Below are 56311 nucleotides of genomic sequence, written 5' to 3'. Positions count from 1 at the left end.
CCGTGTGGCGAATTGAAGTGCCTTCGCCAGGCTGAGTTCCGATGGATGGAATACTGGGGAAATGACGCTCGCTGAACTGGAACTGCCCACCGGCCCATTCACGTTGCGGAAAGCTGAAGCATCCAATGTTGGGTCGATTGTTGGGCTTCTGGCGGCGGACCAGCTCAGAGCCTCTGTCGACTCGACGGCGATCGAGGACTGGCCTCTCTACCATCGTGCTTTTCAGACGATTGACGCTGATCCTGCCCAGTTACTTGTCGCGGTCGTCACGACCCAAAATGAAGTGGTTGCAACCATGCAGCTGACATTCATTCCCGGACTCGCGCGAGCGGGAGCTACACGAATGCAGATTGAAGCGGTGCGCGTCCGGCCCGACCTTCGGAGCGGCGGCCTTGGAGGGGCGATGATCACGTGGGCGATCGCAGAAGGGCGCCGACGCGGCGCAAAACTGGTCCAGCTCACGTCTGACGGGTCCAGGGTCGCAGCGCACCGGTTCTACGAGCGTCTTGGCTTCGAAGCGTCGCACGTGGGCTTCAAACTCTCCCTCTGAGTGCTCCGCTCGGACCCATCACCGACCCGCCCTCCTGGGAGGTCCTTTGTCATGACGACTCGGGGCCAGTCACCCAAACCGTGGGCACGTTCGTTTTGGACGATCTGCTGCAGACCGCCCGACCACTGGTGTTCGGGCACCGGTCGGAACCCCAGACGGGCGTAGTAGGGGGCGTTCCATGGGATGCTTTCGAAGGTTGTCAGGGTCATTCCCCGGAGTCCGCGAGCCGCCGCCCAGAGTGCCGCATGGTCGATGAGTTTCCGGCCAAGCCCCTGCCGGGCATAGCGCGGGTGGACGCTCACTTGTTCAATATGGGCAAGCTGCTCGACCACTTCAACCAAGATGTAAGCCACTGCCTGGTCGCCGGAATCGGCGGCAACCCATGCCCTGGCGTCCTGCTGATAGATGGCCAGGGCTTCCACGCTGGGCGGCGCATCATCAGCGATCGCTCCCATACCGAGGATCCGGAATGCTTCGCCGGCTGCGACTTCGATGTCGCGCATCTTCGGAAGGTCCCCTGGTTTTGCTTCCCTGATCATCCGGCCGCGGCCGTGATGACGAGGCTGACGCTGTGGCCGCCGAAGCCGAAGGCGTTCGTCATGGCGGCTGTGGCCCCTGTGCACGTGCTTGACTCCGGGCTGATGTTGAGTCCGATAGCGGGATCCGGATTTTCCAGGTTTAGAGTTCCCGGGAGCAGCCCGGTGCGGAGCGACTGGAGGGTGACGATGGCCCCGAGTGCCCCGGCCCCGCCGAGCATGTGTCCGGTCATGGATTTCGTAGAGGTTACGGGCACCTGGTCTCCGACCATCGCGGCAATTGCGCCCGCCTCGAGACGGTCACCGAGCGGAGTCGAGGTGGCGTGGGCATGGACGAACCCGATATCGGTTCCGGTGAGGGAAGCCGCCGCCAAAGCTTTGTGCATGACCCGGCGCTGCATGGTGGGGTCGGCCGCGACGATGTCGTGGGCATCAGAGGTGACCGCCGCCCCGGCTATCCTGCCGAATATTTCCGCATGGCGGGCGCGCGCGAAGTCTTCTCGCTCGAGCACGAGGATTCCGGCACCTTCGGCGATCACGAAGCCGTCGCGGTCCCGGTCGAATGGCCGGGAAATCTCCTCCGGAGGGCGATTGCTGGTGGAGAGGGCGCGGATCTGGGCGAAGCCGCTGATGGTGAGGTCGTTGATGCAGGCGTCCACGCCGCCGGCAATGACGACGTCGGCGGCGCCGGTCCTGATCATCTCGGCACCTTGGGCGATGGCTTCGGCCCCTGAGGCGCAGGCGCTGACCGGGGTCCGGGCCCCTCCCCGTGCACCCACGTCAATGGATATCCACGCGGCGGGTCCATTCGTCATGATCTGTGTGAGGGTGTGCGGTGACACCCGCCGGGGTCCGCCGGTGTCCAGGGCGCGTGTCTGGTCCACGACTGTTCCGAGGCCTCCGTAACCGGAGCCCACGACGACGGCGACGCGTTCGGGATCGGTCTCCGGCCGGCCTGCCTGCGTCCATGCCTCCCGCGCCGCGATCAGCGCGAGGTGCCCGCAGCGGTCCATCCTGCGGAATTCCCTGGTAGTCAGCAGGGTGCGGGGGTCCGCACTGACGCGTCCCGCCACCCGGACTGGCAGTTCTTGTGCCCACGGATCATCGAGCCGGATGATCCCGGACCGTCCCTCGAGCAGGGCGCCCCACGCCTGTGCGACGGTTGACCCTACCGGAGTCACGGCACCCATCCCCGTCACGACTACTGCCACGGTTTTTTCGGACACAGAAACCACTTTCTTCCAGATAGACAAGACGTCCGGACCGGCCTGCGATCACCGGAAGCGGGCCGCACCGTACCCTACAGGGGTTCGGAGCAGCCCGGCGATCGGACTGCTGTGCTGGGGCGCGGGATGTCGGTCCCTGGAAGCGGCCGGGTAAAGCCTTGAACGCGCCCGGTCCGCCGCGCCCGGGGTTGGGTGTCTGCCCGCCGGCCCGGGTAGACTCGCACGCTGGGGAAAGAACGCCAAGGCCGCCGGCTGCCTGATCCGGACCGGCGGCGCAATCTCAACCGGAAAAGTGAATCTGCGAACGTGACTTTGAAGACTATTGCCCGACCCTTGACCGCAGCCGCCCTCTTCGCCGCCCTGGCACTGACCGCCTGCTCGGCGCCGCAAGCCGGCAGCACGCCGTCGTCCGCGGCCGCCAGCAGCCCCGCGCCTTCCTCCGCCACGCCGACCGCCACCACTTCCTCCGGGCCGAACGGCGGCTTCCCCACGGCGGCCGAAGCCTGCGCCAAGATTTCTGAACAGGCTACGGGCGCCACGCTCCTGCCGCTTTCGGCAGCCCAGGGCAAGACGGCTGAACTGGAGCAGGCCAAGGCCGAGCTTGCCCGGACGGCCGAGATGGTCCCGGACAGCGTCAAGGCCGACTTCACCAAGCTCAGCCAGGTGGCTGTCGCCGGGGTGAAGGACCAGACCATCTTCTCCAGCGGAAAACTCCAGGCTGCCATGGCCCCCGTGCAGACCTGGCTTGCGGCCAACTGCAAGTAGTCCGGCAGCCGGTACCGGCCTGCCGCTGAAAATGCAGACCCGGAGCCCGCGCTTCAACGGTTGCGGGCTTCCCGGCGCCACTCGGACACCTTGACGGTGGCAGGGGCTAGGGTGGTGTCAAAGAGAAGGGGGAGTGCCTTATGGAATACCAGAATTCTCAACCCGTTCCCGGTCCCGAGGCAGGGCTGCGCGCCGTCGCGCCGGTCGGCAGCGGGCGGACCGTTATTTCCGAAGCCGCCGTCGCCAAAGTCGCGGGCATCGCCGCCCGCTCAGTCCCGGGCGTCTACTCGCTGGGATCCGGCCCGTCGCGGGCCTTGGGAGCCATCCGCGACGCGGTCGGCAGTTCCGACCACGCCGCCGGCGTCCGCGCGGAAGTCGGCGAAACGCAGGTGGCGGTGGACATTGAACTCATTGCGGTCTACGGCGCGCCCCTGCACGCACTGGCTGACCAGATCCGTGCCGCTGTCTATGCCGCGGTGGAGGAGCTCGTGGGGCTCCAGGTCATTGAGGTCAATATCGAAATCAATGATGTTTATGTGCCGGGCCCGGCCAAGCCCGCCGCGTCCGTTGAGGCCCGGCCTGCGAGGGAGGCAGTCCTGTGAATCTGACCGTTGTGGGGATCGCCGTGGGCGCCTTCGTGGCTTTCATGTCCTTCCAGTTTGGAGCGTGGGGTTTCCTCGGCGCGTTGCTGTTCATGGGCGTCGGCGCCCTGCTTGGCCGAGCCGCGGAAGGGAAACTTGACCTGCGCAGCGTGCTCGATGCCATCACGGGCCGGCGTTCCTCCTCATGACCGGGACGGCGGCCGCGCCGGTCCGTGGCGCCGCGATGGCTGGGCACAACCGGATCAGCACCCAGGCCCTGACGAGTGTGGCCCGGGCTGCCGCAGGGGAGGCCCTCGGCGTCCCGGCGCAGGATGTGCGTGCCGAATGGTCGGACGACGACGGTCTGCTGGCCCTATCCCTTGTCACCCCCATCACCGTTCCGTCGCTGACCGCCGTCCTTCGCGACCCGGGGCGGGTCGCCGGGTTCGGCGGCTCCATCTGGGACCGTGCCGTCGCGGCCAAGGCTGAGATTCTGCGCCGCGTGACCGAGTTGAGCGGCGCGCAGCTTAGCCGCGTGGACATCCGCATCAGCGGCGCGAGCGTGCGGGAAGGAGGGCGGGTGCGGTGACCCACGAGACCGACGTTGATTCCGCAAGCCCCGATTCCGCCGCCTCCGGCTCCGTTGTGCAACAAGCCGCCGCAGACCACGGTTTCGGCGCAGCAGGCATGGAAGGGATCCTCAAACGCGAGACGCGCTCCTCCAGGGCCGTTGCCTCTGTGATTGCGGCCGTACTGGTCATTGTCTTCTGCGGCTACGCCCTCCTGGAAACTGCCGTCCGGGCCATCGGGCAGCCACCGTGGCTCATCGGCCCGGAAACCGCCGCGGAGCGGATTGTCGCGCTCCCGGACGGCATTCCGCCGCTCCTGCTCACCGTCACCGGCGCGGTAATGGCCATGGCCGGGTTGTTCTTTCTTCTCAATGCCGTACTGCCGGGCCGCAGGGCCCGCCACTTGTTACGCGACCGACGCACCGCCGTCGTGGTCGATGACGAAGTCATTGCCTCCGCCCTGGCGCGCAGGGCACGCCTGGCCGCAAACGTGACACAACAGCAGGTCATGGTGATCGTCTCGAGGCGTCAGGTGCTCGTGAACGTCCGGCCGACCTCCGGCGTGCCGCTGCGCGCAGAAACCGTTCTCGCGGCCGTGCGCCGGGAGCTGGAGGAGATGGGGCCCTCGCCCATGCCGGACGTCAGGATCAATGTGGCCACGTCAGGGGTGATCGGCGCTTGAACAACACACCCCGGCTCCTCAACCGCATCCTGATCGGCATCCTTGGCATCAATCTCCTCGCCGTCGGTGTCCTCCTGGCCCTGCTTGCGGACGTGCCCGCCGTCGCCGCGTGGTGGCGGGACTGGGCCGGCGGCGTCTGGAGCATGTGGCGCGGATTCTTCGAGCGCACCCGTTTCCCGGGCAGCCAGGAGAGCTGGTTGTGGCTCGCCATTGCCTTGGTGCTGCTGCTGGTCATCGGCGCGATGGTGGCGTGGGTCGCCCAGCAGGGCAAGGGCCGGGCCAACCTGCTCGTGGCCGAGGAGGACCCAGGCGACGTTCCCGGCAATGTCAGGATCGGCGGCGGCGTGGCGGAACAGGCGCTCCGCGCGGCGCTCGCCGACCGTCCCGACCTCGCCGGAGCCTCGGTGGCCACCTACGAGATCCGGGGGGAGCCGGCCCTGAGGATCCGGGTCCAGCCCCGCCAGGGCGTAGCTCCCCATATCCTGGCGGCAGAACTCTCCGCCCTCGTCGAAGCGCTCGATGCCGTGATCGGCAAGCGTACTCCGGTGCTCATCCATATCGGTTCGGGGGCCCGTTCCCGTTTCGGCAGGGCCGAACGGGTCCGCTGACGCCGCGGCCCCGGCGCCCCCTCCATTCTCCGTTGCATAAACGTTTCATGTAAACGCTTGCATTCCCCACCGCCTGTTGATTAGGGTGATGGTCACCACACCAACTGCACCGCCGATTTTCACCGGTACTCAGCGAGGAGACCCCACAGTATGAAGACCCCTAAGTTCCTACTTCCTGTCGCAGCGGCAGGCGTTCTAGCCCTTACCCTTTCGGCCTGCAGCGGCGGAGGAGGCGGAACGACCGGCGGTAGCGACGGCGGCGACGCCGCGCAGGGCCTCGACGGCCGCGGCCCCATCACGTACGTCCAGGGCAAGGACAACAGCAACGTCGTCCGCCCGCTCATTGAGAAGTGGAACGCCGCCCACCCGAACGAGAAGGTCACGTTCAAGGAGCAGACCGACCAGGCCGACCAGCAGCACGACGACCTCGTCCAGAACTTCCAGGCCAAGAACGCCAACTACGACGTCGTCAGCGTGGACGTTGTCTGGACCGCCGAGTTTGCCGCAAAGGGCTGGCTGCAGCCGCTCAAGGACAAGATGGCCATAGACACCTCGGGGATGCTGAAGCCGACGCTTGACGCGGCTTCCTACAAGGGCACGCTTTACGCGGCCCCCGAGTCCTCCGATGGCGGCATCCTGTACTACCGCAAGGACCTCGTCCCCACGGCGCCCAAGACGTGGGACGAGATGATGAGCATGTGCTCGATCGCCAAGACCAACAACATGGGCTGCTACTCGGGCCAGTTCTCCAAGTACGAAGGTCTCACCGTCAACGCTTCCGAGGCCATCAACTCCTCCGGCGGCTCCGTCCTGGATAAGGACGGCAAGCCCAGCCTGAACACGCCGGAAGCCAAGAGCGGCTTGGAGAACCTCGCCAAGGCCTACGCCGACGGCAACATCCCGAAGGAGGCCATCACCTACAAGGAAGAGGACTCCCGCCAGGCCTTCCAGGACGGGAAGCTCCTGTTCCTGCGCAACTGGCCCTATGTCTACAACCTGGCCACCACCGAAGGCTCCTCCAAGGTCAAGGACGTACTCGGCATGACCGCCCTTCCCGGCAAGTCCGGCCCGGGCGCATCCTCGCTCGGCGGCCACAGCGCCGGCATGAGCGTCTACTCGAAGAACAAGGCCACGGCCGCGGACTTCCTGAAGTTCCTCACCACTGAAGAAACCCAGAAGTTCTTCGCTACGCAGGGGTCCTTGGCTCCGGTGCTGACCAAGCTCTACGACGATCAGGAACTCGTCGCCAAGCTCCCGTACCTGCCGGTCCTGAAGACCTCCATCGAGAACGCCGTCCCGCGCCCGGTGACCCCGTTCTACCCGGCCGTCACCAAGGCCATCCAGGAAAACGCATACTCGGCCATCAAGGGCGAGAAGGCAGTCGACGCAGCGCTGTCTGACATGCAGAAATCCATCGAAACTGCCACTGCAGGAAAGTAACCAAAGCCATGGCAACCGAATTGGGCCCGACGCCGGTCAAGACACCGGCGTCGGGCGGTACCCCGATCCACCACGCGCCTAAGGGTGTTGGCGAGGACAACCGGATAGCAAGCCAGGGCCGCTGGGCATCCTGGCTGCTTGCCCCCACCATCGTCGCCCTCGGTGTTGTGATCGTTTACCCGATCATCAGCGCCATCGTCATGTCCTTCCAGGCGGACGCCGGCCTTGACCCCGTTACAGGGCTCTTCACGGCCGGCGGGCCCGCCGGATTCTCCAACTACGTCAACTGGATCGCACAGCAATGTGCAGCCGGCGGCGGCGGTACGATCGCCTGCCCGCCCGGAACCCTGGGTTCCCAGTTCTGGTCCGCCACTGCCACCACGTTCTTCTTCACAATCGTCACCGTGACCCTGGAGACCGTGCTCGGCTTCTGGATGGCACTCATCATGGCCCGGACCTTCAAAGGCCGCAGCGCCGTACGCGCCGCTGTCCTGGTTCCGTGGGCCATCCCCACGGCTGTCACCGCCAAGCTGTGGTTCTTCATCTTTGCCTTTGAAGGCATCGCCAACAAGCTGTTCAACACCACGATCCTGTGGACGGGCAGCGAGTGGCCGGCCAAGTGGGCCGTCATCATCGCCGATGTCTGGAAGACGACGCCGTTCATGGCACTGCTGATCCTGGCAGGCCTGCAGATGATACCCGCGGAAGTCTACGAAGCCGCTAAGGTCGACGGCGCCAGCGCCTGGCAGCGGTTCCGGATGATAACCCTTCCGCTGGTCAAGCCGGCGCTCATGGTGGCCATCCTCTTCCGTACCCTGGACGCCCTGCGCATGTTCGACCTTCCGTACATCCTCACGGGCGGGGCGAACAACACCACCACGCTGTCCATCCTCGTGATCAACCAGATCCGGCAAGGGTTCAACGCGGCGGCGGCTCTGTCCACCCTCACGTTCATCATCATCTTCCTTGTCGCGTTCATCTTTGTCCGCTTCCTGGGCGCAAACGTCGTCGAGCAGCAGACCGGCACGGGTAAGGGGAAGAAATGACCGCCGCAGCAACCCAACTCCGGGCACAGCAGGACCGTGGCCGCAAGGCTGCCCAGAACCGCGAGAAGTGGGCCCAGGGCCGCACGTACGTCAGTGCAGCCGTGATCCTGATTTGGTGCCTGGCTCCGGCCTACTGGATGGTGGTGACGGCATTCAGGGAAGTCGGTTTCACGTACGACACCTCGCTCCTGCCCACCCACGTCACGATGGAGAACTTCAACACCGCCTTCGACACCTCGTTCGGCAACCACTTCGGGCAGGCCCTGCTCAACAGTGTGTTCATCGGCCTGGTGGTGACCATCGTGTCACTGCTGATCGGCGTGTTTGCCGCCTACGCCCTGGCACGGCTGACCTTCAGCGGTAAGTTCCTGGTGCTCGGGTTCATCCTGGGGGCCTCCATGTTCCCCGGCGTCGCCCTCATCACCCCGCTCTTCCAGCTGTTCACCAACATCGGCTGGATCGGCACCTACCAGGCGCTCATCATTCCGAACATTTCGTTCGTACTACCGCTGACCGTGTACACGATGACGTCGTTCTTCCGCGAGATGCCGTGGGAGCTTGAGGAATCGGCGCGTGTGGACGGCTGCACCCAGGGACAGGCGTTCCGGAAGGTCATCATGCCTCTCGCGGCACCTGCCATCTTCACGACGGCGATCCTTGCGTTCATCTCCTCCTGGAATGAGTTCCTGATCGCCAGCCAGCTGTCGAACGACAAAACCCAGCCGGTCACGGTGGCAATTGCCAACTTCGCGGGAGCGCAGCCTATGCAGATCCCGTACACGGCCATCATGGCGGCCGGGACCATCGTCACCATTCCGCTGGTGATCCTGGTTCTGGTGTTCCAGCGCAAGATCGTGGCCGGCCTCACCGCCGGCGCAGTCAAGTGACGCGGATCCAATGACAGCCAAGCCCGACTTCGGCCATGTTCGCCGCGAGCACCGCCGTGTGCGGTCCGGGGAGGATTTCGACATCATTATCGGATTCCTGGGCTTCTGGGCAGTGGTGCTGTTCGTAGTCACAGTCTGGTCGGAGGTGACCGCCCAGCCCGCCCTCGGCTGGGCGGTGGGTTTGCTGGCCACGCTGCTGGCCCTGTACGGAATGGTCAGGCTGCGCAGGCGCCTGCCGCGGAGGACGGCGACCCGACGCCGCTGACGCGGCACAGTTGAGGGCTGGAACAGCGTTTATCCGGTTGCCCTGGGGAGGCGAGGCAGAGCCGTTCTGCTGACGGCCGACAGATCGGACAGCCGAAAAGGGGATACGGTGGCACGGACAACTGACAGGGCTCAACGGGGTGGCCACTCCGGAGTCAGCATCGACGATGTGGCCGCAGCCGCCGGGGTCTCCACGGCCACCGTGTCCCGGGCAGTGCGCGGACTGCCCAGGGTTTCCCCGGCTACACGGGAGAAGATCCTGGGCATCGCCGAATCCTTGGGCTACGTGGCCTCCTCCTCCGCATCGGGACTGGCCACCGGCCGCACGAAGACCATCGGCGTCCTGGCGCCCTTCGTCAGCCGCTGGTTCTTCTCCAAAGCCATCGAGGGCGCCGACCGGGAACTGCACTCCCGCCAATACAACCTCTCCCTGTTCAATCTGGGCGGCCACGGCAGCCACCGCGAGCGGCTTTTCAGCAAGACCATGGTCTACAAGCAGATCGATGCTCTGCTTGTCCTCTGTATGGCGTTGTCCCACGAGGAAATCGAACACCTGCAGAAAATCGATATCCCGCTCGTGATCGTGGGCGGACATGTCGAGGATTGCCCCTACATCGGCATTGACGACTACGCCGCGGCGGCCACCGCCGTCCGCCACCTGATCGGCCTCGGACACACGGACATCGCCCTATTGCACGGCGATGACGAAACGGACTTGAACTTTGACGTTCCACGGGTCCGCATCCGGGCCTTCCAGGATGTGATGACCGAGGCTGGCCTGCCGGTCCGGCCCGAGTGGGACGTTTGGGGGGACTTCACCGTGCGCAGCGGCCAGGCAGCTTTCAACCGTCTCTGGGGCGTGGCCGGGGGTAAGCCAACCGCGATCTTCTGCGCCTCGGATGAGATGGCCATGGGCGTCATCTTTGAGGCCAACAAGGCCGGCGTCCGGGTCCCGGAGGACCTGTCGGTGATCGGAATCGATGACCACGACTTCTCGGAGGCCGTAGGGCTCACCACGGTCGGGCAGCGCCCTGATGAGCAGGCCGAGCTCGCCACCAAGATGCTCCTGGACGAACTCGACGGCATCGCCGGGGCGGTGCGCTCCGTCGTGGCGCCCCACCGGCTCATCGTCCGGAGAACGACGGCGCCGCCGCGCCTGATGTCCGCAGCCAGGCTGCAGGAGCCGGCCGGCCAGTCCTGAACGCCGGGCCAGCCCACGTCTGCGGGCCAGGAACGCGAGTCCCGGCTGCCGTTCAGGACGCGCGAGCCAGTTGCCGGATCGGGATCCAGCGGGAAGCCAGCCGTCGGTACGCTGCGGCGGCCCCCGTCATATCGCCTTCGGCCAGGCACTCAATGCCCAGCCGCACGTCCAGCGGGGAGTCATCCGGGTAGACCTTGTCGGCGACCGCGCCATAATCGAGTTCCACAACCGACTCCGGGTGGAACAACTCCAGCCACTCGGTGAGCTGGGTCAGGTCCTCGAGCATGTCAAGGTCAGGCGCGGCGATGGCCAGATGCGCCACCGCATACCGCACCCGATCCAGCGCTTCGCTGATGCTGGCCCGGATGCGGACGGTGACGATGTGGCCCTCGGACTCCACGACGTCCGTGGGAGCCGATTCCTGGAACAGGCAGAACCAGCTGAACGGGATGCCCCACGTGGAAGCGCGGGTGTGGACGCGGCTCACGCCCTCGTGGGCGCGCACCTCATCGATGCGTTCCTGGTGCTTGTCCCGTTGCTCCTCCGGGATCAGGAGCTGGGCCAGGGGCCCGTGGATCCCTTCCATGAGGGCATTTGCCGCCAGTCCGGCGCGCAGGACCAGCTGGCTGGGGCAGTACAGCAGCCGCTCGGGCTTCGCGGGGGCGGCGGGGCTGCCGGGATCGGCCGCGGTCCCGTCCGGCGTGCTGTTCTTGGCCGATGCAGGTTTCGCCGGTGCCGCGACAACGCGCACCAGATCCGTCCGTCCGGTGGGAAACGGGTCCCCGCCCGGGCGGGTGATGCGTCCCAGGGAGGCGAGCAGCTCGGCATTCTCCACGGCGGCTCGGGAGGCCGTTCCCGCGGCCACCGCCTTCAGGGCCTGCTGCTGGTCGGGGGCGAACGCGTCCAGGGGCTCATAGATCCGAAGCGCGGACGAGAACGGCAGTCCGGCCTGTCCGCGGTAGAGGCTTCCTGTCATCGGATCACGACGCTTCCCGGGACCTTGCCCATCAGTCGGCCAGCTCCACTACCACCGGGGCGTGGTCCGAGGCGCCTTTGCCCTTGCGCTCCTCGCGGTCGATCATCGCCCCGGTCACGCGCGCTGCCAGGGCGGGGGAGGCCAGGACGAAGTCGATCCGCATGCCTTCCTTCTTCGGGAAGCGCAGCTGCGTGTAGTCCCAGTAGGTGTAGACGCCGGGCCCCGGGGTGTGCGGGCGGACCACATCCTGGAACCCGGCGTCCTGGAAGGCCCGGAAAGCTGCCCGTTCGGGCTCGCTGACGTGGGTGAGGCCTTCGGTCCGGAAGTAGTCGATGTCCCAGACGTCCTCGTCCTGGGGGGCGATGTTCCAGTCGCCCATCAGGGCGATCTGGGCCTCAGGGTCCGCCTGGACCCACGCCTCGGCATGGGACTTGAGCGTGTCCAGCCAGCTGAGCTTGTAGGGCATGTGTTCGTCATCGAGGGCGCGGCCGTTGGGGACGTACAGGCTCCAGACGCGGACGCCGCCGCATGTGGCGCCGATCGCCCTGGCTTCCTGCACGGCATCCTTGCCGTTCTTGCCGAAGACAGGCTGGTCCATGAAGGTGCGCTCGACGTCGTCGAGTCCCACGCGGGAGGCGATCGCCACCCCGTTCCACTGGCTCAGGCCGAAGTGCGCGACTTCATAGCCCATGCGCTCGAACAGTTCCCAGGGAAAGTTGTCGTCCTTGCATTTGGTTTCCTGGATGGCCAGGACGTCACAGTCGGTGCGCTGCAGCCAGGCCTCCACGCGGTCGGCACGGGCGCGGAGCGAGTTCACATTCCAAGTAGCAATCTTCACAGTCCCTAACTTACCGAACTTGTCAGCGGGGCGGAGCGGCCGGGGCTCCCCCGGGCGCTCTGGAAATTAGTAGGAAGTCCGAGTATATTCAGAACCGGGGATGATCTGGGTCACACTTCGGCGCGGTCATCCAGGCCATCGACGCCGGCAGCAAGCCAGGCAACCACAGGTGCAAAGGAGCATTCGATCATGGTTCGTGAGCTATCCCATTACATTGGCGGAGAGCATGTGGAGGGCACCTCGGGGCGTTTCAGCGACGTCTATGATCCCTGCACCGGCGAGGTCCAGGCCCGGGTGCCGCTGGCCAGCGCCGAGGAAGTGCGCAACGCGGTCGCCAACGCGGAAAAGGGCCAGCTCGAATGGGCCGCCATGAATCCGCAGCGCCGCGGCCGGATCCTGCTCAAATTCGTTGACCTCGTCAACGCGAACATGGACGAACTCGCCACCCTGCTCTCCTCCGAGCACGGCAAGACCTTCCTCGACGCGAAGGGCGACATCCAGCGCGGCATCGAGGTCGTGGAGTTCGCCGCGGGCGCCCCGCACCTGCTCAAGGGCGAGTTCTCGGACAGCGCCGGCACCGGCATCGATGTCCACTCAATGCGCCAGCCACTCGGCGTGGTTGCCGGGATCACGCCGTTCAACTTCCCGGCCATGATTCCGCTCTGGAAGTCCGGGCCCGCCCTCGCCGCCGGCAACGCCTTCATCCTCAAGCCCTCCGAGCGGGACCCCTCCGTGCCGCTGCGCCTGGCCGAGCTTTTCACCGAGGCCGGACTGCCGGACGGCGTCTTCAACGTGGTCAACGGGGACAAGGAGGCCGTGGACGCGCTGCTGGAGGACTCCCGGGTCCAGGCCATCGGTTTCGTCGGGTCGACGCCGATCGCGCAGTACATCTACGCGACCGCCGCAGCCCACGGCAAACGCGCCCAGTGCTTCGGCGGCGCCAAGAACCACATGGTCATCATGCCGGACGCGGACCTGGACATGGCCGCGGATGCCCTGATCGGCGCAGGCTTCGGCTCCGCCGGCGAACGCTGCATGGCGATCTCGGTCGCCGTGCCGGTCGGCCGGAAGACCGCCGACGCGCTCGTGGCCAAGCTGCAGGAGCGGATCGCGGACCTCAAGGTCGGCCACAGCCTCGCCAAGGACTCCGACTTCGGCCCCGTCGTGGCGCCATCCGCCAAGGACCGGATCGAAGGCTACATTGCCTCCGGCGTCGAGGAAGGCGCCAGCCTGCTCACCGACGGCCGCGGCCTCAAGGTGGAAGGCTACGAGGGCGGTTTCTGGGTCGGCCCCACGCTCTTCGACAACGTCACCAAGGAAATGAAGATCTACAAAGAGGAGATCTTCGGCCCGGTGCTCAGCGTCCTCCGTGCGGAAAGCTACGACGAAGCGCTGCGCCTCTGCAGCGAAAACGAGTTCGGCAACGGCGTCGCGATCTTCACCCGCGACGGCGACTCGGCCCGCGACTTCGCCAGCCGCGTCCAGGTGGGGATGGTGGGCATCAACGTCCCCATCCCGGTACCGATCGCCTACTACACCTTCGGCGGCTGGAAGGCCTCCGGCTTCGGCGACCTGAACCAGCACGGCGCGGACGCCTTCCGCTTCTACACCAAGACCAAGACGGTCACCACCCGCTGGCCGTCGGGTATCCGGACGGGCGCCAGCTTCGTGATGCCGGAAGGCAGCTGATGGCGGAGCTACCCGAAGTCTCCGGACCTGCAGCCGGCGAGGTGCTGTTTGAGCGCCGCGGCCGGCTCGGCGTCGTCACCCTGAACCGGCCCAAGGCCGTGAACGCCCTTACCGCAGGCATGGCCTCCGCCATGCTGGAGCAGCTCACGCAGTGGGCCGACGACGACGCCATCGCGGCCGTGCTGGTCCGCGGCGCCGGCGACCGGGGCCTCTGCGCCGGGGGCGACATCGTGGCCATCTACCGGGACATGCTCGACGGCGGGACCGGCACGTCGGAATTCTGGCAGGAAGAGTACCGGCTGAACGCCCTGATCGACGCCTTCCCCAAGCCGTACGTGGCGTTCATGGACGGGCTGGTCCTGGGTGGCGGCGTAGGGATCTCCGCGCACGGCTCGGTCCGGATCGTCACTGAACGCACCCGGATGGGGATGCCCGAGACGACGATCGGTTTCGTGCCCGACGTCGGCGGGACCCTGCTGCTCTCCCGCTCGCCGGGGGAGTCCGGCACCCATGCCGCCCTGACCGGTGCGCACCTGAGCGGTCCGGACGCGCTGTTCCTGGGGCTCGCGGACCACTTCGTGCCCTCCGCGCACCTGGCGGAGCTCGCGGCGGCGCTGGAAAGGGAACCGGTGGACGCCGCCGTCGCGCGCTTCACGGAGCAGGCCCCGCCGTCCAGCCTCGAAGGACAGCGCGAGTGGATCGACGTCTGCTACTCCCGTGACGACGCGGAGGAGATCGTTCGCCGGCTGCGCACTTTTGGGGGAGCAGCAGCCGCCGAGGCCGCCGACACGATCACCGCCAAGTCGCCGACGGCCGTGAAAGTGGCACTCGAATCCCTGCGCCGGGTCCGTGGACTGAACCTGGCCCAGGCCCTGGAACAGGAGTACCGGGTGGGCCTGCGGTTCCTGGCCGGCCCCGACTTCCGCGAGGGCATCCGGGCGCAGGTGGTGGACAAGGACCGCACGCCGCACTGGCAGCCCGCCGCGCTCGCGGACGTGACGCGGGACGACGTCGAGTCCTACTTTGCGCCGCTGGGCGAGCGTGAACTGAAGCTCTCTTCAAAGGAGAAGAACAATGCCTGAGACCACAGCAAAGGAAAGCCGCATCGCCTTCCTCGGGCTCGGCCACATGGGCGGCCCGATGGCCGTCAACCTGGTCAAGGCCGGCTACAGCGTGACCGGATTCGACGTCGTGCCCGCGGCCATCGAGGCGGCAACGGCCCACGGCATCGCCACGGCCGGCACCGCCGCCGAAGCCGTAGCCGGCGCCGCCGTCGTGCTGACCATGCTGCCCAGCGGCAAGCACCTCCTGGATGCCTACCGCGGCACCGGCGGCCAGCCCGGCCTGCTGGACGTGGCCGGGCCCGACACCATGTTCCTGGACTGCTCGACGATCAACGTGGACGAGGCCCGCGAGGCCGCCCAGCTGGCGGTCGCCGCGGGCCACCGCGCCGTCGATGCGCCTGTCTCCGGCGGGGTCGTGGGTGCCGAGGCAGGCACCCTGACGTTCATGGTGGGCGCCCTGCCGGAGGACTTCGGGACCGTTCAGCCGATGCTGGAGGTAATGGGCAAACGCGTGGTCCATTGCGGGGAACACGGTGCCGGACAGGCCGCGAAGATCTGCAACAACATGATCCTGGGCGTCTCCATGATCGCGGTCAGCGAGGCCTTCGTGCTCGGCGAAAAACTGGGGCTGACCCATCAGGCGCTGTTTGACGTCGCTTCCGCCGCCTCGGGACAGTGCTGGGCGCTGACCACGAACTGTCCGGTGCCCGGACCGGTCCCCACGAGCCCGGCCAACCGGGATTACCAGCCCGGCTTCGCGGGAGCGCTCATGGCGAAGGACCTCAAACTGGCGCTGAACGCGCTGCAGAGCACCGGAGTCGCGGCCCGGCTCGGCCCGCTCGCGTCGGAAATTTACGATACGTTTGCCGCGGAAGGCGGGGCGGGCCGGGACTTCTCCGGAATCATTACCGACATCCGGGACAAATCAGGCTCCGGCGCGGCCGGGCACTAGGCCCGGACCGAAGCCAAACCGGCACCAGATCCGGAACCAGACTCAAACCAGCTAAGGGGAACACTCATGACGGATCAGTACGGCAACATCCTGGTGGAGCGCCGCGGCCGCGTGGGCCTCGTGACGCTAAATCGGCCGGAAGCCCTGAATGCCTTGAACAAGGCCACGATGGACGAACTCGTCAAGGCCGTCACCGCGATGGACGCGGACCCCGCGGTGGGTGCGGTGGTCGTGACCGGTTCGGCGAAGGCCTTCGCAGCCGGCGCCGACATCAAGGAAATGCAGTCCAAGGGGTACATGGACATGTACGCGGCGGACTGGTTCCGCGGCTGGGAGGACTTCACCCGGCTGCGCATTCCCGTCGTCGCGGCCGTGTCCGGATTCGCCCTCGGCGGCGGCTGCGAGCTGGCCATGATGTGCGATTTCATCATCGCCGGGGACAACGCCAAGTTCGGCCAGCCGGAAATCAACCTCGGCGTGCTCCCGGGCATGGGCGGCTCGCAGCGCCTGACCCGCGCGGTGGGCAAGTCCAAGGCGATGGACATGATCCTGACCGGCCGCTTCATGGACGCCGAGGAGGCTGAACGGGCGGGCCTGGTCTCCCGCGTGGTCCCGGCCGCCGACGTCGTCGAGGAGGCACTGAAGGCGGCCGGGGTGATCGCGTCCAAATCGAAGCCCGTGGCGATGGTGGCCAAGGAAGCGGTTAACGCTGCCTTTGAGACCGGGCTTGCCCAGGGCGTGCTGTTCGAGCGGCGCGTCTTCCACTCGCTGTTCGCCACCGAGGACCAGAAGGAAGGCATGGCCGCCTTCACCGAGAAGCGCGAGCCCGAATTCAACCACCGCTAGGGTGCACCGCAGGCACTTCCCGAAAAGAGGTAGCCATCATGAACACCGGTTTCCTGGGAGTCGGAGCCTCCCCGGAGGAGGTCCATGCGGTGGTGCCCGGTGACGGCCTGGTCCCCGCACCTGACGTCGTCATGGACCGGGCCTTTGACCTGCCCGCAGCACCCGACGCGGTCTGGCCGTGGATGCTGCAGCTGGGCAAGGAGCGCTCCGGCTGGTACCTGCCCGGCTGGGCGGAGCGCCTGGTTCCGCCCGGCCGGCGCGCCCTCCGGCACATCGACCCCGGGCTGCTGGACCTTCGGGCCGGGGATGTGATCGCCGACTGGGGCGGCCCGGGGGCCAGCTTTGAAATCGTGAGTATCGACCCGCCCCGGGCCCTCGTACACCGCTCCCGCCGCGGCACGGTGTCCATCAGCTGGGCCATCGTGCTGCGGCCGGTTCCGGCGCCGGTTCCGGCGGCCGGGCTGTCCACCCGGGTGCACCTTCGGCTCCGGCTCGCGGGCGTCCGGCGGCGCCGCCTCGTGGAGACGGGAGGTGGGTTGTTCGACCTGCTCACGATCGCCGGCCTGGCGGCAGGCCTGCGGGAGCGGCTCAGCCGGTGATGGCCCTGCCCGGAACCCGGAGTGCGCCGGCGCTGGTGCGCTGGATGCCAGCCGCGGCCCGCGTCAGGTGCCCGGGACGTCCCCGGGGAACTCCTCCCGGTACACGAGGTAGTGCCGGTCCGTCAGGGCCAGCGTGCCCCGGACCATCCGGTGCGGCCGGTACAGGTGCCCGTACGGGTCCTGCAGGATCGCCTCTTGCAGGTCTTTTGCGGTGAGCAGCAACGCGTTGACCTCCTCCAGCGACTGAAGATGTTGTGTCCGGCCCGGCTGGCGCACGATCCACGCCTGGGCTCCTGCTGAGCCGGCGGCCGTTTCTTCCAGTACTTCGAAGAGGGAGGCCAGGAACCCGGCCTCGGAGTCCCGCATCAGCCGCTCCAGAGGGTACCTGCGCGGGTTCTCCTGCTGCGCGGCCTCCCAGGCCGCCCGCAGCCGGTCAATATCCGCCTTCCCGGTGGAGTGCCCCAGTGTGAGGTGTCCGCCTGCACCGGCCAGCAGCGGGTGGTCATTGCCTGCCCTGTCGATGATGCTGTCAGCCTGGCCGGTGGATTCGAAGCTGCGGATCGCGGCTTCGGCAGATGCGGCGTAGCCGAATAAGCTGCCGCCCACCGTAATGAAGTCCGTGTCCCCCGATCCGGGCCCGGCCCCAATTCCCTGCCATGTCCCCATGTGAACCTCCCTAGCCGCTGAAGTCCCCGGCATTCCGGCGGAATGTGCCCAGGATCCGGATCAGCTGGTCGACGTCCTGCTCGGCGAAGCCGGACTGGCCGAAGACTTCGGAGTTGAGCACCGCCGTCGCCCGCTTGGCCAGGGTGCGCCCCTCGGGGGTGAGCTCAATCAGCGTGGTGCGCCCGTCGGTGGGATGCGGCGAACGGATGACGAGGCCGGCGTCCTGGAGTCGGTCGACGGCGTTGGTCACGGACGTGGGGTGGACCTGCAGGAGGGCGCTGGCCTTGTTCATCGGCAGGGCGCCGCTGCGGGCGAAACTCAGCAGCGCCAGGAGTTCGTACCGGGCGAACGTCAGCCCGAACGGCTTAAGGGCGGCTTCGATCCGGGCCAGCAGGATTTGCTGGGTGCGCATGATGGCGGTGATGGCGGCCATCGGCGCGGCAACGTCGGCCCAGCCGTGCCGTTCCCAGTTCAGCCGGGCCTCGGCGATCGGATCACGCGGCAGCGGCGTTGCCACGGTCAGCCCTGGCCCTTCAGGCCCGGGAAGTCCGACTCGGAGTACTCGACGCCGAGCCCGGCCGGAACAGCGCCCCCGCCGTGCCGGAGTTCCTCGCTGTGCCGCAGCTCCACGCGCCGGATCTTGCCGGAGATCGTCTTGGGCAGCTCGGCAAACTCGAGCCGGCGGATCCGCTTGAACGGGGCCAGATGGTCGCGGCAGTAGCGCAGGATGTCCTCGGCGAGCTCGGGCCCGGGCTGGTGCCCGGCGGCCAGGACCACAAACGCCTTGGGTACCGAGAGCTTGAGCGGATCGGGGGAGGGGACGACTGCGGCCTCCGCGACCGCCGGGTGCTCGATCAGCACGCTTTCGAGCTCGAAAGGGGACAGCCGGTAGTCGGAGGACTTGAAGACGTCGTCGCCCCGGCCCACGTAGGTGATGATGCCGCGCTCGTCCCGGCTCGCCATGTCCCCCGTGTGGTAATAGCCGCCGCGGAAGGCGTCCGCCGTTTTTTCCGCGTCCCCGTAGTACGCCTTCATGAGCCCGACGGGCCGGGGATCGAGGCGCAGGCAGAGCTCGCCGTCGTCGCCCTCTTCACCGGTGGCAGGGTCGACCAGCACGACGTCGTACCCCGGCAGCGGCCTGCCCATGGCGCCGATCTTGATCGGCTGGCCCGGGGTGTTCGCGATCTGCACGGTGGATTCGGTCTGGCCGAAGCCGTCACGGATGGTCTGCCCCCAGGCCCGGTTGACCTGGTCGATCACCTCGGCGTTGAGCGGTTCACCGGCGGAGACCACCTTCGTGGGCGGGTTCTTCAACAGGGTGAGGTCGGCCTGGATGAGCATGCGCCAGACGGTGGGCGGAGCGCAGAAGCTCGTCACTGCCTCGCGGTCCATCTGCTCCATCAGGGCCTTCGCGTCGAAGCGCTCATAGTTGTAGATGAAGACGCAGGCTTCGGCGATCCACGGCGTGAAGACGTTGGACCAGGCGTGCTTCGCCCAGCCCGGGGAGGCCACGTTGAGGTGCACATCGCCGGGCTCCATCCCGATCCAGAACATCGTGGACAGGTGCCCTACCGGATACGAGGTGTGGGTGTGTTCCACCAGTTTGGCCTTGGACGTGGTGCCGGACGTGAAGTACAGCAGCAGTGTCTCGTCGGCCAGGGTTGGGGCATCGGCGGTGAAGTCCGGCGACGCGGACGCGGACTCCAAATACTGCAGGGCCGCGGCCGGGCCGGTGCCGCCGTCGCCGATTTCGATCAGGGTGTAGTCGCCGGGGACGTCGGCGAACTTCGCGATGTTAGCGCTTCCGACGGCGGCCCAGGTGGCGCCGCCGCGTTCCACCCGGTCCTTGAGGTCCGCCGGTCCCATCAGGGTGGTGGTGGGGATCATGACGATGCCCAGCTTGATGCCGGCCAGCATGAGCTCCCAGAGTTCCACCTGGTTGCCGAGCATGATGATCATCCGGTCCCCGCGCCGGACACCCTGGCGCCGCAGCCAGTTGGCGACCTGGGACGAACGCTGTGAGAGGTCCGCGAAGCTGCGCCGCGTCGCGGAGCCGTCCTGCTCGACGATCACGAGGGCCGGCTGGTGGGCCTTGGCCGGGTCCGCCGCGATCTGGTCGAACCAGTCGAGGGCAAAGTTGAATTCCTCAAAGCGCGGCCACCGGAATTCGCTGCGCGCTGCGTCATAGTCCTGTCGAAGGGCGAGCAGCCTGTCCCGTGCGGCGCGGAATTCCTCAGTGACGGTCATGGTGCACCTTTCGACGTCTTCGCGCGGAGCCGTCCGGGCCCGGCGCCATTCCCTGATGGGCGCACCGGCCGGCGCGATGCCCCGCCTAGTGATCCCCATCACTCTGCAATATACTAGGACATCCAAGGGTTTGGAAGAGCGGCGCTGCCCAGCACGCGGCGCATGAGGAAGGGATACATGCCCGTGCAGCCACAAGAACGTGCCAGCGGACAAACGCTCGTCTCGACGGGGGCCCGGACGGGCGCCGACACGGAGGAGGGGTCCGCGGCGGTGCCGCCGTTTCCTGACGCCGACCTGATGTACATCGTGGACCTGCTGTCGCCGGAGGAACGGATCCGTTACCAGGAGATCCGCGAATTCCTCCAGTCCCGGGTCCGGGCGGCCTCGATCGAATACTGGAACCGTGAGGAATTCCCTTTCGACCTGCTGGCCGAACTGGGCAAGCACGGCCTGGGCGGGCTACAGACCGACGGCACATCCAAGCTCTTCAAGGGCCTGATGTACGTCGAAGTGGCCCGCGCCGATGTATCGCTCTCGGCACTCGTCGGCATCCACAACGAACTGATCGTCGGCATGATCGACCAGCTCGGCTCCGCAGAACAGAAATCCCGGTGGCTGCCGGGACTCACCGCCTTCACCGAACTGGGAGCCTTTGCCCTGACGGAGCCCGACCATGGATCGGACATCGCCGGCGGCCTGGCCACCACGGCGCGGCTGGAGGACGGCGAATGGGTGATCAACGGCGCCAAACGCTGGATCGGTGCCGGCACCATCGCCGACTTCGCGCTCGTCTGGGCACGGGACGTCGCCGACCAGCAGATCAAAGGCTTCATCGTCGAGACGGACACGCCCGGCTACACCGCCACCAAGATCGCCAACAAGATCGGGCTGCGGATCATGCAGAACGCGGACATCGTGCTCGACGACGTCCGTATTCCGGAGTCCAACCTGCTGCCCGGGGCCACCGACTTCGGCAAAGCCAACGAACTCCTGCGCGATTCGCGCGCCTGGGTGGGCTGGCAAGGTGCCGGGATCCAGCTGGCCGCGTTCGACGTCGCGCGGTCCTACTCCCTTGAGCGCAAGCAGTTCGGCAAGGAACTGGCCCGTTTCCAGCTCATCCAGCAGCAGCTCGCCGAGATCCTGGGCAACGCTACTGCCTCACTGGCCCTCATGGCCCAGCTGGCCCGGATCCAGGAGGACGGCAAGCTGGAAATGGTCCAGGCGGCGATGGCCAAATCCACCACGACCCGGCTGGCCCGGGCCTCGGTGGCCATGGGCCGGTCGCTCATGGGCGGCAACGGGATCAGCAGCGACTACGAGATGGGCAAGCTCTTTGGCGACGCCGAAATCCTGTACACCTACGAGGGCAGCTACGAAATCAATTCCCTCATCGTGGCCCGGGCCGTGACCGGGAAGTCGGCGTTCGTCTAAAAGTTGCGGCCCTGTTTGGCGGCGGAGCGCCCGTCGGGTTCCCCCTCGGCGTACCGCAGGCTGCGGTTGCGTCCGCCATGCTTGGCGGCGTACAGCGCACGGTCCGCGCAGGCCAGGAGGCTGTGCAAGCCGGCCTCGCGCAGCTCGCAGACTCCGGCCGAGACCGTAATGGAGCCCGCCTCGCCGAAGGGTGCGGACGCGATCGCGGACCGTGCCCGTTCCGCCGCCTGCAGGGCCGCCGTGCTGTCGGTTCCGGGCAGGAGCCACACGAACTCCTCGCCGCCGAACCTGGCGACGACCTCTCCCTGGCGGGCGACCTGGCGCAGCCTGGCGGCGACCTCTGCGAGCACGGCGTCCCCGGTCAGGTGGCCGAAGGAATCATTGACTTTCTTGAAGTGGTCGATGTCGAGGACCACGGCGCTGAGGCTTGTGCCGCGGGACGTGGCCAGCTCCGTTTCCCGGTGGAGATGCACTTCCAGGGCACGGCGGTTCGGCAGCCCGCTCAGGGCATCCGTGCTGGCCTGAAGCTCCAGGCTGGACCGGGCTTCGGCGTTGCCGATCGCGATCTCCACGAGTTCCGCGAACTGCGCCAGCCGGTCCACCATGGCCCCCGTGACCCCGGCCGGGGACTTGGAGCTCAGGGTGACGACGCCCCAAAGCCGGCCGTGGACCCGGATGGGAGCCGCTGCCGCCGAGCGGAAGCCTCCGGCGAGCATCTGGTCCGAGGCCGGGCCGCCTTCCGGACCGTAAACCACCAGTGCAGGCTTGCCCGTCACGGCAACGCGGACAGTGGCCGACGTGTCCGTGGACGAGAAGATGTGTTCGCGGCTCAGGACCAGCGGACGGGCCGGTGCCATCGCCACGATTTCCGCCGAGGAGGCGCCCGTTAGACGGACGACGGCAGCCGAGTCCACGCCAAAGAGCGAGCGCACGATGAACGCGACCTTCTCGGAGATGTCCGTGGGGGCGGCATTGCGGGCGACTGCGGTTGCGATCTCGTGCAGGGCCGCCCAGGTCTGCTCCTGCTCGAGCCGTTCGGTCATGTCCACCGCCACCACCATCCCGGCTGTGGCCTCGCCGGCAGAGAAGACGGGGCCGGCCGTCAGCCGGTACGTGCGGTGGCCGATCTGCCGGCCCCACGTGACCTCCTGCCCGGCCAGGGCTGCGCGGTACCGCGGCTCGAGCTCTTTGGCCAGATTGCCTTTCAGCACCTCATGGATGACCCGGCCCTCGAGCTCGTCGGTGTGGTAGCCGAACGTCTCCAGCTCCTGCCCTTCGGCAATGAGATAGCGGAGGTCGGCGTCGAAGAGGAGCACGAAGACGCCGGGGACGCTCCGCGCCAGCGCCCGGTACCGGTCCATGTCCCGCTGCCTGTTGCGGTCGGAGAGCACCCGCTCGGTGATATCGGTGACCAGGACGAAGAAACCGTGGACGACGCCGTCGCGCAGGTCCGGCATGTAGGAGGCCTGGGTGTAGCGCGTCTTGCCGGCGGCATCAACGAGGGTGCGGTCGAACAGCTGCGGCTCTCCCGTGAGCACCTTGACCATGTAGGGATGGTTCGCCGCGAAAAGCTCGTCGCCGAGCAACTCCCGGATATGCATGCCGCGCATCCTGTCCGGGGCCACGCCGAACCATTCGCGGTAGGAATCGTTGGCAAGGCAGTTGCGGAGGTCCCTGTCCCAGTACCCCACCATCGCCGGGATGCCGTTCAGCACCGCCCGCACTTGGGCGGGCAGTTCCGGCATGGGCTGCAGGTCTGCATCCACCCGGTTGGGAGACGTGCGAATACTCATCGCCCCAGTATCCATGGGACGCGCCGCCGTGGGGAAACCGTCACGGCATGAACCGGTACCCGATACCTGCCTCGGTGAGCAGATGGCGGGGTCTGGCGGTGTCCGGTTCCAGCTTGCGCCGCAGCTGGGCCATGTAGACCCGGAGGTAGTTGGTTTCCTTGGCATACGCGGGGCCCCAGACCTCGGAGAGCAGCTGTCGCTGGGTGATGAGCTTCTCGGGATTCCGGACGAGCACCTCCAGGATGTTCCATTCGGTGGGGGTCAGCCGCACATCCTGGCCGTCGCGGATGACGCGGTGTTTGCCCAGGTCTACGGTGAAGGCCTCGGTGGTAACCACGGGTGCCTGTTCCGGGTCGACACTGCGGCGCAGGAGGGCTCGGATCCGGGCCAGCAGCTCATCGAGGCCAAAGGGTTTCGTGATGTAGTCGTCCGCGCCGGCGTCGAGTGCTTCCACTTTGTCCTCGGAGCCGTGGCGTGCGGAGAGCACCAGGATGGGGACCTGGCTCCAGGACCGGAGCTCCCGCAGCACCGTGGTGCCGTCAATGTCGGGCAGTCCCAGGTCCAGGATGATCAGCGCCAAGGGGTGCTGGGATGCCGTCAGCAGGGCAGAACGGCCGTCAGCCGCAGTCGTCACCGCGTAGCCGTGGGCCTGCAGCGTGATCCGGAGCGCCCTCAGCAGGTGCGGGTCGTCATCGACCACCAGGACGGCGGTCATCCGGCGTCCGGTCCGGGCGTGAGCGGCAGGGTATGGCGGCGGCGCCCCAGGACCGACTGCGGCTCGACCGGGGCCTGGGCGCGGCGTGCATCGAACGGCGTGCCTGCCGACAGGGGAAGCCGGATGACCATGGTCAATCCGCCACCTGGTGTCTCTTCCGCGGCCAGACCTCCGCTCATGGCCTCGGTGAATCCTTTCGCCACGGCCAGTCCGAGTCCGATTCCGGTGGCCTGCGGCGTGTCATCGAGCCGCTGGAACGGACGGAACATCTCGACCACCCTCTCCGCAGGAACGCCGCGGCCATGATCAATGATCCGCAGCTCGCCCGCGGGGCGTCCTTCGAGAGCCGCCGGGCTGAGGCCGCCGGCCGTCCCCGCCAGGACAATGTCTGAGTCCGGGGCGTATTTCACGGCGTTTTCGACGATGTTCGCAATGACCCGTTCCAGCATTCCCGGGTCGGCGTCGATTTCGGGCATGTTGGCGGGAAGGTCCACGCGGACCCTGCCCTCGGGGACGGCGCTGAGGGCTGCCGGGATCACCTCGAACCAGCGCACCGGCCTGAGCAGGGGATGGACGGCATCCGAGGTGATCCGGGACATGTCCAGCAGATTCCCCACCAGGGCGTCAAGCCGGTCCGAGCACTCCTCGATGGTGGCCAGCAACTCCTGCTCCTCTTCCCGCGTGTAGCGGACGTCGTCGTGGCGCAGGCCGCCGACGGCGAGCTTGATCCCGGCCAGCGGGGTGCGCAGGTCGTGGGACACTGCGCGCAGGATGGAAGTGCGCATGGTGTTGCTCTCGGCCAGGCGCAGCATCTCCCGACGGCTGGCAACGAGCTGCTGGCGTTCAAGCTGGGCCGCCACGTGGACACCGAAGGCCCCCAGGAGGCGCCGGTCGCTGGCCGGCAGGATCCGTCCGAACAGGACAAGGCGCGTGGCGGCATCGATCTCCTCGACGTTCTCGCCCCTGGCGTCGCTATCCCGTCCTGCCTCGGCGGCGGCCGGGATCTCGCCGGCCGTGGCGAGCAGCCGCCACGGCCGCCCGCTGACCGCGCTTGTGGTGCCGTCACCGCCGTCGGACTCGCGGGTGAACAACGCGGTTCCCCGGACCTGGAAAACATCCAGCGCCTGCTCCAACAGCGCCTGGACGGTGTCCTCCGACCCCGCGGCGCCGCGGGTCAGGTCCCCCAGCGTCGTGGCCTCGGCACGGGCCAGTGCGGCCTCCTTGGAACGGCGGGCAGAAAGGTCGACGACGACCGCGACGGCAGCCGAGACCCCCACGAACACCAGCAGGGCGAGGAAGTTCTGCGGATCCCTGATCGTCAGGTTGCCGAGGGGCGGGGTGGAGAAGTAGTTCACCAGCAGGCTGCTCCAGAGCGCGGCGAGGATCGCCGGCCACAGTCCGCCCACCAGGGCCACCGCGACAGAGCCGGTGAGCTGGACCAGCATCGCCGTGGCCACGTTCCGCTCCGGGTTCAGGACCAGCAGCAGGAACTGCAGGAGGGCAGGGAGCGTCACGGCCAGGACGAGCCCCACCGTGACCCTGACACGGCCCAGGTCCCGTCGGGAAGGCCGGGTGCCATGGCCGCCGAGCGGATGGGAGACCATATGGACATCGATGTCGCCGGAATCCCGGACCACCCTGGTCCCGACCCCGCCGCCGAGCAGGCTTCCCAGCAGCCCGGCGATCTTCTTGCGCCGGGAGATGCCGACGACGATCTGGGTTGCGTTGACGCTGCGGGCAAAGTCCAGGAGGGCGTCGGCAGGGTCCTCGCCCGTCACGATGTGGTAGCTGCCGCCCAGGTCCTGGATCAGGTGGCGCTGGGCTTCCAGCGCCTGGGGCGATTCGCCCGCCACACCGTCCGCGGCCCGGACGTGCACGGCCAGCAAGTCCCCGCCGTTGACCCGGTTGAGGATTCTGGCGCCCCGGCGGATCAGGACGTCCCCTTCCGGACCGCCCGTCAGCCCCACCACGATGCGCTCGCGGGCCGGCCAGCTTTCCTCGATGCCGTTTTCGGCCCGGTATTTGGCCAGGCCCTCGTCCACGCGGTCCGCCAGCCATAGCAGCGCCAGCTCCCGCAGGGCGGTGAGGTTGCCCAGCCGGAAGTAGTTCGCGAGGGCGGCGTCGATCTTCTCGGGCGCGTAGATCTTGCCGTCGCCCAGGCGCTGGCGGAGCAGTTCGGGGGAGATGTCTACGAGATGGATTTGATCCGCCCGGCGGACGACGTCGTCTGGCACCGTCTCCGCCTGGTGGACGTCGGTGATGGCACTGACGACGTCGCCCAGGGACGCAAGATGCTGGATATTGACGGTGGAGAGCACATCGATGCCCGCGTCCAGCAGCGCGTCGACATCCTGCCAGCGTTTGGGATAGCGGCTGCCGGGGATGTTGGAGTGGGCGTATTCGTCCACGACGGCGGTACCCGGCGCCCGGGCCAGGACTGCATCCAGGTCCATCTCGTCAAACTCGGTGCCCCGGTAGGGCAGGCGCCTGGGCGGGACGACTTCGAGACCGCCCAGGAGCGCGCGCGTTTCGCTGCGCCCGTGGTCCATGGCGAACGCCACCACGACGTCCTCGCCGCGCCGGCCCAGCCGGTGCGCCTCTTCGAGCATCTCGTAGGTCTTGCCGACCCCGGGTGCGGCCCCCAGGAAGATGCGCAGCGTTCCACGTGCCATGCCGTCATTCTTTCACTTGGATTGGGGGGGCGACGACGCCTTGGCGGCGGCAGCCACGTCGAGGTTCAAAGCCGTCACATTGACGGAGGGCTGGCCGAGGAAGGCCTCGAGGCCGCCGCTGGTGTGCCGGTCCACCAACGACGCGACAGCGTCGGTGCTGAGACCCTGTGCTGCGGCTACCCGCGGAACCTGGAGCCGGGCATACGCCGGGGAGATGTCAGGGTCCAGCCCTGAGCCGCTGGACGTCACCGCGTCCGCGGGCACCTCGGCCGGACTGATTCCTTCAGCGGCGGCGACGGCGGAGCGGTTCGCGGCCACGGCGTCGAGCAGTTTCGGATCGTTGGGGCCGAGGCTGGACGCCAAGGACGACGCCGGCTCCCATTTCACGGCGGAAGGCCGGGCGTGGAACCACCGCGGGTCCTGGGCGCCGTCGTCGTTGGCGGAGGCCTGGACGATCAGCGCCGACGCGGCCAGGGCGCCGGTCCCGTCTTTGATGATGGAGCCGTTGGCCTGGTACGGGGCGATGAGCTGCCCGACGCCGAAGACGGCCAGGGGGTAGGCCACGCCGAGGACCAGGGAGGCGAAGAGCAGGAACCGCAGGGCCGTTCCCAGCTGGCGGAGATAGCCGGTGAGAATGTTCATGGGGTGTTCCTATCCGATTCCGGGGATGAGGGAGATCATGAGGTCGATGATTTTGATGCCGATGAACGGTGCGATCAGTCCGCCGAGCCCGTAGATCAGCAGGTTCCGGGCGAGCGCCTGGTTGGCGGAAACGGCACGGTATTTGACACCGCGGAGCGCGAGCGGCACCAGGGCGATGATGATCAGGGCATTGAAGATCACCGCCGAGAGGATGGCCGAGGACGGGGTGGCGAGACCCATGATGTTCAGCAGTCCGAGCCCGGGGAAAGTGGCCGTGAAGAGGGCGGGCACGATCGCGAAGTATTTGGCGACGTCGTTGGCGACCGAGAAGGTGGTCAGCGCACCGCGGGTGATGAGCAGCTGCTTGCCGATGCCGACGATGTTGATGAGCTTGGTGGGGTCGGAGTCGAGGTCCACCATGTTGGCGGCGTCCTTGGCGGCCGGGGTGCCGGAGTTCATGGCGACGCCGACGTCTGCGGCGGCCAGCGCCGGGGCGTCGTTGGTGCCGTCCCCGGTCATGGCCACCAGCCGGCCCGCGGCCTGTTCCTTTTTGATGACCGCGAGTTTGTCCTCCGGGGTTGCTTCGGCCAGGAAATCGTCGACCCCGGCCTCGGCGGCGATGGCCTTGGCGGTGATGGGATTGTCTCCCGTGATCATCACGGTCCGGATGCCCATTTGCCGCAGTTCGGCGAAGCGGGCATGCATGCCGGGTTTGACGACGTCGGCGAGGTGGATGGTCCCCAGGACATCGGCGCGGCCGTCCTTGCCCACCTGGGCGACCAGCAGGGGGGTGCCGCCCTGGGCGGAAATTTCATTGACCCGGTGGTCGACCTCCGCCGGTGAATGTCCGCCGAATTCGGCAACAAATGCCGCCACCGCGGAGGCTGCGCCCTTTCGGATCTGCAGACCGTCCAGGTCCAGCCCGCTCATGCGCGTGCCGGCGCTGAACGCGACCACCGCAAAATCGCGGGAGCTGCGTTCAAGGGTGGCCAGATCCTTCCCGGTCACGCCCTTGTCCGCGGCGAGGTCCACGATCGAGCGCCCTTCGGGCGTGTCGTCGGCCAGGCTGCACACCCGGGCCGCTTCCATGAGCCGGGTCCTCTCGACATGGTTGGCGGGGAAGAAATTGACGGCGCGGCGGTTGCCGTACGTGATGGTCCCGGTCTTGTCGAGCAGGAGCGTGGTGATGTCCCCGGCGGTCTCCACAGCACGGCCGGAGGTGGCCAGCACGTTGTGCTGGACCAGGCGGTCCATGCCGGCGATGCCGATCGCCGGGACCAGCGCGCCGATGGTGGTGGGGATCAGGCAGACCAGCAGGGCCACCAGCACGATCGGGGACGGCGTGGCGCCGGCCAGGGACGCGAACGGGGCGAGCGACATGGTGACGGCCAGGAACACGATGGTCAGGGATACCAGCAGGACGTGGAGGGCGATTTCGTTGGGGGTCTTCTGCCGCACGGCGCCCTCGACCAGCTTGATCATCCGGTCGATGAACGTCTCGCCAGGGGCCGCGGTGATCCGGATGACGATCCGGTCCGAGAGGACCTTGGTGCCGCCGGTGACGGAGGAGCGGTCGCCGCCGGATTCGCGGATGACAGGGGCGGATTCGCCGGTGATGGTCGATTCGTCGACGCTGGCGAGGCCTTCGATGATTTCGCCGTCCGAGGGGACGACGTCCCCGGCTTCGCAGATGACAACGTCGCCCCGCCGCAGCCCCGCGCCGGGGACCTCTTTGGTGGTGCCGTCGGGCACCCGGAGCCGGGCGATCACACCTTTTCGGCTCGCCCGCAGGCTGTCGGCCTGGGCCTTGCCCCGGCCTTCGGCGATGGATTCGGACAGGGTGCCGAACAGCGCGGTGAGCCACAGCCAGACGGTGACTGCGATGCCGAACGCGGTAGGCCGGTCCACGGAAATCGCCGTACACAGGGCTGCCCCGACCAGCACGGTGAACATGACCGGGGAATGGATCATCTGCCGGGGCGCGAGCTTCCGGACTGCGAGCGGCAGGGCGGCTGCGACGGACGCGAGCGTCAGTTTTGCCGGGGCCTTGGTGTGGTGCTTGTGCTCGCCGGGGGTGCCGAGAGGGTTGCCGTCGGCGTAGGTCTGGGCGGCGGTGTCCGTGGCTGAAGCCGTGCTAGCCCGGGTCATTTGAGGAGTCCTTCTGCAAGGGGGCCCAGGGCAAGGGCCGGGAAGTAGCTCAGGGTGGTCAGGATCACTGTCACGCCGAGCAGCAGGCCGCCGAACAGCGGGCCGTGGGTGGGGACGGTGCCGGCGGAGGCGGGAATCTTGCCCTGACGGGCCAGGGACCCGGCCAGGGCGAGGACCAAGGCAATGGGCAGGTACCGGCCCAGCAGCATGTCCAGGCCCAGCATCGTGGAGAGGTACGGGCCCGAGGAGGTGATGCCGCCGAACGCCGAGCCGTTGTTGTTGGCCCCGGAGGCGAAGGCGTAGAGCACTTCGCTGAACTGGTGGGGCCCGGTTGCCGGTGCGTTGGCCATGGCGTCAGGGAGCAGGACGGTGATCCCGGAGAGTGCCAGCACCACAGCCGGGGTGACGAGGATGTACATGGCGGCCAGCTTCATTTCCGTGGGGCCGATCTTCTTGCCCAGGTACTCGGGGGTGCGCCCGACCATGAGACCGGCGATGAACACCGAAATGATGGACAGGATCAGCAGGCCGTAGAGCCCGGACCCGGTTCCGCCGGGGGCGACTTCGCCGAGCATCATGTTCACCATGGCCACGCCGCCGGCCAGCGGCGGAAGTGAATCATGGGCGACGTTGATTGCGCCGGTGGAGGTCAGCGTGGTGGCCGTGGCGAAGATCGCGCTCGGCGCGGGGCCGAAGCGCTGTTCAAAGCCTTCACCCAGCCCGCCGGCCGCGGCTGTTGCTGCGCCCTCGGCGGCGAAGACGGCCCAGCCCATCAGGGCGGTGGATGCCAGCCAGAGGGTGCCCATCACCGCGGCGACCGTATAGCCCTGCCGCTGGTCGCCGACCATCCGGCCGTAGGCGTACGGGAGGGCCGAAGGGATCAGCAGGAGCAGGAACACCTCGAAGAAGCTGATGAAGGCGTTGGGGTTCTCGAACGGGTGGGCGGAGTTTGCGTTGAAGTAGCCGCCGCCGTTGGTGCCCAGGATCTTGATGGCCTCCTGGGAGGCGACCGGGCCGCCGGGAATGCTCTGGCTGATCCCGGCAGCCTGGTTGGTGACCTCGGTGGGTGAGAAGTTCTGGATGACGCCGCCAAGGACCATGACGACTGCCGCGACGAACGCCAGCGGGAGCAGGAGCCGGAACGAAGTCCGCGCCAGGTCCACCCAGAAGTTTCCCAGCCGATTCGTCCGGGTCCGGGCGATGCCCCTGATCAGGGCGACGGCGACCACGATACCGGCGGCGGCGGAGAGGAAGTTCTGCACCGCAAGCAGGATCATCTGGACGAAGATGCCCACCGTGGTCTCCGGCACGTAGGTCTGCCAGTTCGTGTTGGTCACAAAGGAAACGGCGGTGTTCATGGCCACCCACGGATCGACGCCGGGCAGGGAACCGCTGCCAGGCACGACACCCTGCAGCCGTTGGAGGCCGAACACGGCCAGGATGGAGACTGCCGAGAACGCCAGGACGCTGCGCAGGTACACGGACCAGGTCTGGTCGGTGCCGGCGTCGATCCCGGCGAGCCGGTAGAAGAGACGCTCCGCACGGGTGGCGGTCTTGCCCTCGAAGACGTGCGCGAGGTAAACCCCGAGCGGTTTGTGCACGGCGGCAAGGATGAGGACAAGCGCGGCGACCTGGACCAGGAAGGATGCAGTATTGATCGTCATGTGCGGCTCACCACTTCTCCGGGCGGACCAGGACGGCGAGCAGGTATCCGAAGAGGCAGAGTCCCGCAATCAGCAGGACGAGCCACATGATGGCGTCGGCGCTCATTGCCCGCCCCCCGGCCGGTCCTCGGCGCCGCTGACCATCCGGGCCAGCAACTGGCCGATCCACATCACGAACCCCATGGACACCATGAAGATTCCGATCACAGCAACATCGGCCATAAGAGCGTCCTTCCTCTGCGCCCCGACGGCGGGGCTAGGTCCAGTCAAACCCCGGGAAACCCGGAAAGGGCCGGCGCTAATGGATTATTAATGCTGCCCGGCAGATCTTGACGGGTTCCTTACGATTTCCCGCGGCTTTCGGCTTTCGGCTGCGGCTCCGGCGGCGTCAAGGAATCATCAAGATCGGCCGGAATCAGCCCAGGAAGGCCTGCCGCGGTGGTAATTTCGGCGTAGCCGGTGTGCGGTGCCGTGCGGCGCCCTGTGCCGTGACGAGAGGAAACCATGACCACACTGAGCAGGCCACCGGCCGATCCGTCGGCAATGCGGCCCGGCCACCGGAGCACCCTCAGGAACTGGCTGCTGTTCGGGCTGCAGGACAGCAAGGGAACCCACCAGGGCCCCGGCGCGGTGAGCGACTCCCACGTGAAGAAGCATTCGTGGTGGCAGGTGATGTGCCTGACCGGCGTCGACTACTTCTCCACCCTCGGTTACCAGCCCGCAATCGCCGCGCTGGCCGCCGGGGTGATCTCACCCCTGGCGACCCTCGTACTGGTCGCCGTTACCCTCCTTGGCGCCCTGCCGGTCTACCGCCGCGTTGCCGGCGAGAGCCACCGCGGCGAAGGCTCCATCGCGATGCTGGAGCGGCTAATGCCCCGCTGGAGCGGCAAGCTCTTCGTCCTGGTCCTGCTCGGCTTCGCCGCGACGGACTTCATGATCACCATGACCCTCTCCGCCGCGGACGCCACGGCCCACCTCGTGCAGAACCCGATAGTGCCCGGCTGGCTGCAGGGGCAGAACGTGCCCATCACGCTCTTCCTGCTGGCGCTGCTGGGCGCCGTCTTCCTGCGGGGCTTCAAGGAGGCCATCGGCGTCGCGGTCGCCCTGGTGGCGCTCTACCTGGGCCTGAACGTCGTGGTGGTTGCGTCCTCCGTCCTTGAGGTGATGAACCATCCGGTTGCCGTGGGGGACTGGTGGCAGGCGCTCTCAACCTCGCACGGCAACCCGGTGATGGTGGTCGGCCTGGCGCTGCTCGTCTTCCCGAAACTCGCCCTCGGCCTGTCCGGCTTCGAAACCGGCGTTGCCGTGATGCCACAGATCCGCGGCCATGCCACCGACACGGAGGACAACCCGGAGGGCCGGATTAAGGGCACCCGCAGGCTCCTGACAACGGCCGCCGTCATCATGAGCTGCTTCCTGATCGTTACGAGCTTCACCACCGTGGTCCTCATCCCGGAGCAGGAGTTCCAGCCTGGCGGCCAGGCCAACGGCCGCGCCCTGGCGTTCCTTGCCCACGAGTATCTGGGCGTGGGTTTCGGCACCGTTTATGACGTCAGCACCATCGCCATCCTGTGGTTCGCGGGCGCCTCCGCCATGGCGGGCCTGCTGAACCTCGTGCCCCGCTACCTGCCCCGCTACGGCATGGCCCCGGAATGGGCCCGGGCCGTCCGGCCGCTGGTCCTGGTGTTTACCCTGGTCGGCTTCCTCATCACGTACCTTTTCGGCGCCGACGTCGACGCCCAGGGCGGTGCGTACGCCACCGGCGTGCTGGTGCTGATGACCTCCGCCGCGGTGGCCGTGACGCTCTCGGCCCGGCGCCAGAAGCAGCGCAAGCGGACCGTGGGCTTCGGCGTTATCGCCGTCGTATTTATCTACACCACGGTGGCCAATATCTTTGAGCGGCCCGAGGGCATCCGGATCGCCTCGATCTTCATCGTGGGCATCATCGTCATTTCCCTGCTGTCCAGGGTCCGGCGGTCCTTTGAACTGCACGCCACCCATGTCCACATGGACCGTCAGGCGCTGGAGTTCATGTCCGACGAGGTGGACGGGCCGCTCCGGATCATCGCCCACGAGCCGCTCCGCCTGAGCCCGGAGGCGTACCGCCAGAAGCTGGACTCGGCCATGGAGGTCAGCCACCTGCCAGTGGACTACCGGGCGCTGTTCTTGGAGGTGATCGTGGATGATTCCTCCGACTTCGAGACTGCGCTTGAGGTCCGGGGAATCACCCGGCACGGGTACCACATCCTCGAAGTGCACGGTCCGGTCGTGCCGAACACGATCGCCTCGGTGCTGCTGCACATCCGGGACGTCACCGGGCTGATGCCGCACATCTACTTCCGGTGGACGGAAGGCAACCCGGTCACGAACCTCCTGCGGTTCCTGTTCCTGGGCGAGGGCGAAATCGCGCCGGTCACGCGCGAAGTGCTGCGCGAAGCCGAGCCGGACGTCACGAAACGCCCCTGGGTCCACGTCGGCTGAGCGGGCGCCATTGTGTTGAGTTCCGTCCGGGGAGTAGCCCACGGGGAACACAAACGCCCCTCCGGAGGAAACCTCCGGAGGGGCGTTGTGGTCTTCGGGGAATGTCCCGGCCGTGCGGCCGGGGCGCTTTCCTGAGTACTTAGAGCGGGCGGATGTTCTCAGCCTGCGGGCCCTTCGGACCCTGCGTGACGTCGAACTCGACCTTCTGGTTCTCGTCCAGGGAGCGGTAGCCGCTGCTGGCGATTGCCGAGTAGTGGGCGAAAACGTCGGCCGACCCGTCATCCGGGGCAATGAAGCCAAAACCCTTTTCGGCGTTGAACCATTTAACTGTGCCTGTAGCCATGCCATATCCTTCTGAAATGCTGCTGATCTCCGGCGGCCATAAGGCCAACGGCTGCGGAGACATTCGTCCGCTGTCCCCCAACGTACGGGGCGATCGCCCGCGGTGCAAGAGGCTGGCGACCGCATTTCGGCGCAGCCGGCTGCCATAGCCGGGCCGCCGTGTCCACAACCTCGGTGGTTATCCCTTCCCGGAACGACGCCGAAAGGACGGCCGTCTGCCGGTCCGCGCCGCCGCCGCTGGGAACGGGATCAGGCCGGCGGCCCTGATCCGTCGAAGAGGGCGATGAGATCCCTGCTGATCTGGTACGGCGACGTTTCACTCGGGCTGTGGCCGCCGCGGTAGACCATGATCCGGGCCCCGATGGACTGTGCGAAACGGCGGTGCAGCGCCAGCGGCCAGAGATCGTGTTCCCCGACGGCGACAAACTTCGGCAGGGTCGCTTCGGCCAGGACCGCGCGGAGATCGGGTGCGTGCTGCATGAGGCCGAAGATGTCGTCGACGGATGCGCGGCGGGTCAACCGGAAGCGGCGCTTCACGAACTCCAGGCGCTTCGGAGGGACGCGGTTGATATTGCGGCGGATGCCCCAGATCGTCAGTGCCGCGCCGACGCGGCTGCTGGCGTAGGGGCTGAGCCGGCCGATAAGCCGCACTCCGCGGAAGCTCTGCCCTGGCTCGGGCGGGCAGCTGATAAGGGTCAGGCTCCGGAACATCTCCGGGCGTTGCGCGAAGGTGATCTGGGCGACGACCGCGGCGAAAGAGTACCCGACCACATGGGCGGGGCCGTCGCCGGCGTCGAGCATGGCGACCAGGTCATCGCGGAAGAGATCGTACGTGTAGCGGGTCCGGGGCGGCACGAGGTGCTCGGGGCCGGCCCCGGCCGATTCGTACTGGCCGGCGATGTCGCAGCTGAGCACAAAATACCCGGCGGCGGCGAGCTCGGGCAGCATGAGCGAGAAGTCCTCTTTGGACCCGGTTGCGCCCGGGATCAGCAGCACCCGCGGGTTGCCGGGATTGCCCATGGCGATGGTGGTCAGTGTGCCGCTGGGGGCCTCGAACCGGCCCCGCACCACGCCCTCGGGAAGGACGGCCCAGTCGAAGTCAGGCAGTGCCGCGTCCCTGCGGGCAGCATCGTCAACGAGCCCCGAGCCGAAGCCCTCAGGCTCCGGTTCCGGGGCGCCTCGGGTGTTGCTGCCAGCAGACGCCATGCACTAAACATAGCCCGGGTGTCCACCGCCGCCCCGGACGCCTGCGTCAGGACACCCCGTGAACGAAGGGCCCCACGATGGAAACCGGCACTGAACGCCTTCGCCATCAACGTCCAAGAAAGAATCAACCAAATGCCAACCGCGGAACCGCCGCAAAACAGCCACTCTCGTCAACGGACCCTTCCCTTTGGTCCAACCCAATGACTTTGCTGGAACTCTTTCAGGAATTTCTGACCAAGCGCAGGGTGAGGAGCTGGAAGGGACGCAGCGTTAGCTGAACGGTCGTGCTGATGGTGGTGTCCGCGGCAGGGGCGCTGGGAATCTCGCGTTCCAACTAATGAAGCGCCCAGCGTGAAGGGTACGGTCAAATGTCGGGAATTGATTCTCGTCCACGTAAATCCATTTGGATGACTTAGTCAGGAGCTACTCGATCCGACCGCCGCGCCCTCGAGAAGCAACCCCTCCGGCCGCGGGGAAAGAGCGTGGTCCAGAACAATGCAGGCGGCGCCTACGGCAGCGATGTCTTCACCAAGGAGCGACCCAGTGACCTGTACTTGGTGAATGCTGCCGACGGCGAGCCGATTCGCCAAGGCGGACCGGAGTATTCCCAGGTAGCGTTTGCTGATCGGCGACCAAGAGGGGCCTCCGAATACAATGCGGTCCACGTCCACCAGATTGGCTATGTCTTCGACCGCCCAGGCTAATCGGGCCGCTGCGCCGTCAAGAATTTTGGCGGCGCGGGCGTCCCCCGTGTCGGCCTGCGCCGCAAGTTGCCGGAACTGGGCGGCGATGGCCTGAAGGTCGGAGTCGTCGAAAGGTGCATCGATCACTCCTGTCGCGACACCTTCCCCTACGAGGTACGCGGGCATGATGGCCAGTCCCACGCATCCTGTCCGGCCGCAGCCGCACCGCGGGCCGCCCGGGCCGGTGGAAAAGTGCCCGATTTCCCCGACATTGTTCGATGATCCGCGTACAACCTCGCCATTGTTGACCAGCCCGGAACCCATCCCTGTTCCCAGGTAGATAAACGCGAAGTGCTGGGCCGCCCGGTCTTCGCTGATCCACAACTCGGCATGTGCGGCCGCGGTCGCGTCTTTGTCCAGGAATACGGGAAAGCCCGTTGCCTGCTGCAATGACGCACGCAACTCCACCCGGTCCCATCCTTTCAGCTGAGGCGGGCCGACCACGGCACCTCTCTGCTGATCGATGGGGCCCGGAGACGCGATCCCGACGCCGAGAACCCGATCCCGTGATATTCCCGCCTGATGGACGAGGCTATCTACGGCCGAGGTCATCTTTTGAATGGTCGTATCCGGGTCGGCCACGGACTGGATCGGCACATGCGAACGGGCCACGACCGAACCTGCCAGGTCCAGCAAAACAAAGGTAATGACGGACGGATCCAGATGAATACCGATGGCGAACCTGCTGCTCGGATCGATGTTGAGCACGGTCCGGGGCTTGCCGGTCCGCCCGCTGATCTTTCCGGTTTCATTTATCAATCCCAGATCCAGCAGCTTCCGGACGATATTGGAGACCGTCTGGGTTGACAGCCCGGTGATCTGGACGAGTTCCACCCGGCTGAGGCTGCTGTCCGAGCGCCGCACGTGGTCCAGCACGACAGCCTGGTTGAAGGTGCTGACACGCTCCAGATTCGACCCACGCGGCATGAAAGCTCCTATCTCAATTCAGTTGACTAATACTATACGGTGACTATAGTGGTCTGGGTCACACGGATTGTCAGGTGGTACGGACAATCGATCAAAGCCGCTCCGCCTGAGGCGGAGCCCTTCAGACCAGGGAACCTCATATGACTCGGAAGAGATTTGTTGTGGCTGTGGCAGGCGTACTTGCGGGCACCGTTGCCCTCACTGCCTGCGGCGGCTCGGATGCGGGAAGTTCAAACGCAAGCCAGAACGCGGATGCCAAAGATGTCACTCTCACCATCACCGCAAACTCGATTTCCGGCGGCAAGAACGCCGCTGGGGCCGACTGGATCACCAACTATGTGATCCCGAAGTTCGAGGAAGCCGAGAAGGCAAAGGGTGTCACCGCCAAGGTGAACTTCCAGCCCAATGGTGTTGACGATCAGGCGTATAAGACAAAGATTTCCCTGGATCTGTCTACCGGCCAGGGTGCTGACATCGTCTCCGTCGACGGCATCTGGCTGGGCGAGTTCGCCGATGCCGGGTACATCAAGCCCCTGAACGATGTGGTGGGCAAAGACAAGGTCACCCAATGGGATGGCTGGAAGCAGATCAAGCCCGCCGTGCAGCAGGTGACCAGCTATAACGGCGACCTCTACGGTGTTCCTGACGGTACCGACGGCCGGGTCATCTATTTCAACAAGAAGCTTTTCGCCCAGGCCGGCCTCCCGGCCGACTGGCAGCCCAAGAGCTGGAATGACATCCTGGATGCGGCCCGCAAACTCAAGGGCATCTCGGGTGTGACGCCCCTGCAGGTCAACGCCGGGACGGCGATGGGCGAAGCGACGACTATGCAGGGCTTCCTCCCGTTGTTGCAGGGCACAGGCCAGCCCGTCTACAAGGACGGCAAGTGGCAGGGAAACAGTCCGGCAGTCCAGGACGTCCTGAACTTCTATTCCAGCGTTTACGGGTCCGAGAAGCTGGGCGATCCGTTGCTGCAGCAGGACGCCAAGGGCCGGGACAAGTCGTTTCAGGAGTTCTCCCAGGACAAACTGGGTATCCTCATCGAGAGCGACTATCTGTGGCGTGGCGTGATCAACCCCAAGTCCGGCATTGACCCGATGGCTGACCGGGATTCGTCGGTCGGTTGGGCCAAGATTCCTGCGCAAGCGGCAGGAAAGGGTCCCGGCGGAGCCGATTTCGTGAGCATGTCCGGTGGTTCGGGGGAAGTCATCAATCCCAAGTCCAAGTTCCCGCAGCAGGCGTGGGAACTTCTGCAATTCATGAATTCCGCCGATGCCATCAAGGCACGTATCGGTGCGAACCCGCAGATATCTCCCCGTGATGACGTCAACAGCCAGATTTTGAGTGCGGATCCTCTCTTGTCGTTCATATCGACGCAGGTGCTTCCGATCACCGCTTACCGTCCGGGTCTCGCGGACTACACCCAGGTTTCCGCGGCCTTGCAGGGCGCTACCGCCCAGGTCTCCGCCGGCAAGACGGCCCAGGATGCCGGATCCGGGTATGAGAAAACGCTGGAGGGAATTGTCGGTGGTAGTGACAAGATCTTCAAGTGACACGCTCGTAAAGGACTCCGAGGCCTCTGAGGCCGCCTCCGCGGCGGCCTCAGGAAGGCCCGCCCGTGCCGTCCCTGATGACGGAGACGTGGCGGGCCTGGGCAAGGCCCGGGCAGCGGCGTTCCTGGCTCCGGCGTTGTTGCTGATTTCGATTTTCCTGGTCTTTCCCGCGTTGTGGACGCTGTACCTGGGTGTCACGAACTTCCGGCTGAGCGGATCGGCAGCCAGGAATCCGGTCTTCGTGGGCCTGGATAACTACATCAACGCCCTCACCGATGACCGGTTCCTGAACTCGCTCGGGCTGACCCTCGTTTTCGTGTTTTGCTCCGCGGTGCTGGGCCAGTCGTTGCTTGGGTTCACGATCGCCTGGACCATGAGCAGGGTCCGGAAATCGGTGCGGGCCGTGGTCGAGTTCTTCGTGCTGCTGGCCTGGATCATCCCCAGTTCCGTCACCACGTTTCTTTGGTACGCGCTTCTGGACCGCAGCAATGGAACGTTGAACGCGATGCTCTCGAGTGGACACGTGGCGTGGCTGCTCGACTACCCGCTGCAGAGCATCATCGTGTTCAACACGTGGGTGGGAACGGCGTTCTCGATGCTGCTGTTCAGCTCTGCCTTGGCATCGGTGCCGCCCTCCCAGCTCGAGAGCGCGCGCATGGTGGGGGCGGGTGCGTGGGCTCAATTCCGCGATGTCGTTTTCCCTCACATCAGGGGACACGCGCTGACCAACACACTGCTGATCACCCTCTGGACGTTCAACACCTTCACCCCGTACCTGCTCACGGCGGGCGGCCCTGATGATCGATCGAACATCCTCCCGATCTTCATCTATCGCCTGGCATTGAACGACGGTGCGCTCGGCCAGGGCTCGGCCATTTCGCTGATCATGATCATCATCAACCTCGTCATAGCAACCGTCTACCTGCGTCTCTTGAAGGAGAGGAAATCATGACCGGCCAGAGCGGCTCCAGTGTTGTTGTCAACCGTGAAAGCCGGCAGATGATCGCCCATTTCATGGGCTTGATGGGCAAGACGGTGTTTACAGCGCTGATCCTGGCTTTCTTCGTGGTTCCGGTGCTGTGGCTGGTATTTGCTCCGTTTGACGCGCATCCGAGCCTGAACGTGAAACTGCCTGACTTCACTTTCAATAACTTTAAGGTCTTGTTCGAGAACCCCAATGCCATCGCGTCGTTGGGGAACTCACTGATTCTGGCGTTGGGATCAATGGTCCTGGTCCTGGTTCTGGGGTCCCTGGCGTCCTATTCACTCTCGCGCGTGAAAATCCCCGGACGGGATGTGCTGCTGTATACGTTGTTGCTGCTGTCCTCGATCATCACGGGCACCGCGGCGATGGTGCCGACCTTCCTGCTCATGGTCAAGCTAGGGCTGATCGACTCCCAGTTCGGCGTCATCCTGGTGCTCAGCGGCGGCATCTTGCCCACGGTCATCTTCATTCTCAAGGACTTCATGGACTCGACCCCGAAGTCCTACGAGGAATCGGCCCGCCTGTACGGGGCCAAGCCCCTGCAGATCCTGTGGGACGTGGTCATTCCGCTGGCCAGACCAGGGCTTGCAACCATCGCAGTCTGGGCGGTCGTTCAGGTGTGGGGAAACTTCCTGGTCCCCTACATCCTCCTGCGTTCGCCCTCGAAGTCACCGGCCGCTGTGGTCATGTACACCTTTTACACCGAAGGCGGCCAGCCAAACCTTGCCCTGATCTCTGCCTTCTCCCTGCTCTTCTCAATTCCCGTCATCGCTATGTACTTCTTCGTCAACCGGCGCTACGGGTTCCGTTTCCATGGAGGTATCAAAAGCTAATGGCCAGTATCACGACCAGCTCCCTGATCAAGGAGTACCCCGGCGGGGTCCGCGGCGTCGACGAAATGGACGTCACTATCCACGACGGCGAATTCTTCGCCCTCCTGGGCCCGTCCGGCTGCGGAAAAACCACTCTGCTGCGCACTATCGCCGGGCTGGAAAAATCCACCTCGGGCAGCATCAAGATCGGGGACCGGGAGGTCACGAACCTCGAACCCGGCCAGCGCCGGGTGGCCATGGTGTTTCAGGACTACGCTCTCTTCCCGCACATGTCCATCGCGGAAAACATCGCGTACCCGCTCAAAATCCAAAAGATGGCCAAGAAGGACCGTCTTGCCAACGCCGAGGAGGTGGGGAACAGTCTCTCCCTTCAGGGCCTCATGGAAAGGCGGCCTGGCCAGCTTTCCGGCGGGCAGCAGCAACGCGTCGCCCTTGCACGTGCCGTGACGAGCCGGCCAGACGTATTCCTCTTCGATGAACCGCTTTCGAACCTTGATGCGCGCCTCCGGCTCGAGGCACGCACGTTCCTGAAGAAGCTGCAGCTCGATCTTGGCATCACCACCGTGTTCGTCACCCACGACCAGGCCGAGGCCCTCGCCCTGGCCGACCGCATCGCGATTATGCGGGCGGGCAAAATGCAGCAACTGGGCACGCCCCGAGAAATCTTCCAGCGCCCGGCCAACACCTTCGTGGCGTCGTTCGTGGGCTCAACCTCCATGAACCTGATCAAAGGCACTGTTGCGGGCAACAAAGTCGTGATCGGCCAGCACCACATCCCGTTGCCATCCGCCGCTCAAGACAATGTCGACGAGGATCAGGAAATCACGTGGGGAGCCAGGCCGGAGTACCTTGCAATCGAAACCGAACCGGTGCCCGATGCCCTCAGCGGGACCGTCACGGTATCGGAAAACCTCGGGGCGGCGGTGCTGCTGACTGTGGACCTGACCGGTGGCGAGAACCAGGTCCAGGTCGTCGTCGGCGAGGATGAAGAGCCGGCGATCGGAACAGCCGTGTGGGTGACAATTGAGCCGCGCCGGACCCTCCTGTTCGATGCTGAGGGATTGCGGATCGGAGACTAAGCATGCGTCTGGCACGAACCCTCACTCCCGGGGACCGGGTTGATACGCCCTATTTCGAAGTGTCCTTCGATATCAAGGGCGGCCGGTCCCTGGAAGTGCTGCTCGAGTACGACAAGTCGCGTGCGGTCATCGACCTGGGCTGCCAGGGCCCGGCGGGCTGGAGGGGCTGGTCCGGCGGGGCCAAAGAACGCTTCGTGATCACCTCCGCAGCGGCTTCCACCGGCTACTGTCCGGGTGAAATCGAAGACGGGGAATGGAAGATCATCCTCGGACTGCACCACGTTCCTGCGGACGGGATCGCAATTGTCCTGACCATCAATACCCCGGCGGACGGGAGCGTGGAAGCGGAGCCCGATGCCCCCGTTCCGGCCGCGGTCCGCCCTGCAAGCGGCCGCCGCAACCTCCCGGCCGGAGCAGGTCTGTCCTGGTTCGCCGGGGACTGCCACGCGCACAGTCTTCATTCGGACGGAACCCTCAGCATCCGCCAACTCGCGGCGCAGGCAGCCGGGGAAGGGCTCGACTTCCTCGCCGTCACGGACCACAACACGGTCAGCCATCACCGTGAGCTGTCACCTGCCGGAGCCGAATACGGCATCACGCTCCTGCCGGGACAAGAAGTCACCACAGGACGCGGTCATGCCAACGCCTACGGCCGGATCGGCTGGGTCGATTTCCGCCGCCATCCCGACACGTGGCTGGACCAAGTCGAGGATGAAGGCGGTTTCCTCTCCATCAACCACCCCGTCGCCAGCGACTGTTCCTGGCAGTGGTCCCTGTCCCGCAAGCCCACGCACGTCGAAATCATGCACTCAACCTGGCTTCGGGACCGCGCCGACACGAGCATCTGGTCCTGGTGGAATGCCTGGGGCACAGACATCATCCCGCTCGGCGGCGGAGACTTCCACAGGCTGGAAGACGGCTACCCGCCGGGGCTGCCCACGACGTGGGTAGCGGCCGAGGACCCCGGTGAAGAGGGGATTTTCGCCGCCCTGAAAACCGGTCCCACCGCGCTGAGTATGGGCATTGACTCACCCCTTCTTCTTCGCGTCGACGGCGAGCTTCTGGCCGTCGACGCCGAAGGGGCCGTCCTGATGGACTTCGAAGGGCGTCGGCGGATCATCCGGAGCCCGCTTCAATGTTTAGCCGATGCGAACTGCGGACCCTACCGGCTCGAAACGCCAGAGCGCAGAATCCTGGCAATCAGCCCGTGACCGCCAGTGCGGGACGTGAAATGTCCTGCTTGGACCGCTATTTGTGAGGACATGCGGTGTTACCCTCCCCCTGAATTTCTCAGGGTCCGGCCGGGGGACCGCTGGCAGCAATCCATTTTTCCTACGAAGGAGTATGACGTGATCTCTGTGGCAGGTGCACCGGTGAGTTTCGGGGTGTTCGAATTGGGGGCGGAGCTAGGAGCCGTCCTCCCCGGTCCGGACGAGGTATGTGAGATCCTGCGAAGGCATGGCTACACGGGCATTGACCTGGGACCTGTGGGGTTTCTGGGGTACGGCGGCGCCCTCACCGACCGCCTTCGACGCTACGGCCTTTCCCTCGCCGGCGGATGGATCGATTTGCCGTTCAGCGACGACGAGGCCTTCTCCGGGGCCGTGTCGTCCCTTGCGGAAACGTTGGACATCTTTGCGGATGCAGCATCAGTGGGCACAGGGCCCGCACCGTTGCCCACCCTGGCGGACCGTGGTTCGGACCGGCGTCGTGCCAATCCCGGCGGCGGCGGGGATTTGGCGCTGGATGAACGAGGCTGGGAAGTCTTTGCCCGCAATCTTGAGACCGCTACGAGATTGGTGCGGGAGCGGGGCTTGGAGCCGACATTCCATCACCATGCCTGCACGTTCGTTGAAACACCGGAGGAAATCGACCGCCTCCTGCAGTGTTCAGATGTGGGCCTCACCTTCGACACGGGTCACCTTATCCTCGGCGGAGGAGACCCCGTCACTGACCTGGAGCGCTGGGGAGCCCGGATCAACCATGTTCACATCAAAGACGCCCGCGTTGAGGTCCTCAGATCCGTCGTGAGGGACAAGGGCGCGATGCTCGATGTGTGGTCCGGCAAAGCTTTCGTGCCCCTGGGCCAGGGCAATCTCGACGTCGACGGTTTCATGGATGCGCTGCTGGCGACGGATTTCGGCGGCTGGCTGGTTGTGGAGCAGGACACCATCCCGTTGCCGGGCGAAAGCGTCGATATCGCAGACCGGGATCACGCCATCAACCGTGAAGTACTCAGAAAGTGGATACCGTAATGACTCCAATTCGAATCGGCGTGATCGGGCTTGGCGCCGTAGCGCAGTCCGTCCACCTGCCGCTGATCAAGCGTCGCTGGGACCTTTTCGATCTTGTCGCCCTGGCTGACCTTTCGCCCGCGCTCCTGGAGCAGGTCTCAGACCAATACGGCATCGCATCGGAACACCGCTACACAAGCCTCACCGACATGCTCGCCGGAGAACAGCTGGACGGGGTCATCCTGCTTACCTCGGGCTCCCATGGCGGTCCTGCGCTGGAGGCCATTGACGCCGGAGTGGCCGTCTTCTGCGAAAAGCCGATCGCCTTTTCCCTCGCGGAGATCGAGTTACTACGCAAGGCGGAGAGCAACCAAGGACGGCCGATGCTCCTGCTGGGCTACATGAAAGAGTATGATCCCGCAGTCCGGACCCTGAAGTCGGTCCTGCCCGCCGGCGTCGACCTCCGTTATGTCAACGTTGAAGTGTTGCACCCCAGCGGTGCGGCGCAGTTGGCCTACGCCAATCTCCGGCCACCAGCCGGCGACGTCCCGCCCGCGACAATCGCCGCCCTGGTCGCCGCTGATGAAGCGCGCCTCGACACGGCACTCGGCAAGGGCACTCCGGCCCTGGTTCGCCGCCTCTACGCGAACGTCATCCTCGGGAGCCTGATCCATGACGTCGCACTGATCAGGGCGTTAGTCGGCCCGGTCCGGACGGTCGACGCTGTTCACTATTGGGCCCAACAAGACGACCCGGGGTCGATAGAAATTTCGGGGACCATAGGCGACGGCCTCCGGGTGCATGTCAACTGGCATTTCCTAGCGGATTATCCGATCTACAAGGAAACCGTGACGGTGCACCACACCCGGGGATCGGCGGAACTGGAATTCACCGTCCCCTACCTGCTGAACGCTCCCACCCAGTTGCGCCTGACCGAGAAAGCCGGAGACGGCGCCTCCACGCGGACCGTCCGCGACGTCACGGAGCCCTTCGAACTTGAACTGGCCGCGTTCCACGAAATGGCGGCCAACGGGGTCCGCCCCCCTACGGGGATTGACGAGGGCGAAGCAGACGTACGGGTCGCCCAGCTCATTGCGGCCGCGCTGGCAACATCATTGAACATCACCCTTGACGGAGAGGCCATCGGTCTATGAACCCCACGGACGAAACCGGCATTGTTCTGGTACCGCACACCCACTGGGACCGGGAATGGTACGAGCCGTTCCAAGTCTTCCGTTTCCAGCTCGTCCGGATGTTCGATGAAGTCCTGGAGACGGCCGAGGCCGATGCCGGCTTCCGGTTCACCCTCGACGGACAGACGGCCGCGATTGAGGACTACCTGGAGATCCGGCCGGAAAACCGGGAGCGGGTCAAGGCTATGGTCACCCGGGGACAGCTCGCACTCGGGCCCTGGCAGATTCTGCTGGATGAATTCCTGTGCTCGGGCGAGACCATCATCCGCAATCTCCAGATGGGCATCTCCGGCGCACAGGCGCTCGGCAGTTACATGAAGGTCGGCTATCTTCCGGACATGTTCGGGCACGTGGCCCAGATGCCCCAGATCCTGCGAAGTGCCGGGATCGGGCACGCCTGCCTGTGGCGGGGCGTCCCATCGGCGGTGACCGGCCATTCGTTCCGATGGGAAGCGCCTGACGGTTCCGCAGTGCGCGTCGAATACCTCTTCGACGGCTACGGCAGTGCCCTGGACCTGTTGGCTATCCCCGAACAAATTCCGCGCGCACTCTCCGACTACCGCCGGATGACATCACAGCGCTACGCCGGCGACCCGATTCTAGGCATGGTCGGCACGGACCACATGGCCCCGGATCCGAAGCTGATGGACTGGGTTCGCGCATATGACAGCCCGGAATTCCCCATCCGCGTCGGTACCTTGGAAGAATACGTGCAAAGGTTCGACGCGGACAAACCGCTGCCGACCGTCCATGGCGAACTCCGCTCCCATGCCCGCGGCAACATCCTGCCCGGCGTGTTCTCGATCCGCCGCAACCTGAAGACGGCCATGGCCCACGCCGAGCGCATGGTCATGGAAGCAGAGCGCCTGGCCGCGACCCACACCCGGATCGACTTCGAGCCGTTCATCAGCATGGCCTGGCGGCGCATCATTGAATCCACCGCGCACGACTCGGTCGTCGGCTCCGGTACGGACGAAACCGTGGACCAGGTTGACGCCCGCCTCCGGGAAGCCGAACAAATTGCCCGCGCCGTCCGCGACGAGGTGACACGCTCCGCCGCCGGGCACGTTTCGAATGATTCGTATCTCGCGGTGAACACCCTTCCGACCGGCCGCAATATGATGGTCGAACTCGAAGTACCCGCGCCCCGGCACGACATTCCCGTCGTCGCGGAAGCATCAGACGGCACGGCCCTGATGGTCCAGGAAACGGGACATGCCCCCACGCTGCTTGGCGACGAGGTCATGGACTCGTCGCTCCTCATCGAACGCATCATGAACCGGATCCATGGCCGGGAACTATTCGGCCAGCAGATCGAGGCATACAGGGTGGCTCCCCACACACTGGAGTTCGACGTGGCCGAAGTACCCTCAGCCGACGTTTTCGACATCACAGCCCTCAGGGCCGAACTCGAGACTGCCATCGACGTGCACCCGGGCGAGTGGAAGGTCAGGATTGCCGCCCAGCCCCGTCGCCGTATCCTTGTCGACGTCCCGGTGCCAGCCATGGGCACCACGCCTTTCAGGGTGTACCAGGCAGAGCGTCCGGCGCAGGCGGGAGATATCTATGGGGACGGTCTTCTAGACAACGGACTCGTCACCGCACAGGTCAGGACCGACGGCACCGTGACATTGACTGGAACCGATGGCACCGTCCTGACGGGGCTAGGCAAACTCGTCGACGGCGGCGACTGCGGTGACAGCTACAACTACGGTCCGCCCGCCTCGGACGTGCTGGTGGAGGAGCCCTCCCGGATCCGGGTCGACGTCGTCGAAAACGGCCCCGTGCGGGCGGTCCTGAAAGTCACGCGCCATTACCGGTGGCCGCGGTCCCTGGACCGGCCCAACGGGTGTCGGGACACGGACGTCATGGATGTTCCGGTAACCCTACTTGTCGAGCTGAGGCGCGGGGAGCCCTTCGTTCGCCTGCGTGTGCAGTTCACCAATGAGGTCTCCGACCACCGGCTCAGGATGCATATCCCGCTCCCGGGAGCTGTCCAGGGGTCGGCGGCCGAAGGCCAGTTCTCGATCACGGCCCGAGGGCTGGACGCCGAAGGCGGCGGCGGGGAATACCCGCTTCCGACCTTCCCCGCCTACAGTTTCGTCTCCGCCGGGCAGGCCACCGTCCTCGTCCACGATGCCACCGAATACGAAATCGTTGGCCGGAATGAGCTTGCCCTTACTGTGCTGCGCGCGGTCGGCTCGATCAGCGTGAACGTGCACCCGTTGCGTGACGAGCCCGCCGCGTCGGAGATCCCAATTCCGGGCGCACAGGAACAGGGCACCGGCATCGATACGGAATTCGCCGTCATGGCGTCTTCGGCCGGGTACCGCAACGCCGATGCCGTCCGTTTCTCCGATCATTTCAACGCCGGCGCACTTGCTGTTCGAGGCCGGGGCCGGCGCGGGGTCGGCCTTCCGGCAGCGAGCGAAGGCTTGAAGCTTCGAGGCGAAAATGTGCGGATGAGCAGCCTGCGGACCGTGGACGACGGAGTCGAAGTGCGCGTCGTCCTCCTATCCGGCGAGGGGACCTCCGCAGTCCTGGAAGGTGACTTCGATCAGGCAGCGACGGTAGACCTCACCGGGCAAACCCTTGAGACGGCGCAGGCGGACGGTGAATACAAATTCACGCTGGCACCGTGGGAGATCCGAACCCTGATGCTCCGCAAGGCAGGCACGCGATCCTCGACGCGCGCGTGACCAGGGGGCACGTGCGGACCCGCATCCGGCACGGAATGTCGCTCCGCGGGGGTCATCCAGCCATTCTGCCGGCGACCTCGGCCGGGGACTGGAGGTCATCAACCAGCGTCACCGTTCCGGCCGCGCCGTCCACCGTGACTCTCTGGCCGGTGCGCAGGAGCGTAGTGGCGTCCGGCACGCCGACGACGGCAGGGATGCCGTACTCCCGTGCCACTACGGCCCCGTGGGAGATGACGCCGCCCATCTCCATGACAAGGGCGCCGGCGGTCATGAACAGAGGAGTCCAGCCCGGATCGGTGGAGGGCGCCACCAGGATTTCGCCGGGCTCAAGGTGGGCGCCCACGGGGTCCGTAACCACCCGGACCGTCCCTGTCGCCGTCCCGGCCGATGCCGGCGTCCCGGCCAGCGCGCCCGAAGCCGGAGACTTCGTCATCATCGCGGCCTCGACATCCGTACCGTCAGAGAGCAGAAGCCGCGGAATCCGCCGTCGCCGCAATTCCACCTCGTACAGGCGGCGGCGATCCGCGACGATACCGGCCAGATTGGCGCCGCGCAGGCCAACGCGCACCTCGTCGAAGTCCAGGAAGAAGACATCGTCCGCGGCCGCGACGGCGCCGGAGCGATTCAGCTCCGCGCCGACGACCAGGAGCTGCCGGTGCATCTCGGCGAGCGCCAGCACAATGTAGTACTTCGGCAGCTCCCGCAGACCCGAGAGCTGGCGTGCGCGGCGCAGGCTCCGCTCCACCATCCGCGCGCGCCACGGGCTCCGGGCCCGGGTCCGCTCGACCAGGTCGCGGATTCTGTCCTCGGCATGCTCGACTGCCCGGGCGAACTGCCGGTCGGGGGCCTGTTCGGGATCCTCCACGCGAAGGTAGTTCGAGATCATGCCCAGAATATGGTCCGGTTTCTCCGACCACCGCGGCATGCCGAGGTCGATCTCGGCCACGGCGCGGTGGCCGTAACAGGCCAGAAAACCCCGCAGGCCCCCCTGCGCCACGGCAGGAAGGGTACCGGCCCCATAGCCGGCGGCCAGATCCTCAGGGCGCTCCGCCAGGAATGCCTCGCGGGCGCCGGCATCCGTCCCGATCGCGACCGCCAGCTGCCAGAGTTCAAGGTCCATCTCGGTGGTCACGTTGTGGGGGAGTCCGCGCAGCACTGCTTCCAGCTCCCGCGGCTTCGCGATGCCGCGGAGCAGCCGGCGGGCCACGGCCAGCATGATGTAGCCGATCGCGGGGGCGGGCAATGTGGCGAGGATCAGCCCGTCCACGGTGCGGTCCAGAATGCGCTGGGTGTGTTCGAGCCGGCGGAAGGCACTGGCGGGTTCGGGCAGGGCAAGCTCCGCTTCGAGCCGTTTTCCGTAGGCCTCCGCCCGCTCCAGCTCCGCCTCGGGCCGCAACGCGGCCCTGATCAGGCCCGGAACCAGCCGGGCGATCAAGGCAAGACTCGCCGTTCCCTCTGAGCCGGAGAACCCCCGGTCGGATATTACTCTGTCGATGGACTTCCGGCGCTGGGCTTTGACGACGCTGAACCGTGGGTCTTCCAGCAGCGCAGGAAAAACCGAGGCTGACCTCGCGTCCGCCAGCGGGAGAATCAGCTGCAGATAGCGCCGGCCATATTTGTTGCGCACGATCGGCGTCAGGTCCACGTACATGCGCAGGCCCGGGTTGATGTACTGCCAGGGCCCCTTGCGGTTCCGCATCGCGCCCAGCGCCGCAAGGCCCATCGGCGTAAGGGGGCGGGTGAGTCCCTGAAGAAGTGTGCCGCACAGGTACACGCGGGTTCCGGCGGACGGCGCCGATTCCAGTCCGGAGGGTTCCGCGGCGGCCGGGTCGGGCAAGGGATACAGGGTGGTGATCGGCCGCGACTGGGTCAGCCAGATCCTGCCGCCTGCATCGATGACCCATTCCACGTCCTGGGGTGCGCTGAACAGGCGCTGGACGGCGTCCCCGAGCGTGGTGAGTTCCCGGATCTGGGGGTCGCTCAGGCTCGGCCGCCGTCCGGCGTCGTGCCCTCCGGGCGAGCGGAGCAGGACCCTGCCCGTGGCCGTGTCCACCACAAAATGGTCGGGGTTCACCGCGCCGGAAACCACGGCCTGTCCCGGGCCGGGGCTGGCATCGATGACCGTCTCCGTCCTCGTGCCGGTGACCGGGTTGGCGGTAAACATCACCCCCGCGCTGGCGGCGTCGACGACGGCCTGGACGACGACGGCGAGTGCCACCTCCCGATGGCTGACGCCGTTGACGGAGCGGTAGGACACCGCCCGTTCGGTCCACAGGGAGGCCCAGCAGCGCCGGACTGACTGGACAACAGCGTCGGCGCCGACGATGTCGAGATAGGAGTCCTGCAGCCCGGCGAAGCTGGCGAACGGCAAATCCTCTGCCGTGGCCGAGGACCGGACCGCTACAACGGCCGCCGGGCCCATCGCGGCGTAGGCCGTCCGGACGGCGGCATCCACATCGGCAGGGATCGGTGCTGTGACGATCATCTCGCGCGCCCGTCTGGCCAGCTCGCCGAGCGTCGGCTCGGCCACGGCCGCGGGCCTTCCCGGAGTGGCAGTTCCCGCCGCTCCGGCGTCGGCGCTTCCGTCGCCGGAGGCCCGTGGGCCCAGGCTGTCCAGGTGCCCCGCGAGCGCGTCGAGCCCCGCCGGGGCCGCCTTCCGGTACGCGAGGGTGGTCAGGCAGAAGCCGTGCGGGACGGCAAACCCGGCCGCAGTGATCTTGCCGAGGTTCAGCGCCTTGCCGCCCACCAGCGGCAGCGGTGCCGATCCCACCTCACTGAGGGCCATGACGAGACCGGTCGGCGTCCTGCTGTCTGCGGCGACCCGTTCCCCTGATCCCTCACTCACCGGTCTCGCCGGTGTCCTCCCATTGGACGTCCAGGTTGCGGAACACGGGCGGGCTGTCGCACAGGGCCGCCATCTTCGCGGCGAAGTCGGAGGTCTCGGGCCGGTTGGAGTTTTCCATGGCCGATTCGTAGGAATCGAATTCGACGATGGTTAGGTACGTTCCTGGGCGGTCGCGGTCTGCTGTGGCCATGATGCGGCGGAAAGTCGGGGCGGTGGTGCCCTCGGTTCGCGACGGGCGGCCAAGGGCTTCGACCTCCTCGATGCGGGACGTCTTGATTTCAATGATCTGCACAAACCTTGCCATGACGGCTCCTCGACGGCGGCGGCGGATGCTGATGCGCTTCACGCTAGACCCGCGCAGTTGGCAGTGCAAGAGCCAGTGCAGCGGCGGGGCGCAAGAGCCCGGCGTCGCCGCCGTCGGGGGCCGGCTGGTGGTCCGGCGGCTGGTCCGGTTAGGGGGTGAGCAGGACCTTGATGGCGCGGCGTTCGTCCATGGCGCGGTAGGCCTCCGGCGCTTCCTCCAGCGGCATCACAACGTCGAACACCCGGCCCGGGTTGATGCTGCCGTCGAGCACGTCGGCCAGCAGCTCCGGGATGTACGTGCGGGCGGGGGCCATGCCGCCGGCGATGGAAATGTTGGTGTCGAACAGGTAGCGCAGCGGGGCCTCGGCGCCGCCGGTCGGGACGCCGACAAAGCCGAGGGCGCCGCCCGGGCGGACGCTGTGCAGCGCCTGTTCCATGGATTCTTTGGTTCCGACGCACTCGAGCACGGAGTCGGCCAGGACGCCGCCGAGGAGTTCGCGGACCTTGGCCACGCCCTCTTCGCCTCGTTCCGCGACGATGTCCGTGGCGCCGAACTCGCGGGCGATGGCCTGCCGGTCGGCGTGCCGGGACATGGCGATGATCCGCTCCGCGCCCAAACGCTTGGCTGCCAGGACGCCGCAAAGCCCCACGGCACCGTCGCCGACCACAACGACGGTCCGGCCGCGGCCGACCTTCGCGGCCAGGGCGGCGTGATGGCCCGTGGCCATCACATCGGAGAGTGTCAGCAGGCTGGCGCGCAGGGCATCGTCCGGCTCCGCTACGCCGGGGACTTTCACCAGTGTGGAGTCGGCGAGCGGCACCCGGACGGCCTGGCCCTGGCCGCCGTCGATGCCCAGGCCGGTGTCGTCCTTGCCGCCCCAGCCGGCCAAGTGGTCGCAGGCGACGGTGACGCCGTCCAGGCACTGCGGGCACTTGCCGCAGCTGACCACGAACGGTGCGATCACGAAGTCGCCCACGGCGAGGGTCGTGACGTCGTCGCCGATGCTTTCGACCGTCCCGATGAATTCGTGTCCGATCGCGGACGGTTTGTGGGTGGGCTTGACGCCGCGGTAGGGCCACAGGTCCGAGCCGCAGACGCAGGAGGCGGTGACCTTCACGACGACGTCGGTGGGCAGCTGGATGGTGGGGTAGTCGCGGTCTTCGACTCGGATGTCGCCGGGGCCGTGGATGATGGTTGCGCGCATGGGGGCTCCTCGCAGGTTGTGGGTGGGCTGGAACCGAGTTTAGTCGTCCCGCGGCGCCGGGGCTCCCTCGGGGCCGAGCAGCCGGCCAATCCTGTCCCGGACACGCAGTTCAGCGGCGGATTCGTGGTTGAACAGGATCGGTAGATCACGGGCGCCACCACGACGTCGACGATCTCCTGCGCCGTCGGCGCGGCTTCTCCGCGCGCCCGGGCGAGGTCCCGGATCTCCTCGACATGGCCCTGCATCAAGGCGAAATAATCCCGGGTCACCGCGCCGTATGCTCCAGGAGTACATCGACAAGGGCTGGCTGGGGATCAAGAGCGGCCGCGGCTTCTGCAGCGACGACTCCTGAAAGCAACGCGGGGTCAGCTACGGCCCATTAAGCCCCCCGACACCGGACGTATCTGACCCCGCGTTGCGTGTTAGAGCGCTTCAAGCACGCTGACGTAGTTCGCGATGCCGACGCCGCCCATGTTCTGCACCGCCGCGCGGCGCGGGCCGGCCAGCTGCATGTCGCCGGCGGTGCCCGTGAGCTGCATCGCCGCGATGACATGCTGTGAGACGCCGGTGGCCCCGACCGGGTGGCCCTTGGCCTTGAGGCCGCCGGAGACGTTGACGGGCAGCTTGCCGTCCTTGAAGACCCAGCCTTCCTCGAGCGCGCGGGTACCCTGGCCGCGTTCGGTCAGGCCCATGACCTCGTACATGAGCAGTTCGGCGATGGTGAAGCAGTCGTGGACCTCGGCGAAGTCGAGGTCCTCGAGTCCGACGCCGGCCATCCCCAGGGCGCGCTGCCAGGAGGCCCGGGTGGCGGCGAATTCGGTCGGGTCCCGGCGGTCGGCCGGGAAGAAGTCGTTCGCGTGGCCGAAGCCGGCGAGCCGCACCGGCGCGGTGGCCCCGCCGGTGGGGGCGACGCTGAGCACGACGGCGGCGGCGCCGTCGGAGACGGGGGAGCAGTCGGTGCGGCGCAGCGGATCGGCGACCATCGGGTTCTTGTCCGATACCGTCCGGCAGAACTCCTCGCCGAGGTCCTTGCGGAGCTGGGCGTAGGGGTTGTCAACGCCGTTGCGGTGGTTCTTCGCCGCGATGGTGCCCAGGACGTCGGACAGGTTTCCTGCGCCAGCGCCGTAGCGCTTCTCGTAATGCTTGGCCACCTCGGCGAAGAGTCCCGTGAATCCGGTGGTGGAGGGCTTGCCGGCCATGTCGTAGTCCGCTCCGAGCAGGGCCGCGCCCACGACGTCGGCGCCCGCCTGGGTCATCTTTTCGGCGCCGATCACCAGGACCGTCCTGGCGGTGCCCGCCAGGAGGGATTTGGTGCCCTGCTGGAACGCGGCGGAACCGGACGCGCAGGCGTTCTCGACCCTCGTGGACGGCACGTTGGCGAGCGTCTCCGAGACCTGCAGGGCGAGGGAGGACGGGAAGGCCAGCGGCATCATCCCGGAGTTGAACTGGCCGAGGTAAATCTCGTCAATCTGGCCCGGTTCGATCCCGGCGTTGCCGATCGCCTCGGCGGCGACCTGCACGATCAGGGACTCCAGGGTCTCGTCCGTGAGTTTTCCGAACCGGCTGTGACCCCAGCCGGTGAGCAGGACATCCTTGCCGAACTGGTCTTTGAGGCTCATGCTGCGGCTCCCTCGTGTTCCAGGGCGACGTTGAATGCGGCTTCCGTCTTCTCGCGGATCTCCTCCACGGTGACGCCTGGGGCGAGGCGGGTGAGCGTAAGCTGCCGGCCGCCGCCTGTTTCGTCATGCTTCACCAGATCGAAGACTGCGAGGTCGCTGATGATGCGGTCCACACAGCTCAGCCCGGTCAGCGGCAGGGTGCACTCCTTGACGATCTTGGCGGTGCCGTCCTTGGCGTTGTGTTCGGTGAGGACAACGACGCGCGGGGTGCCGGCGACGAGGTCCATGGCGCCGCCCATGCCCTTGACCATCTTGCCGGGGATGGTCCAGTTGGCGAGGTCGCCGGCGCCGGAGACCTGCATGGCGCCGAGGATCGCGACCTTCACGTGGCCGCCGCGGATCATGCCGAAGGAGGTGGCGGAGTCGAAGATGCTGGCCCCGGGCAGGACCGTGACGGTCTGCTTGCCGGCGTTGATGAGGTCCGCATCCTCCTCGCCCTCGTAGGGGAACGGGCCCATGCCGAGCAGGCCGTTCTCGCTCTGCAGGACGACGCGGACGCCCTCGCGCAAGTTGTTGGCGACCAGCGTGGGGATGCCGATGCCAAGGTTGACGTAGTCGCCGTCGTTGAGTTCTTCGGCCGCGATGGCAGCCATTTCGTTGCGGGTCCAAGCCATGATGATCTCCTGAAGAATTGTTGGGCGGCGCTCGGGCCGGATTAGACGGCGGCGGCGGATGCGGCGCCGGCCGCTTCTGCTTCCGATTCGGGGCGCGGGCGTACTGTGCGCTGTTCGATGTCTTTGGGCCGGCCGCTTGCCTGGACGAGTCGCTGGACGAAAACGCCCGGGGTGATGATGTGGTTCGGGTCCAGCTGACCGGGTGCCACGATCACCTCGGCCTCCGCGACGGTCACGGCGCCGGCCGTGGCCACGACGGGGTTGAAGTTCTGCGCGGTGTAGCGGTAGATCAGGTTGCCGTCGGTGTCGGCGGTGTGCGCGTGGACCAGGGCGACGTCGGCCGTGATGGCTCGCTCCTGGACATACGTTTCGCCGTCGAACTCCGCGAGCGGCTTTCCCTCGGCGACGAGGGTGCCGACGCCGGTCTTGGTATAGAAGGCCGGGATGCCGGCGCCGCCCGCGCGGAGCCGCTCGGCCAGGGTGCCCTGCGGGGTGAACTCGACCTCGAGCTTGCCGGCAAGGTACTGCTCGGCGAAGAGCTTGTTCTCGCCCACATAGGACGCGATGACCTTGCGGACCTGGCCGGCTTCAATCAGCACGCCGAGTCCCTTGCCGTCCACGCCCATGTTGTTGGAGACCACCGTGAGGTCCTTGACGCCCGAATCGCGCACGGCCTCGATCAGGTCCGCCGGGATGCCGCTGAGGCCAAAGCCTCCGACGGCGAGCGTCATGCCGTCCCGCAGCACGTCCTGCAGCGCGGCGGCCGCACCGGATTTCACCTTTGACATTGCATCTCCTCATTGAGCTCGCCCGGCGCCAATCCACTTTGTGGACTGTTCGTCTGAAGAAGGAGCCTATGGTGTGGCGTGGAGCACTGTCAACGCCAGGATTTCGCGGCAAACAGTGCGTTTCTACAGTGTGGACGTTAGGCTTGGGACTGTCCATATTATGGACGATCTGCGAAGTTTCGTGAGGGATCTATGAAATCGTTACCCGTCCAAGGCGCTGTCCAGGGTGCCCAGGTGGTCAGCCGCGTCGCAGCCCTGCTGAGGATCGTGGGGCGGAAACCGGAAGGCTCGCCGCTGGTGGAGCTGGTCAGGGAGTCCGGTCTCACCCGGCCCACTGCCCACCGGCTGCTCAGCTCCCTAGCCGCGGAAGGCCTGCTGGACCAGGACCCGCACAGCGGCAACTGGGTGCTGGGACCGGAGATCCTGCTGTTGGGCTCCGTGGCCTCGGCGCGTTTCCCGCTGGAGGACATCGCCAGGCCCAGCCTGCGCCGTCTCGCCGAGGAGACCGGCGAAAGCGCCTTCTTCTCCATCCGCCGCGGGAATGAGACGGTGTGCCTACTCCGGGAGGAGGGCAGTTTCCCGGTGCGGTCCTTCGTGCTGCACGAGGGCGTCCGGTTCCCCCTGGGGGTCGCCTCGGCCGGGACCGCGATCATGGCGTTCCTGCCGGCCGGGGAACAGGAAGAACTGCTCGCCGGTTGGGCCGCCCATGCGGGCAGTTTCGCGGCGGCGCACACCGAAAAGCTGGTCCGCAAAAACCTGGAAGCGACGCGGCAGGCCGGATATTCAGTGAACCCGGGCCTGGTCCTGGAAGGCAGCTGGGGGATGGGCGCGGCCGTGTTCGACCGGCGGGGACGCCCTGCCTGGGCGCTGTCCCTCACCGGCATCGAGCCGCGCTTCCGGGAGGACCGGCGGCCGCAGCTGGGGCGCCTGCTCATGGACGAGGCGCACCGGATTTCCGTTCAGCTCCAGAGCGCCTGACGGAGCGCCGGGAACTTAGCCGGAGACCTCGACAAACCCGTCCTCCGCGGAGCACGATGGGAAATGCATTGGCAGTTGCGCCCCGCAGCTGCCGAAACCGCGTCCATTCACTTGTCCGGGTGGCGCGACGGGTCCGAGGACTACTTCCCCGCCTTGATGCTGGGTAATTGTGGGAACCGAAGAAGCGCGGCGGCCGCACGCCATGCCGGTGCGTGCCGGCGTCGTGAACGACGCCGGGCGTCAACCTTCCCAGCCGGTTCCCCGGCCGCTTCACCCCACCATTGAAGGAATGAGTCTCATGACTCCCGTGAACAGAATCCACAGAAT

Annotated in this window: 52 protein-coding genes (1 of these 52 running past the window's edge); 29 read left to right on the top strand and 23 right to left on the bottom strand. The window is 66.6% G+C overall.

The annotated features are described in order from the left end of the window. The first annotated feature begins 61 nt into the window (after positions 1-61). On the top strand, positions 62-550 hold the full coding sequence (locus AC1DCZ_RS02685; protein ID WP_476973293.1) for a GNAT family N-acetyltransferase: 489 nt from the start codon (positions 62-64) through the stop codon (positions 548-550). On the opposite strand, the gene AC1DCZ_RS02680 is transcribed toward AC1DCZ_RS02685, so the two are convergent. Next, positions 496-1053: a GNAT family N-acetyltransferase gene (locus AC1DCZ_RS02680; protein WP_476973292.1), complete on the bottom strand. Its 558-nt coding sequence runs from the start codon at positions 1051-1053 to the stop codon at positions 496-498. The two genes, AC1DCZ_RS02685 and AC1DCZ_RS02680, sit on opposite strands and share 55 nt — an antisense overlap. Positions 1054-1085: 32 nt before the next feature. Further along, on the bottom strand, positions 1086-2312 hold the full coding sequence (locus tag AC1DCZ_RS02675) for a beta-ketoacyl-[acyl-carrier-protein] synthase family protein (RefSeq protein WP_476973291.1): 1227 nt from the start codon (positions 2310-2312) through the stop codon (positions 1086-1088). Positions 2313-2618: 306 nt separating this feature from the next. Between AC1DCZ_RS02675 and AC1DCZ_RS02670 the strand changes: the two genes are divergently transcribed. From AC1DCZ_RS02670 to AC1DCZ_RS02620, 11 genes are all read left to right on the top strand, one after another. Further along, positions 2619-3077, top strand: coding sequence for a hypothetical protein (locus AC1DCZ_RS02670; protein ID WP_476973290.1), 459 nt, complete (start codon positions 2619-2621; stop codon positions 3075-3077). A gap of 140 nt (positions 3078-3217) precedes the next feature. Next, a complete protein-coding gene (locus tag AC1DCZ_RS02665) occupies positions 3218-3679 on the top strand; it encodes an Asp23/Gls24 family envelope stress response protein (protein ID WP_476894478.1) in 462 nt (153 codons plus the stop codon). Then, positions 3676-3867, top strand: a complete 192-nt coding sequence (locus AC1DCZ_RS02660; protein WP_476894477.1) for a hypothetical protein — start codon at positions 3676-3678, stop codon at positions 3865-3867. The genes AC1DCZ_RS02665 and AC1DCZ_RS02660 overlap by 4 nt, the downstream gene beginning before the upstream one ends. Continuing rightward, a complete protein-coding gene (locus AC1DCZ_RS02655) occupies positions 3864-4247 on the top strand; it encodes a hypothetical protein (RefSeq protein ID WP_476973289.1) in 384 nt (127 codons plus the stop codon). Before AC1DCZ_RS02660 ends, AC1DCZ_RS02655 begins: the two co-directional genes overlap by 4 nt. Positions 4248-4345: 98 nt before the next feature. Continuing rightward, complete coding sequence (locus AC1DCZ_RS02650) at positions 4346-4909, top strand: DUF6286 domain-containing protein (protein WP_476973317.1); 564 nt, start codon at positions 4346-4348, stop codon at positions 4907-4909. Beyond that, positions 4906-5517, top strand: a complete 612-nt coding sequence (locus tag AC1DCZ_RS02645) for a hypothetical protein (protein ID WP_476973288.1) — start codon at positions 4906-4908, stop codon at positions 5515-5517. The genes AC1DCZ_RS02650 and AC1DCZ_RS02645 overlap by 4 nt, the downstream gene beginning before the upstream one ends. Positions 5518-5667: 150 nt before the next feature. Continuing rightward, positions 5668-6957, top strand: a complete 1290-nt coding sequence (locus tag AC1DCZ_RS02640; RefSeq protein WP_476894474.1) for an ABC transporter substrate-binding protein — start codon at positions 5668-5670, stop codon at positions 6955-6957. Between the two features lie 8 nt (positions 6958-6965). Then, positions 6966-8003, top strand: coding sequence for a carbohydrate ABC transporter permease (locus AC1DCZ_RS02635; RefSeq protein WP_476894473.1), 1038 nt, complete (start codon positions 6966-6968; stop codon positions 8001-8003). Then, positions 8000-8890: a carbohydrate ABC transporter permease gene (locus AC1DCZ_RS02630; protein WP_476973287.1), complete on the top strand. Its 891-nt coding sequence runs from the start codon at positions 8000-8002 to the stop codon at positions 8888-8890. Before AC1DCZ_RS02635 ends, AC1DCZ_RS02630 begins: the two co-directional genes overlap by 4 nt. Before the next feature lie 10 nt (positions 8891-8900). Continuing rightward, positions 8901-9155 carry a hypothetical protein gene (locus tag AC1DCZ_RS02625; protein WP_476973286.1) on the top strand — a complete coding sequence of 85 codons (255 nt, stop codon included), beginning with the start codon at positions 8901-8903 and terminating at the stop codon, positions 9153-9155. A gap of 108 nt (positions 9156-9263) precedes the next feature. After that, positions 9264-10355: a LacI family DNA-binding transcriptional regulator gene (locus AC1DCZ_RS02620; RefSeq protein ID WP_476973285.1), complete on the top strand. Its 1092-nt coding sequence runs from the start codon at positions 9264-9266 to the stop codon at positions 10353-10355. 52 nt (positions 10356-10407) lie between these two features. Here the strand turns inward: AC1DCZ_RS02620 and AC1DCZ_RS02615 are convergent, their stop codons facing one another. Both AC1DCZ_RS02615 and AC1DCZ_RS02610 read right to left on the bottom strand, forming a co-directional pair. Further along, entirely contained in the window at positions 10408-11331 is a 924-nt protein-coding gene (locus tag AC1DCZ_RS02615) for a DUF8083 family protein (protein ID WP_476973284.1), read from the bottom strand. Positions 11332-11362: 31 nt separating this feature from the next. Next, complete coding sequence (locus tag AC1DCZ_RS02610) at positions 11363-12169, bottom strand: exodeoxyribonuclease III (RefSeq protein WP_476894468.1); 807 nt, start codon at positions 12167-12169, stop codon at positions 11363-11365. 189 nt (positions 12170-12358) lie between these two features. On the opposite strand from AC1DCZ_RS02610, the gene AC1DCZ_RS02605 reads away from it, so the two are divergent. The 5 genes from AC1DCZ_RS02605 (at position 12359) to AC1DCZ_RS02585 (ending at position 17319) form a co-directional block, all read left to right on the top strand. Then, a complete protein-coding gene (locus AC1DCZ_RS02605) occupies positions 12359-13858 on the top strand; it encodes a CoA-acylating methylmalonate-semialdehyde dehydrogenase (protein WP_476973283.1) in 1500 nt (499 codons plus the stop codon). After that, complete coding sequence (locus AC1DCZ_RS02600) at positions 13858-14940, top strand: enoyl-CoA hydratase/isomerase family protein (RefSeq protein ID WP_476973282.1); 1083 nt, start codon at positions 13858-13860, stop codon at positions 14938-14940. Before AC1DCZ_RS02605 ends, AC1DCZ_RS02600 begins: the two co-directional genes overlap by 1 nt. Then, on the top strand, positions 14933-15874 hold the full coding sequence (gene mmsB / locus AC1DCZ_RS02595; protein ID WP_476973281.1) for a 3-hydroxyisobutyrate dehydrogenase: 942 nt from the start codon (positions 14933-14935) through the stop codon (positions 15872-15874). The genes AC1DCZ_RS02600 and mmsB overlap by 8 nt, the downstream gene beginning before the upstream one ends. Before the next feature lie 66 nt (positions 15875-15940). Beyond that, positions 15941-16720 (top strand): enoyl-CoA hydratase, encoded by a 780-nt coding sequence (locus AC1DCZ_RS02590; protein WP_476973280.1) that lies wholly within the window; start codon positions 15941-15943, stop codon positions 16718-16720. 38 nt (positions 16721-16758) lie between these two features. Continuing rightward, positions 16759-17319 (top strand): hypothetical protein, encoded by a 561-nt coding sequence (locus AC1DCZ_RS02585; protein WP_476973279.1) that lies wholly within the window; start codon positions 16759-16761, stop codon positions 17317-17319. A gap of 63 nt (positions 17320-17382) precedes the next feature. Here AC1DCZ_RS02585 and AC1DCZ_RS02580 read toward each other — a convergent pair whose 3' ends face one another. Genes AC1DCZ_RS02580 through AC1DCZ_RS02570 form a run of 3 tightly spaced genes read right to left on the bottom strand, consistent with a single transcriptional unit; the run spans position 17383 to position 20232 of the window. After that, on the bottom strand, positions 17383-17985 hold the full coding sequence (locus AC1DCZ_RS02580) for a hypothetical protein (protein ID WP_476973278.1): 603 nt from the start codon (positions 17983-17985) through the stop codon (positions 17383-17385). A gap of 10 nt (positions 17986-17995) precedes the next feature. After that, complete coding sequence (locus tag AC1DCZ_RS02575; RefSeq protein WP_476894461.1) at positions 17996-18502, bottom strand: MarR family winged helix-turn-helix transcriptional regulator; 507 nt, start codon at positions 18500-18502, stop codon at positions 17996-17998. A 2-nt stretch (positions 18503-18504) separates the two neighbouring features. Continuing rightward, entirely contained in the window at positions 18505-20232 is a 1728-nt protein-coding gene (locus tag AC1DCZ_RS02570; RefSeq protein ID WP_476973277.1) for an AMP-binding protein, read from the bottom strand. 297 nt (positions 20233-20529) lie between these two features. Between AC1DCZ_RS02570 and AC1DCZ_RS02565 the strand changes: the two genes are divergently transcribed. Continuing rightward, positions 20530-21663 carry an acyl-CoA dehydrogenase family protein gene (locus AC1DCZ_RS02565; RefSeq protein ID WP_476973316.1) on the top strand — a complete coding sequence of 378 codons (1134 nt, stop codon included), beginning with the start codon at positions 20530-20532 and terminating at the stop codon, positions 21661-21663. On the opposite strand, the gene AC1DCZ_RS02560 is transcribed toward AC1DCZ_RS02565, so the two are convergent. From AC1DCZ_RS02560 to AC1DCZ_RS02530, 7 genes are read right to left on the bottom strand one after another with little or no spacing between them, the layout of a single operon-like run. After that, positions 21660-23456, bottom strand: coding sequence for a sensor domain-containing diguanylate cyclase (locus tag AC1DCZ_RS02560; RefSeq protein WP_476973276.1), 1797 nt, complete (start codon positions 23454-23456; stop codon positions 21660-21662). The two genes, AC1DCZ_RS02565 and AC1DCZ_RS02560, sit on opposite strands and share 4 nt — an antisense overlap. 40 nt (positions 23457-23496) lie before the next feature. Continuing rightward, a complete protein-coding gene (locus AC1DCZ_RS02555; protein WP_476973275.1) occupies positions 23497-24171 on the bottom strand; it encodes a response regulator in 675 nt (224 codons plus the stop codon). Further along, positions 24168-26843, bottom strand: coding sequence for a DUF4118 domain-containing protein (locus AC1DCZ_RS02550; RefSeq protein WP_476973274.1), 2676 nt, complete (start codon positions 26841-26843; stop codon positions 24168-24170). The genes AC1DCZ_RS02555 and AC1DCZ_RS02550 overlap by 4 nt, the downstream gene beginning before the upstream one ends. Positions 26844-26855: 12 nt before the next feature. Next, complete coding sequence (gene kdpC / locus AC1DCZ_RS02545; RefSeq protein ID WP_476973273.1) at positions 26856-27485, bottom strand: K(+)-transporting ATPase subunit C; 630 nt, start codon at positions 27483-27485, stop codon at positions 26856-26858. A 9-nt stretch (positions 27486-27494) separates the two neighbouring features. Then, positions 27495-29633 carry a potassium-transporting ATPase subunit KdpB gene (gene kdpB, locus AC1DCZ_RS02540; protein WP_476973272.1) on the bottom strand — a complete coding sequence of 713 codons (2139 nt, stop codon included), beginning with the start codon at positions 29631-29633 and terminating at the stop codon, positions 27495-27497. Continuing rightward, positions 29630-31291 carry a potassium-transporting ATPase subunit KdpA gene (kdpA, locus tag AC1DCZ_RS02535; RefSeq protein WP_476973315.1) on the bottom strand — a complete coding sequence of 554 codons (1662 nt, stop codon included), beginning with the start codon at positions 31289-31291 and terminating at the stop codon, positions 29630-29632. The genes kdpB and kdpA overlap by 4 nt, the downstream gene beginning before the upstream one ends. A gap of 13 nt (positions 31292-31304) precedes the next feature. Further along, a complete protein-coding gene (locus tag AC1DCZ_RS02530) occupies positions 31305-31403 on the bottom strand; it encodes a potassium-transporting ATPase subunit F (RefSeq protein WP_476973271.1) in 99 nt (32 codons plus the stop codon). A 398-nt stretch (positions 31404-31801) separates the two neighbouring features. Here AC1DCZ_RS02530 and AC1DCZ_RS02525 point away from each other — a divergent pair, with 398 nt between their 5' ends. Beyond that, entirely contained in the window at positions 31802-33778 is a 1977-nt protein-coding gene (locus AC1DCZ_RS02525; RefSeq protein WP_476973270.1) for an APC family permease, read from the top strand. Between the two features lie 139 nt (positions 33779-33917). Here the strand turns inward: AC1DCZ_RS02525 and AC1DCZ_RS02520 are convergent, their stop codons facing one another. The 3 genes from AC1DCZ_RS02520 to AC1DCZ_RS02510 form a co-directional block, all read right to left on the bottom strand. Next, positions 33918-34121, bottom strand: coding sequence for a cold-shock protein (locus AC1DCZ_RS02520; protein WP_013599688.1), 204 nt, complete (start codon positions 34119-34121; stop codon positions 33918-33920). Positions 34122-34369: 248 nt separating this feature from the next. Further along, entirely contained in the window at positions 34370-35326 is a 957-nt protein-coding gene (locus tag AC1DCZ_RS02515) for an alpha/beta fold hydrolase (protein WP_476973269.1), read from the bottom strand. Positions 35327-35742: 416 nt separating this feature from the next. Further along, the gene (locus AC1DCZ_RS02510; RefSeq protein ID WP_476973268.1) at positions 35743-36996 is read right to left on the bottom strand and encodes an ROK family transcriptional regulator; all 1254 of its coding nucleotides are present in this window, start codon (positions 36994-36996) and stop codon (positions 35743-35745) included. A gap of 140 nt (positions 36997-37136) precedes the next feature. Here AC1DCZ_RS02510 and AC1DCZ_RS02505 point away from each other — a divergent pair, with 140 nt between their 5' ends. The 8 genes from AC1DCZ_RS02505 (at position 37137) to AC1DCZ_RS02470 (ending at position 47572) form a co-directional block, all read left to right on the top strand. Continuing rightward, on the top strand, positions 37137-38549 hold the full coding sequence (locus AC1DCZ_RS02505; RefSeq protein WP_476973267.1) for a sugar ABC transporter substrate-binding protein: 1413 nt from the start codon (positions 37137-37139) through the stop codon (positions 38547-38549). Further along, the gene (locus AC1DCZ_RS02500; RefSeq protein WP_476973266.1) at positions 38530-39501 is read left to right on the top strand and encodes a carbohydrate ABC transporter permease; all 972 of its coding nucleotides are present in this window, start codon (positions 38530-38532) and stop codon (positions 39499-39501) included. Before AC1DCZ_RS02505 ends, AC1DCZ_RS02500 begins: the two co-directional genes overlap by 20 nt. Then, positions 39498-40367 carry a carbohydrate ABC transporter permease gene (locus AC1DCZ_RS02495; protein ID WP_476973265.1) on the top strand — a complete coding sequence of 290 codons (870 nt, stop codon included), beginning with the start codon at positions 39498-39500 and terminating at the stop codon, positions 40365-40367. The genes AC1DCZ_RS02500 and AC1DCZ_RS02495 overlap by 4 nt, the downstream gene beginning before the upstream one ends. After that, positions 40367-41446 (top strand): ABC transporter ATP-binding protein, encoded by a 1080-nt coding sequence (locus tag AC1DCZ_RS02490; RefSeq protein WP_476973264.1) that lies wholly within the window; start codon positions 40367-40369, stop codon positions 41444-41446. Before AC1DCZ_RS02495 ends, AC1DCZ_RS02490 begins: the two co-directional genes overlap by 1 nt. 2 nt (positions 41447-41448) lie before the next feature. Next, positions 41449-42657, top strand: coding sequence for a CehA/McbA family metallohydrolase (locus AC1DCZ_RS02485; protein WP_476973263.1), 1209 nt, complete (start codon positions 41449-41451; stop codon positions 42655-42657). A gap of 138 nt (positions 42658-42795) precedes the next feature. Then, positions 42796-43701: a TIM barrel protein gene (locus AC1DCZ_RS02480; protein ID WP_476973262.1), complete on the top strand. Its 906-nt coding sequence runs from the start codon at positions 42796-42798 to the stop codon at positions 43699-43701. Then, positions 43701-44834 carry a Gfo/Idh/MocA family protein gene (locus AC1DCZ_RS02475; protein ID WP_476973261.1) on the top strand — a complete coding sequence of 378 codons (1134 nt, stop codon included), beginning with the start codon at positions 43701-43703 and terminating at the stop codon, positions 44832-44834. The genes AC1DCZ_RS02480 and AC1DCZ_RS02475 overlap by 1 nt, the downstream gene beginning before the upstream one ends. Then, on the top strand, positions 44831-47572 hold the full coding sequence (locus AC1DCZ_RS02470) for a glycoside hydrolase family 38 N-terminal domain-containing protein (protein ID WP_476973260.1): 2742 nt from the start codon (positions 44831-44833) through the stop codon (positions 47570-47572). Before AC1DCZ_RS02475 ends, AC1DCZ_RS02470 begins: the two co-directional genes overlap by 4 nt. A gap of 52 nt (positions 47573-47624) precedes the next feature. Here AC1DCZ_RS02470 and AC1DCZ_RS02465 read toward each other — a convergent pair whose 3' ends face one another. The 6 genes from AC1DCZ_RS02465 to AC1DCZ_RS02440 form a co-directional block, all read right to left on the bottom strand. Further along, entirely contained in the window at positions 47625-50357 is a 2733-nt protein-coding gene (locus AC1DCZ_RS02465) for a PEP/pyruvate-binding domain-containing protein (RefSeq protein ID WP_476973314.1), read from the bottom strand. 52 nt (positions 50358-50409) lie between these two features. Then, on the bottom strand, positions 50410-50721 hold the full coding sequence (locus tag AC1DCZ_RS02460; protein WP_476973259.1) for a putative quinol monooxygenase: 312 nt from the start codon (positions 50719-50721) through the stop codon (positions 50410-50412). A 148-nt stretch (positions 50722-50869) separates the two neighbouring features. Beyond that, the gene (locus AC1DCZ_RS02455) at positions 50870-51925 is read right to left on the bottom strand and encodes a zinc-dependent alcohol dehydrogenase family protein (protein WP_476973258.1); all 1056 of its coding nucleotides are present in this window, start codon (positions 51923-51925) and stop codon (positions 50870-50872) included. Positions 51926-52347: 422 nt separating this feature from the next. After that, a complete protein-coding gene (locus tag AC1DCZ_RS02450) occupies positions 52348-53544 on the bottom strand; it encodes an acetyl-CoA acetyltransferase (RefSeq protein WP_476973257.1) in 1197 nt (398 codons plus the stop codon). Next, on the bottom strand, positions 53541-54218 hold the full coding sequence (locus AC1DCZ_RS02445; protein WP_476973256.1) for a CoA transferase subunit B: 678 nt from the start codon (positions 54216-54218) through the stop codon (positions 53541-53543). The genes AC1DCZ_RS02450 and AC1DCZ_RS02445 overlap by 4 nt, the downstream gene beginning before the upstream one ends. A gap of 41 nt (positions 54219-54259) precedes the next feature. Next, a complete protein-coding gene (locus AC1DCZ_RS02440) occupies positions 54260-55006 on the bottom strand; it encodes a CoA transferase subunit A (RefSeq protein WP_476973255.1) in 747 nt (248 codons plus the stop codon). 192 nt (positions 55007-55198) lie between these two features. Between AC1DCZ_RS02440 and AC1DCZ_RS02435 the strand changes: the two genes are divergently transcribed. Both AC1DCZ_RS02435 and AC1DCZ_RS02430 read left to right on the top strand, forming a co-directional pair. Further along, on the top strand, positions 55199-55984 hold the full coding sequence (locus tag AC1DCZ_RS02435; protein ID WP_476973254.1) for an IclR family transcriptional regulator: 786 nt from the start codon (positions 55199-55201) through the stop codon (positions 55982-55984). Between the two features lie 298 nt (positions 55985-56282). Continuing rightward, a protein-coding gene (locus AC1DCZ_RS02430; protein WP_476973253.1) for a plastocyanin/azurin family copper-binding protein crosses the window boundary here: on the top strand, positions 56283-56311 show its start. The gene runs 937 nt beyond the window's last position; only the first 29 of its 966 coding nucleotides appear in the window; it begins with the start codon at positions 56283-56285; its stop codon lies off the right edge, out of view.

The sequence above is a fragment of the Arthrobacter sp. 10N418 genome, from assembly GCF_056394725.1.
This window is presented reverse-complemented; position numbering and strand designations above follow the sequence as displayed.

Bases quoted from the DNA above. Each gene is read 5' to 3' on its own strand.
- AC1DCZ_RS02685 (WP_476973293.1), top strand. From the start codon at position 62: ATGACGCTCGCTGAACTGGAACTGCCCACCGGCCCATTCACGTTGCGG.
- AC1DCZ_RS02680 (WP_476973292.1), bottom strand. From the start codon at position 1,053: ATGCGCGACATCGAAGTCGCAGCCGGCGAAGCATTCCGGATCCTCGGT.
- AC1DCZ_RS02665 (WP_476894478.1), top strand. From the start codon at position 3,218: ATGGAATACCAGAATTCTCAACCCGTTCCCGGTCCCGAGGCAGGGCTG.
- AC1DCZ_RS02655 (WP_476973289.1), top strand. From the start codon at position 3,864: ATGACCGGGACGGCGGCCGCGCCGGTCCGTGGCGCCGCGATGGCTGGG.
- AC1DCZ_RS02650 (WP_476973317.1), top strand. From the start codon at position 4,346: ATGGAAGGGATCCTCAAACGCGAGACGCGCTCCTCCAGGGCCGTTGCC.
- AC1DCZ_RS02640 (WP_476894474.1), top strand. From the start codon at position 5,668: ATGAAGACCCCTAAGTTCCTACTTCCTGTCGCAGCGGCAGGCGTTCTA.
- AC1DCZ_RS02635 (WP_476894473.1), top strand. From the start codon at position 6,966: ATGGCAACCGAATTGGGCCCGACGCCGGTCAAGACACCGGCGTCGGGC.
- AC1DCZ_RS02630 (WP_476973287.1), top strand. From the start codon at position 8,000: ATGACCGCCGCAGCAACCCAACTCCGGGCACAGCAGGACCGTGGCCGC.
- AC1DCZ_RS02625 (WP_476973286.1), top strand. From the start codon at position 8,901: ATGACAGCCAAGCCCGACTTCGGCCATGTTCGCCGCGAGCACCGCCGT.
- AC1DCZ_RS02615 (WP_476973284.1), bottom strand. From the start codon at position 11,331: ATGACAGGAAGCCTCTACCGCGGACAGGCCGGACTGCCGTTCTCGTCC.
- AC1DCZ_RS02605 (WP_476973283.1), top strand. From the start codon at position 12,359: ATGGTTCGTGAGCTATCCCATTACATTGGCGGAGAGCATGTGGAGGGC.
- AC1DCZ_RS02600 (WP_476973282.1), top strand. From the start codon at position 13,858: ATGGCGGAGCTACCCGAAGTCTCCGGACCTGCAGCCGGCGAGGTGCTG.
- mmsB (WP_476973281.1), top strand. From the start codon at position 14,933: ATGCCTGAGACCACAGCAAAGGAAAGCCGCATCGCCTTCCTCGGGCTC.
- AC1DCZ_RS02590 (WP_476973280.1), top strand. From the start codon at position 15,941: ATGACGGATCAGTACGGCAACATCCTGGTGGAGCGCCGCGGCCGCGTG.
- AC1DCZ_RS02585 (WP_476973279.1), top strand. From the start codon at position 16,759: ATGAACACCGGTTTCCTGGGAGTCGGAGCCTCCCCGGAGGAGGTCCAT.
- AC1DCZ_RS02580 (WP_476973278.1), bottom strand. From the start codon at position 17,985: ATGGGGACATGGCAGGGAATTGGGGCCGGGCCCGGATCGGGGGACACG.
- AC1DCZ_RS02570 (WP_476973277.1), bottom strand. From the start codon at position 20,232: ATGACCGTCACTGAGGAATTCCGCGCCGCACGGGACAGGCTGCTCGCC.
- AC1DCZ_RS02565 (WP_476973316.1), top strand. From the start codon at position 20,530: ATGTACATCGTGGACCTGCTGTCGCCGGAGGAACGGATCCGTTACCAG.
- AC1DCZ_RS02560 (WP_476973276.1), bottom strand. From the start codon at position 23,456: ATGAGTATTCGCACGTCTCCCAACCGGGTGGATGCAGACCTGCAGCCC.
- AC1DCZ_RS02555 (WP_476973275.1), bottom strand. From the start codon at position 24,171: ATGACCGCCGTCCTGGTGGTCGATGACGACCCGCACCTGCTGAGGGCG.
- AC1DCZ_RS02550 (WP_476973274.1), bottom strand. From the start codon at position 26,843: ATGGCACGTGGAACGCTGCGCATCTTCCTGGGGGCCGCACCCGGGGTC.
- kdpC (WP_476973273.1), bottom strand. From the start codon at position 27,485: ATGAACATTCTCACCGGCTATCTCCGCCAGCTGGGAACGGCCCTGCGG.
- kdpB (WP_476973272.1), bottom strand. From the start codon at position 29,633: ATGACCCGGGCTAGCACGGCTTCAGCCACGGACACCGCCGCCCAGACC.
- AC1DCZ_RS02530 (WP_476973271.1), bottom strand. From the start codon at position 31,403: ATGAGCGCCGACGCCATCATGTGGCTCGTCCTGCTGATTGCGGGACTC.
- AC1DCZ_RS02525 (WP_476973270.1), top strand. From the start codon at position 31,802: ATGACCACACTGAGCAGGCCACCGGCCGATCCGTCGGCAATGCGGCCC.
- AC1DCZ_RS02520 (WP_013599688.1), bottom strand. From the start codon at position 34,121: ATGGCTACAGGCACAGTTAAATGGTTCAACGCCGAAAAGGGTTTTGGC.
- AC1DCZ_RS02515 (WP_476973269.1), bottom strand. From the start codon at position 35,326: ATGGCGTCTGCTGGCAGCAACACCCGAGGCGCCCCGGAACCGGAGCCT.
- AC1DCZ_RS02510 (WP_476973268.1), bottom strand. From the start codon at position 36,996: ATGCCGCGTGGGTCGAATCTGGAGCGTGTCAGCACCTTCAACCAGGCT.
- AC1DCZ_RS02505 (WP_476973267.1), top strand. From the start codon at position 37,137: ATGACTCGGAAGAGATTTGTTGTGGCTGTGGCAGGCGTACTTGCGGGC.
- AC1DCZ_RS02495 (WP_476973265.1), top strand. From the start codon at position 39,498: ATGACCGGCCAGAGCGGCTCCAGTGTTGTTGTCAACCGTGAAAGCCGG.
- AC1DCZ_RS02490 (WP_476973264.1), top strand. From the start codon at position 40,367: ATGGCCAGTATCACGACCAGCTCCCTGATCAAGGAGTACCCCGGCGGG.
- AC1DCZ_RS02485 (WP_476973263.1), top strand. From the start codon at position 41,449: ATGCGTCTGGCACGAACCCTCACTCCCGGGGACCGGGTTGATACGCCC.
- AC1DCZ_RS02475 (WP_476973261.1), top strand. From the start codon at position 43,701: ATGACTCCAATTCGAATCGGCGTGATCGGGCTTGGCGCCGTAGCGCAG.
- AC1DCZ_RS02470 (WP_476973260.1), top strand. From the start codon at position 44,831: ATGAACCCCACGGACGAAACCGGCATTGTTCTGGTACCGCACACCCAC.
- AC1DCZ_RS02465 (WP_476973314.1), bottom strand. From the start codon at position 50,357: ATGGCCCTCAGTGAGGTGGGATCGGCACCGCTGCCGCTGGTGGGCGGC.
- AC1DCZ_RS02460 (WP_476973259.1), bottom strand. From the start codon at position 50,721: ATGGCAAGGTTTGTGCAGATCATTGAAATCAAGACGTCCCGCATCGAG.
- AC1DCZ_RS02455 (WP_476973258.1), bottom strand. From the start codon at position 51,925: ATGCGCGCAACCATCATCCACGGCCCCGGCGACATCCGAGTCGAAGAC.
- AC1DCZ_RS02450 (WP_476973257.1), bottom strand. From the start codon at position 53,544: ATGAGCCTCAAAGACCAGTTCGGCAAGGATGTCCTGCTCACCGGCTGG.
- AC1DCZ_RS02445 (WP_476973256.1), bottom strand. From the start codon at position 54,218: ATGGCTTGGACCCGCAACGAAATGGCTGCCATCGCGGCCGAAGAACTC.
- AC1DCZ_RS02440 (WP_476973255.1), bottom strand. From the start codon at position 55,006: ATGTCAAAGGTGAAATCCGGTGCGGCCGCCGCGCTGCAGGACGTGCTG.
- AC1DCZ_RS02435 (WP_476973254.1), top strand. From the start codon at position 55,199: ATGAAATCGTTACCCGTCCAAGGCGCTGTCCAGGGTGCCCAGGTGGTC.